The 57,297-nt window shown below is 73.0% G+C and carries 46 protein-coding genes and 3 pseudogenes (2 of these 49 only partly in view); 31 read left to right on the plus strand and 18 right to left on the minus strand.

The window, feature by feature from the left end:
• A protein-coding gene (locus ACWDD7_RS10855) for an APC family permease (protein WP_450457110.1) crosses the window boundary here: on the minus strand, positions 1-1,119 show its 5' portion. The gene continues 324 nt to the left of window position 1, outside the view; only the first 1,119 of its 1,443 coding nucleotides appear in the window; the start codon lies at positions 1,117-1,119; its stop codon lies off the left edge, out of view.
• A gap of 175 nt (positions 1,120-1,294) precedes the next feature.
• On the opposite strand from ACWDD7_RS10855, the gene ACWDD7_RS10860 reads away from it, so the two are divergent.
• Complete coding sequence (locus ACWDD7_RS10860; protein ID WP_450457111.1) at positions 1,295-4,039, plus strand: glycoside hydrolase family 2 protein; 2,745 nt, start codon at positions 1,295-1,297, stop codon at positions 4,037-4,039.
• 47 nt (positions 4,040-4,086) lie between these two features.
• Here ACWDD7_RS10860 and ACWDD7_RS10865 read toward each other — a convergent pair whose 3' ends face one another.
• Positions 4,087-5,547: a hydrolase gene (locus ACWDD7_RS10865; protein WP_351866032.1), complete on the minus strand. Its 1,461-nt coding sequence runs from the start codon at positions 5,545-5,547 to the stop codon at positions 4,087-4,089.
• 216 nt (positions 5,548-5,763) lie between these two features.
• Between ACWDD7_RS10865 and ACWDD7_RS10870 the strand changes: the two genes are divergently transcribed.
• Positions 5,764-6,027, plus strand: coding sequence for a GlsB/YeaQ/YmgE family stress response membrane protein (locus tag ACWDD7_RS10870; protein WP_351866029.1), 264 nt, complete (start codon positions 5,764-5,766; stop codon positions 6,025-6,027).
• Positions 6,028-6,034: 7 nt separating this feature from the next.
• On the opposite strand, the gene ACWDD7_RS10875 is transcribed toward ACWDD7_RS10870, so the two are convergent.
• The 4 genes from ACWDD7_RS10875 to ACWDD7_RS10890 form a co-directional block, all read right to left on the minus strand.
• Positions 6,035-6,820, minus strand: a complete 786-nt coding sequence (locus ACWDD7_RS10875) for a GNAT family N-acetyltransferase (RefSeq protein WP_450457112.1) — start codon at positions 6,818-6,820, stop codon at positions 6,035-6,037.
• A 50-nt stretch (positions 6,821-6,870) separates the two neighbouring features.
• On the minus strand, positions 6,871-7,737 hold the full coding sequence (locus tag ACWDD7_RS10880) for a GNAT family N-acetyltransferase (RefSeq protein ID WP_450457113.1): 867 nt from the start codon (positions 7,735-7,737) through the stop codon (positions 6,871-6,873).
• Positions 7,738-7,831: 94 nt separating this feature from the next.
• The gene (locus ACWDD7_RS10885; RefSeq protein ID WP_450457114.1) at positions 7,832-8,245 is read right to left on the minus strand and encodes a hypothetical protein; all 414 of its coding nucleotides are present in this window, start codon (positions 8,243-8,245) and stop codon (positions 7,832-7,834) included.
• 367 nt (positions 8,246-8,612) lie between these two features.
• A complete protein-coding gene (locus ACWDD7_RS10890; protein WP_450457115.1) occupies positions 8,613-9,257 on the minus strand; it encodes a chaplin in 645 nt (214 codons plus the stop codon).
• A 298-nt stretch (positions 9,258-9,555) separates the two neighbouring features.
• On the opposite strand from ACWDD7_RS10890, the gene ACWDD7_RS10895 reads away from it, so the two are divergent.
• Together ACWDD7_RS10895 and ACWDD7_RS10900 are read left to right on the plus strand one after the other, a co-directional pair.
• Positions 9,556-11,178 (plus strand): alpha/beta hydrolase, encoded by a 1,623-nt coding sequence (locus ACWDD7_RS10895; protein ID WP_450457117.1) that lies wholly within the window; start codon positions 9,556-9,558, stop codon positions 11,176-11,178.
• Between the two features lie 72 nt (positions 11,179-11,250).
• On the plus strand, positions 11,251-11,973 hold the full coding sequence (locus ACWDD7_RS10900) for a DUF4232 domain-containing protein (RefSeq protein ID WP_450457118.1): 723 nt from the start codon (positions 11,251-11,253) through the stop codon (positions 11,971-11,973).
• A gap of 4 nt (positions 11,974-11,977) precedes the next feature.
• On the opposite strand, the gene asnB is transcribed toward ACWDD7_RS10900, so the two are convergent.
• Positions 11,978-13,819: an asparagine synthase (glutamine-hydrolyzing) gene (gene asnB, locus ACWDD7_RS10905; protein WP_450457119.1), complete on the minus strand. Its 1,842-nt coding sequence runs from the start codon at positions 13,817-13,819 to the stop codon at positions 11,978-11,980.
• A gap of 414 nt (positions 13,820-14,233) precedes the next feature.
• On the opposite strand from asnB, the gene ACWDD7_RS10910 reads away from it, so the two are divergent.
• Together ACWDD7_RS10910 and ACWDD7_RS10915 are read left to right on the plus strand one after the other, a co-directional pair.
• Positions 14,234-15,328, plus strand: a complete 1,095-nt coding sequence (locus ACWDD7_RS10910) for a baeRF3 domain-containing protein (RefSeq protein WP_450457120.1) — start codon at positions 14,234-14,236, stop codon at positions 15,326-15,328.
• 79 nt (positions 15,329-15,407) lie between these two features.
• Positions 15,408-16,433 (plus strand): Gfo/Idh/MocA family protein, encoded by a 1,026-nt coding sequence (locus ACWDD7_RS10915; protein ID WP_450457122.1) that lies wholly within the window; start codon positions 15,408-15,410, stop codon positions 16,431-16,433.
• On the opposite strand, the gene ACWDD7_RS10920 is transcribed toward ACWDD7_RS10915, so the two are convergent.
• Entirely contained in the window at positions 16,423-18,447 is a 2,025-nt protein-coding gene (locus ACWDD7_RS10920; RefSeq protein WP_450457123.1) for a phosphocholine-specific phospholipase C, read from the minus strand. The genes ACWDD7_RS10915 and ACWDD7_RS10920 overlap by 11 nt on opposite strands.
• Before the next feature lie 152 nt (positions 18,448-18,599).
• Positions 18,600-19,013 (minus strand): SsgA family sporulation/cell division regulator, encoded by a 414-nt coding sequence (locus ACWDD7_RS10925; protein WP_351865999.1) that lies wholly within the window; start codon positions 19,011-19,013, stop codon positions 18,600-18,602.
• Positions 19,014-19,378: 365 nt separating this feature from the next.
• Here ACWDD7_RS10925 and ACWDD7_RS10930 point away from each other — a divergent pair, with 365 nt between their 5' ends.
• Positions 19,379-20,827 carry a PP2C family protein-serine/threonine phosphatase gene (locus tag ACWDD7_RS10930; protein WP_450457124.1) on the plus strand — a complete coding sequence of 483 codons (1,449 nt, stop codon included), beginning with the start codon at positions 19,379-19,381 and terminating at the stop codon, positions 20,825-20,827.
• 112 nt (positions 20,828-20,939) lie between these two features.
• Here ACWDD7_RS10930 and ACWDD7_RS10935 read toward each other — a convergent pair whose 3' ends face one another.
• Positions 20,940-22,433, minus strand: a complete 1,494-nt coding sequence (locus tag ACWDD7_RS10935; RefSeq protein ID WP_450457125.1) for a DNA-binding protein NsdB — start codon at positions 22,431-22,433, stop codon at positions 20,940-20,942.
• A gap of 246 nt (positions 22,434-22,679) precedes the next feature.
• Here ACWDD7_RS10935 and ACWDD7_RS10940 point away from each other — a divergent pair, with 246 nt between their 5' ends.
• Entirely contained in the window at positions 22,680-23,825 is a 1,146-nt protein-coding gene (locus ACWDD7_RS10940; RefSeq protein ID WP_450457126.1) for an aminoglycoside phosphotransferase family protein, read from the plus strand.
• 329 nt (positions 23,826-24,154) lie between these two features.
• Complete coding sequence (locus ACWDD7_RS10945) at positions 24,155-26,125, plus strand: N-acetylmuramoyl-L-alanine amidase (RefSeq protein WP_450457127.1); 1,971 nt, start codon at positions 24,155-24,157, stop codon at positions 26,123-26,125.
• A 15-nt stretch (positions 26,126-26,140) separates the two neighbouring features.
• Here ACWDD7_RS10945 and ACWDD7_RS10950 read toward each other — a convergent pair whose 3' ends face one another.
• Together ACWDD7_RS10950 and ACWDD7_RS10955 are read right to left on the minus strand one after the other, a co-directional pair.
• Complete coding sequence (locus ACWDD7_RS10950; protein ID WP_111583711.1) at positions 26,141-26,638, minus strand: glycosyltransferase family protein; 498 nt, start codon at positions 26,636-26,638, stop codon at positions 26,141-26,143.
• 542 nt (positions 26,639-27,180) lie between these two features.
• Positions 27,181-28,080, minus strand: coding sequence for a universal stress protein (locus tag ACWDD7_RS10955; protein ID WP_450457128.1), 900 nt, complete (start codon positions 28,078-28,080; stop codon positions 27,181-27,183).
• 312 nt (positions 28,081-28,392) lie between these two features.
• Between ACWDD7_RS10955 and ACWDD7_RS10960 the strand changes: the two genes are divergently transcribed.
• Both ACWDD7_RS10960 and ACWDD7_RS10965 read left to right on the plus strand, forming a co-directional pair.
• Entirely contained in the window at positions 28,393-28,677 is a 285-nt protein-coding gene (locus ACWDD7_RS10960) for a GNAT family N-acetyltransferase (RefSeq protein ID WP_450457129.1), read from the plus strand.
• 478 nt (positions 28,678-29,155) lie between these two features.
• Positions 29,156-29,308: pseudogene (locus ACWDD7_RS10965) on the plus strand (MFS transporter); the annotation flags it as partial.
• Between the two features lie 250 nt (positions 29,309-29,558).
• Here the strand turns inward: ACWDD7_RS10965 and ACWDD7_RS10970 are convergent.
• The gene (locus tag ACWDD7_RS10970) at positions 29,559-29,801 is read right to left on the minus strand and encodes a DUF397 domain-containing protein (RefSeq protein ID WP_351865982.1); all 243 of its coding nucleotides are present in this window, start codon (positions 29,799-29,801) and stop codon (positions 29,559-29,561) included.
• 83 nt (positions 29,802-29,884) lie between these two features.
• A pseudogene (locus ACWDD7_RS10975) lies at positions 29,885-30,175 on the minus strand (thiolase C-terminal domain-containing protein); the annotation flags it as partial.
• Between the two features lie 169 nt (positions 30,176-30,344).
• Between ACWDD7_RS10975 and paaK the strand changes: the two are divergent.
• From paaK to ACWDD7_RS10990, 3 genes are all read left to right on the plus strand, one after another.
• Complete coding sequence (gene paaK, locus ACWDD7_RS10980; protein ID WP_351865979.1) at positions 30,345-31,655, plus strand: phenylacetate--CoA ligase PaaK; 1,311 nt, start codon at positions 30,345-30,347, stop codon at positions 31,653-31,655.
• Between the two features lie 91 nt (positions 31,656-31,746).
• Positions 31,747-32,220, plus strand: a complete 474-nt coding sequence (locus ACWDD7_RS10985; protein ID WP_351865976.1) for a carboxymuconolactone decarboxylase family protein — start codon at positions 31,747-31,749, stop codon at positions 32,218-32,220.
• A 31-nt stretch (positions 32,221-32,251) separates the two neighbouring features.
• Positions 32,252-33,214 (plus strand): RNA polymerase sigma-70 factor, encoded by a 963-nt coding sequence (locus ACWDD7_RS10990; RefSeq protein WP_351865973.1) that lies wholly within the window; start codon positions 32,252-32,254, stop codon positions 33,212-33,214.
• On the opposite strand, the gene ACWDD7_RS10995 is transcribed toward ACWDD7_RS10990, so the two are convergent.
• From ACWDD7_RS10995 to ACWDD7_RS11010, 4 genes and pseudogenes are all read right to left on the minus strand, one after another.
• Positions 33,177-34,676 carry an acyl-CoA synthetase gene (locus tag ACWDD7_RS10995; protein WP_351865971.1) on the minus strand — a complete coding sequence of 500 codons (1,500 nt, stop codon included), beginning with the start codon at positions 34,674-34,676 and terminating at the stop codon, positions 33,177-33,179. The two genes, ACWDD7_RS10990 and ACWDD7_RS10995, sit on opposite strands and share 38 nt — an antisense overlap.
• 77 nt (positions 34,677-34,753) lie before the next feature.
• Positions 34,754-35,424 (minus strand): annotated as a pseudogene (locus ACWDD7_RS11000) (nitronate monooxygenase); the annotation flags it as partial.
• A 54-nt stretch (positions 35,425-35,478) separates the two neighbouring features.
• Entirely contained in the window at positions 35,479-37,056 is a 1,578-nt protein-coding gene (locus tag ACWDD7_RS11005) for a phytoene desaturase family protein (protein ID WP_450457130.1), read from the minus strand.
• A 220-nt stretch (positions 37,057-37,276) separates the two neighbouring features.
• Positions 37,277-38,116: an oxygenase MpaB family protein gene (locus tag ACWDD7_RS11010; protein ID WP_351865966.1), complete on the minus strand. Its 840-nt coding sequence runs from the start codon at positions 38,114-38,116 to the stop codon at positions 37,277-37,279.
• A 149-nt stretch (positions 38,117-38,265) separates the two neighbouring features.
• Between ACWDD7_RS11010 and ACWDD7_RS11015 the strand changes: the two genes are divergently transcribed.
• The 17 genes from ACWDD7_RS11015 to ACWDD7_RS11095 form a co-directional block, all read left to right on the plus strand.
• Positions 38,266-39,498 carry a sedoheptulose 7-phosphate cyclase gene (locus ACWDD7_RS11015; protein ID WP_450457131.1) on the plus strand — a complete coding sequence of 411 codons (1,233 nt, stop codon included), beginning with the start codon at positions 38,266-38,268 and terminating at the stop codon, positions 39,496-39,498.
• Between the two features lie 50 nt (positions 39,499-39,548).
• Positions 39,549-39,965: a cupin domain-containing protein gene (locus ACWDD7_RS11020; RefSeq protein WP_351865961.1), complete on the plus strand. Its 417-nt coding sequence runs from the start codon at positions 39,549-39,551 to the stop codon at positions 39,963-39,965.
• Positions 39,962-41,263 carry an aspartate aminotransferase family protein gene (locus tag ACWDD7_RS11025; RefSeq protein WP_351865959.1) on the plus strand — a complete coding sequence of 434 codons (1,302 nt, stop codon included), beginning with the start codon at positions 39,962-39,964 and terminating at the stop codon, positions 41,261-41,263. Before ACWDD7_RS11020 ends, ACWDD7_RS11025 begins: the two co-directional genes overlap by 4 nt.
• Entirely contained in the window at positions 41,260-42,255 is a 996-nt protein-coding gene (locus ACWDD7_RS11030) for an ABC transporter ATP-binding protein (protein WP_351865956.1), read from the plus strand. The genes ACWDD7_RS11025 and ACWDD7_RS11030 overlap by 4 nt, the downstream gene beginning before the upstream one ends.
• Entirely contained in the window at positions 42,252-43,064 is an 813-nt protein-coding gene (locus tag ACWDD7_RS11035; RefSeq protein WP_351865953.1) for an ABC transporter permease, read from the plus strand. Before ACWDD7_RS11030 ends, ACWDD7_RS11035 begins: the two co-directional genes overlap by 4 nt.
• Complete coding sequence (locus ACWDD7_RS11040; protein ID WP_351865950.1) at positions 43,061-43,876, plus strand: ABC transporter permease; 816 nt, start codon at positions 43,061-43,063, stop codon at positions 43,874-43,876. Before ACWDD7_RS11035 ends, ACWDD7_RS11040 begins: the two co-directional genes overlap by 4 nt.
• Before the next feature lie 3 nt (positions 43,877-43,879).
• Positions 43,880-45,325, plus strand: coding sequence for a hypothetical protein (locus tag ACWDD7_RS11045; RefSeq protein ID WP_450457132.1), 1,446 nt, complete (start codon positions 43,880-43,882; stop codon positions 45,323-45,325).
• 8 nt (positions 45,326-45,333) lie between these two features.
• Positions 45,334-47,436 carry a glycosyltransferase gene (locus ACWDD7_RS11050; protein ID WP_450457133.1) on the plus strand — a complete coding sequence of 701 codons (2,103 nt, stop codon included), beginning with the start codon at positions 45,334-45,336 and terminating at the stop codon, positions 47,434-47,436.
• On the plus strand, positions 47,429-48,535 hold the full coding sequence (locus ACWDD7_RS11055) for a sugar phosphate nucleotidyltransferase (protein ID WP_450457134.1): 1,107 nt from the start codon (positions 47,429-47,431) through the stop codon (positions 48,533-48,535). The genes ACWDD7_RS11050 and ACWDD7_RS11055 overlap by 8 nt, the downstream gene beginning before the upstream one ends.
• The gene (locus ACWDD7_RS11060; RefSeq protein WP_351865938.1) at positions 48,528-49,556 is read left to right on the plus strand and encodes an ROK family protein; all 1,029 of its coding nucleotides are present in this window, start codon (positions 48,528-48,530) and stop codon (positions 49,554-49,556) included. The genes ACWDD7_RS11055 and ACWDD7_RS11060 overlap by 8 nt, the downstream gene beginning before the upstream one ends.
• The gene (locus ACWDD7_RS11065; RefSeq protein ID WP_351865935.1) at positions 49,553-50,443 is read left to right on the plus strand and encodes an SDR family oxidoreductase; all 891 of its coding nucleotides are present in this window, start codon (positions 49,553-49,555) and stop codon (positions 50,441-50,443) included. The genes ACWDD7_RS11060 and ACWDD7_RS11065 overlap by 4 nt, the downstream gene beginning before the upstream one ends.
• Complete coding sequence (locus ACWDD7_RS11070; protein ID WP_392212940.1) at positions 50,440-50,985, plus strand: NUDIX domain-containing protein; 546 nt, start codon at positions 50,440-50,442, stop codon at positions 50,983-50,985. The genes ACWDD7_RS11065 and ACWDD7_RS11070 overlap by 4 nt, the downstream gene beginning before the upstream one ends.
• The gene (locus tag ACWDD7_RS11075) at positions 50,982-51,809 is read left to right on the plus strand and encodes an HAD family hydrolase (protein ID WP_450457135.1); all 828 of its coding nucleotides are present in this window, start codon (positions 50,982-50,984) and stop codon (positions 51,807-51,809) included. Before ACWDD7_RS11070 ends, ACWDD7_RS11075 begins: the two co-directional genes overlap by 4 nt.
• A 94-nt stretch (positions 51,810-51,903) precedes the next feature.
• Positions 51,904-52,839, plus strand: coding sequence for an adenosine kinase (locus ACWDD7_RS11080; RefSeq protein WP_450457136.1), 936 nt, complete (start codon positions 51,904-51,906; stop codon positions 52,837-52,839).
• A complete protein-coding gene (locus tag ACWDD7_RS11085; RefSeq protein ID WP_450457137.1) occupies positions 52,836-54,323 on the plus strand; it encodes a GMC family oxidoreductase in 1,488 nt (495 codons plus the stop codon). Before ACWDD7_RS11080 ends, ACWDD7_RS11085 begins: the two co-directional genes overlap by 4 nt.
• Positions 54,320-55,279: an aldo/keto reductase gene (locus ACWDD7_RS11090; RefSeq protein ID WP_351865922.1), complete on the plus strand. Its 960-nt coding sequence runs from the start codon at positions 54,320-54,322 to the stop codon at positions 55,277-55,279. The genes ACWDD7_RS11085 and ACWDD7_RS11090 overlap by 4 nt, the downstream gene beginning before the upstream one ends.
• An 81-nt stretch (positions 55,280-55,360) precedes the next feature.
• A protein-coding gene (locus ACWDD7_RS11095) for a radical SAM protein (protein ID WP_450457138.1) crosses the window boundary here: on the plus strand, positions 55,361-57,297 show its 5' portion. Its footprint extends 88 nt past the window's final position; only the first 1,937 of its 2,025 coding nucleotides appear in the window; it begins with the start codon at positions 55,361-55,363; the stop codon falls past the right edge of the window.

Consider the following 57,297-nt stretch of genomic DNA (forward strand, 5'->3'; position numbering starts at 1 on the left):
GAGCAGCTGGATGAGGGTCGCGAGATCGGTGTGCCGGCCGACGAGGAAGCCGGCCGCGGTGATCACGCCCATGGTCGCCAGGCCCAGCGTCGGGAAGCGGTGCCGGCGGTGCAGCCTGGCGTACGGCCGGAAGAAGACCCGGTCGCGCGCGGCGTCGTACGGCACCCGGGAGCCGCCCAGCAGGCCCGTGAACACGGAGGCGAACGCGGTGATCAGGATGAGCACGGTGACGGTGTCGGCGGCGCCCCTGCCCCAGGTCCGCTCCAGGACCGCGGAGGCCACGGAGGTGGACGCGATGTCGCCGGGGTCGCTCATGCGGTGCCAGTCGACGACGCCGAGCGTGCCGATCTGGAGCAGCAGGTAGATCGCCATGATGCCGAGGATCGAGAAGAGGATCGAGCGCGGCAGGACGCGACCCGGGTCCTTGATCTCGGCACCCATGTAGGCGGTGGTGTTGTAGCCGAGGTAGTCGTAGATCCCGATGGTCAGGCCCGCGGCGAAGCCGGTCCAGAAGTGGCCGTCCGTCAGGTCGAAGGCGCCCGCCGGGTAGGTGAAGGCCAGCCGCGGGCTGAAGTCCGTGGCCGCCGCGGTGATCACCAGGACCACCGAGGCGATCATCACGGTCCACATCACGGCGGTGATCCGCGCGATGTGCTCGATGCCGCGCCACAGCAGGAACACGACCAGGGCGATGACGCCGAGGCCGGTCAGGTCGCCGGCCGTGCCGTCGAGGCCGGGGGCGAGATAACCGAGGTACTGGACGAAGCCGACCACGCCCGTGGACATGATCAGCGGCACGAAGAGCATCGCCGTCCACACGAACAGGAACGGCATCAGCCTGCCGGTGCGGTGCTGGAACGCCTGGCGCAGATAGACGTAACTACCGCCGGAGCCGGGCAGCGCGGCGCCGAGTTCGGCCCAGACCAGCCCGTCGCACAGCGCCAGTACGGCACCCGCGACGAACCCGACGACCGCCTGCGGGCCGCCGAACGCGGCGACCATCAGCGGGATGGTGACGAACGGGCCGATACCGCACATCTGGCTCATGTTGATGGCCGTGGCCTGGAACAGCCCGACCCGGCGGACGAAGCCACCCGGAGGCGGCGGGCTACCGGACATGGGGACTCCTGGAGGCGTCGGGAAAGGGACCCTACGAGAATCCGAGCGCCGGCAGAAGGCGGTTGACGGATATTCAGCGGACCCTGCGGCGACGGTCGTTGACAGTCCCGGGACGGCGACCTAGCTTAAGCCCGGTTAGTAAAGTTTCCTAACTTTACGAGCCTGGAGACCGTCTGTGTTCCCTCGTCCCGCCCCCGGCCTGAGGCTCGCCACGGCCACCGGCCTCCTCGCCCTGGTGGGCTCCCTCACCACCGGTGCCTGGGCCGGCCCCCACGCCCCCGCGCCGCCGCTCCGGCCGGTCGCGGCGCTGAAGCCGGCCGCCGCCCGGATCACTCACGTGTCCCCGGCAGCGGGGGCCACCACCTCGCTCGCCGGATACGCCGTCCAGTCGACGGCCAGGGTGGGCGACTCCCCCGCGGCCGTGTCCTCGCCCGGTTATCCGGCGCGTGGCTGGTACCCGGCGGGCCCGCGCTCCACGGTCCTGGCCGCACTGCTCGCCGCCGGGGTGTACGACGACCCCTTCCGCTCCACCAACCTGGCGAAGATCCCGAAGGCCGACTTCGAGGTGCCGTGGTGGTACCGCTCCGACTTCACCGTCGCCGACACCGCGCGGCGCACCCTCCTCGACTTCAGCGGGGTCGTCTCGGCGGCCGACGTCTACGTCAACGGCCACCAGGTGGCCACCGCGCAGGACGTGACCGGCGCCTACACCCACCATGAACTGGACGTCACCGCCCTGGTGCGGCCCGGCGTCAACACGGTCGCCTTCCGTGTCCGGCCCAACGAGCCGAGCAAGGACCTGACCATCGGCTGGCTGGACTGGCTCCAGCCGCCGCCCGACCGGAACATGGGCATCGTCCGTGACGTCCTGGTGCGCCGGGGCGGCCCGGTGGCGCTGCGCGACGCGCACGTGGTGACGAAGCTGGCCGTGCCCTCCCTCTCGACCGCCGACCTGACGGTACGGGCCCGGGTCCGCAACGACTCGGGTACGGCGGTCACCGCGGAGGTCACCGGTTCCGTCGGCGGCACGCGCCTGCGCAGGACGGTCCGGCTCGCCGCGCACGAGACGAGGACCGTCACCTTCTCCCCCGCCGACGTGCCGGGTCTGCACCTCACCGCGCCGAGGGTGTGGTGGCCCGCCGGAATGGGCGGACAGCCGCTGTACGCCCTCGACCTCACCGCGCGCGTGTCCGGTACCACCTCGGACACCGCGCACCAGGACTTCGGCATCCGTGACGTCCGGGCACCGCTGAACTCCGCCGGGGCCCGCCAGTACCGGATCAACGGCCGCCCGCTGCTGATCAAGGGCGGCGGCTGGTCGCCGGACGAGTTCCTGCGCTGGGACCGCGCCTACGCGGAGGACCGGCTGCGGTACGCCGTGGACCTCGGCCTGAACACCCTGCGTCTGGAAGGCCACCTGGAGCCGGACGAGTTCTTCGGGCTGGCCGACCGGCTCGGTGTGCTCACCCTGCCGGGCTGGGAGTGCTGCGACAAGTGGGAGGGCCAGGTCAACGGAACGGAGAACGGGGAGAAGTGGGCCCCGGCCGACTATCCGGTGGCCAAGGCGTCCATGGCCGCCGAGGCCGCCCGGCTGCGGGACCATCCGAGCGTGATCTCCTTCCTGATCGGCAGCGACTTCGCGCCCGACGCGACGATCGAGAAGAACTACCTGGACGCGCTGCGGGCCGCCGACTGGAACCTCCCGGTGGTCGCCGCCGCCTCCGACAAGTCATCGCCGCGGCTGGGCCGTTCGGGGATGAAGATGACGGGACCCTACGACTGGGTGCCGCCGGACTACTGGTACGCCAAGCGCGAGGGCGGCGCCACCGGCTTCAACTCCGAGACCAGCGCGGGCCCGAGCATCCCCACCCTGGACACCCTGCGCCGGATGCTCACCCCGGCCGAACTCGACACCCTCTGGCAGGACCCGAAGGCCAGGCAGTACCACCGCTCCCCCTCCGACACCTTCGGCACGCTCTCGCTCTACGACGACGCGCTCGCCGCCCGCTACGGCGCCCCCACCGGCCTCACCGACTACGTGCGCAAGGCGCAGCTGGCCCAGTACGAGAACGTGCGGGCCCAGTTCGAGGCGTACGGACGCAACGCGACCGACCGCACCGAGCCCGCCACCGGGGTCATCCACTGGATGTTCAACAGCGGCTGGACGTCACTGCACTGGCAGCTGACGGACCGCTATCTCGACCAGGGCGGCGCCTACTTCGGCGCGAAGAAGGCCAACGAGCCGCTGCACATCCAGTATTCGTACGACGACCACTCGGTGGCGGTGGTGAACAACCGGCACGCGGCCGAGCAGGGCCTCACCGCGCGGGCCACCCTCTACGACACCGACGGCTCCCCGCGCTACGACCGCACGGTCACCGGGGTGTCGGTCCCCGGGGACGGGGCGCACTCGACGCCGCTGGCCCTGCCGTCGTCGGTGCCGGGCCTGCCGGGGACCCGTCTGCTGCGGCTGGTGCTCAGCGACGCGACGGGCCGGGAGGTGAGCCGGAACGTGTACTGGCTGTCCGGCAAGCCCGACGTCCTCGACTGGAAGCGCACCACCTGGTGGTACACGCCGACCACCGGATACGCCGACCTCACCGGGCTGGCCTCGATGGCGACGGTACCGGTGGCGGCGACGGCCACCACACGGTCGGACGCCGGCACCTCGACCACGACCGTGACCCTGCGGAACACCACGGACGGGCTGACGCCCTCGCTGCTGACGGACGTGCACCTGGTGGACGGGCGCGGCGCTCCGGTGCTGCCGGTGCGCTGGTCGGACAACGAGGTGGGCCTGTGGCCGGGCGAGTCGGTGACGCTGACCGCCGTCTACCGGACGGCGGACCTGCACGGCGCGGCCCCGCGCGTGCGGGTCTCCGGGTGGAACACCCCGGAGCGGACCGTGCCGGCGGCATGACGAGGGGGGTGGGCCCCGCCGGACCCACCCCCCTCGCGTTCGGTGGCTCAGCTGACGTTGAGCGCGGCGTCGTCGAGGACGAACGAGGTCTGGTACTTGGAGCCCTCGGTGCCGGTGAACTTCAGGGTGATGGTCTGCCCGGCGTAGCTGCTGAGGTCGAAGCTGCGCTGGGTGTACCCGGAGGCGGCGTTGAGGTTCGAGTACGTCGCCAGGGTGCCGAGGACCGTGCCGGAGCTGTTCAGCACCTGCACCTTGAGGGTGTCGTAGGCGGTGCTGGTCGAGGTCTCGGCCGTGTCGACGTGCAGGTAGAAGCTCAGTTTGGCCGAGGTGCAGCCCGCCGGGACGGCCACCGACTGGGAGAGCGTGTCGGTGGTGGCGGTGCCGTAGCCGTCGAGCCAGGCGTAGTAGGAGCCCGAATGGGCCGCCTCGCTGGTGGAGTTGGTGATGACGCCGCTGGTGCCGCCCCAGACGGTGCTGCCCGACTCGAAGCCGTTGTTGCCGAGGAGCTGGCCCGCGGTGCAGGTGCCGGTGCCGCCACCGCCGGTGCCGCCGCCACCGCTGGTGGTGCCGTCACCCGCGAGCCACGCGGTGGCGTTCAGGGCGAGCGGCGCGTTGGTGGCGCCGGTGTCGTTCCAGCCGTCGTACAGGGTGTTGCCGGAGCTGCCGGTGCCGTCGTCGATCGGGGAGCTGTCGCCCCAGAACGCGACGCGGCCGCTGCCGAAGGTGCTGGTCAGGAAGAAGGCACCGGTGTTCCCGGAGTAACCGGTGCGGTAGACCAGGCCCTTGACGGAGGAGTTGTCGGAGGGCTTGAGGGTGGCGGTCGTACCGTTGGCGATCAGGCTCTTGGTGACCTTGCCGAAGGATCCGTTCAGCACCGGGTCGGTGCTGTCGCTGATCGCGGCCGGGTAGTCGGAGGTGATGTTGAGCGAGTCGATCGAGAAGCCGAACGGGTCGGTGTTGTCGACACCGTTGTTCGTCATCAGGTCGTTCAGGATCTCCACCGCGTCGTAGCCGTCGTTGTTGCGGTCGGCACCGGTGTGGTCGGAGATCATGAACAGACCGCCGCCGTTCTTCACGAAGTTCATGATCGCCGTCTTCTCGGCGGTCGTGAACATCGTGTTGGGCTCCGGCAGGACCAGCGTGTCGAAGTTCGACAGGTCCTGCGCGGACGAGCCGCCGTAGCTGAGGCTCTGGCCCGAAGGCAGCGTCTTCAGGCTGTAGTTGCCGGTCTTCTGCAGCGCCACGCCCCAGGAGGACAGCGCGCCGGTCCAGTCCGTCTCGGCCGACGGGGAGGAGTTCTGGCCGAGCGGATCGGGCTGGCTGGTGGAGATGACCCAGTCGGCGTTGCCGGCCGTCTCGGCATGGGCGTTGTCGAACAGGACGCGGTGAGTGGTCGCCGCCTGTGCGGGGGCGCTCGCACCGACCTGGACGGCGGCTCCCGTGAGGAGCATGCCGAAACCGGCGAGTGCGGTGGTGAGTCTGCGTCGGGATCTCATCGATCCGAGCATCCGACGAACCTCCGTTGTGGGGTGTGGGGAAGAGGAGTTGCAGCGCCAAATCTGCGCGCGTAGAACGTGCTTGAGCGTTCTACACGCGTCGATGGCTTGAAAGGTACATGGCATGAAGGGCCGATGAACAGAAAGTCCCGGCAATAAACGGAGCGGAGTGACTCCGCTCACAGCGGGCAGATGCCAGGGACAGGACAGGTATCCGGAGGGGTGAAGATGGAGATCTCAGGCCTCGTCAGCGCCGTTGTCATCGGCCTCGTCGTCGGTGTGCTGGGCCGGCTGGTCGTGCCGGGGCGCCAGCACATCGGGATCCTGTGGACCATCGTCGTCGGCATCGTGGCCGCGCTGATCGGTTCCGCGATCGCCGCGGGGATCGGGGTCGCGGACACCAGGGGGCCCGACTGGATCGAGTGGCTCATCCAGATCGCCCTGGCGGCGGTGGGGATCAGCGCGCTCGACCGGGCGAGGTCACGCCGTTGACCGTTCGTCAGCTCTCCTTGACCTCGTACAGGTACGGGGTCGTGGTGGCCAGCGGGAGGAAGCCGAGGCGTTCCAGGATGGGGCGGCTCGTGGGCAAGGCGTCGACCTGGAGATAGCGGAAGCCGCGGGCGGCGGCGACACGGGCGCGGTGGGCGACGAGGGCACGGTACAGGCCCCGGCCCCGCCATCCCTCGACGGTGCCGCCGCCCCACAGCCCGGCGAACGGGGTGCCCGACACGAGTTCCATCCGGGCCGCGCTGACGGGTTCGGACCCGGCCAGCGCGACGACGGCGACCACCGTGCCGGGATCGGCGGCCAGTTGGGCGCGCAGTCGGTGGCGCAGGTGGGAGCCGTCGGTGCCGAAGGCCCTCTCGTGCGTGTCGACGACAAGGTCGATCCCGGCCGCGTCGGTGGCCTCCAGCAGCCGGACCCCTTCGGGGAGTCGGGCGTCCAGGTCGAGCCGGTCGGCCTCGCCGATCATCAGCGTCTCGGCCGGCTCGGCCCGGAACCCGGCCGCGAGGAGCCGGGCGCCGAGGGCGGCGGGCCGGTCGTGGCTGTGGTGCTTCCACTCGAAGTCGCTGCCGAGGGCGGTGAAGTGGGCGATCTGCTCCTGGATCGCCGCGTCCGCGTTCGCCGTGTCCAGATCGGACCAGAGCACGCCGTTCCAGCCGTGCGGGGGCGCGGTCTGCCGGACCACCGCCCCGACGCGCTCGACACGGGCGCCGGGGCCGTCGGGTGCGGCGTGCTCCCGCAGGTCACGGTCGTACAGGGCCAGGATCTCGTTCTTCTCCATGGCGGCCCACTCGATCACGGAAGACCGGGGGCGGCAACGGAATTGCGTGGTCAGCCCAGTTCGAGGGTGGTGACGCCGAAGACACGGTCCTGGGCGTACGCGCGGACCGGGCCGGTGTACATGCGGGCCGTCTCGAAGGAGGGGGTGAGCCCGGCGGCCTCGGCGAGGGCGGTGCCGGCGGCGTTGGGCTCGGGCACGTCGACGGCGAGTTCACGGCCGGCGGCCTCGTCGGCCAGCGCGGCGAACAGGGCGCGGGCGTCCTCCGCGGTGTCCGCGAAGAGCGGGCCGATCCGCAGGCTGTCGCGGCCGGGGCGGATGACACCGTACCCGGTGAGGCGGCCGTCCTCGTGGCGTACGACGGTGTGGTGGCCCGGGGCGGTGAGCCACTCGGCGAGGAAGCGGGGGCGGTCGGCCGGGTGGCAGGCGCTGTCGTAGGCGGTGATCGCGGCGAGGTCGGCGGGGCCGGCCGGGCGGGTCCCCCCGGGGGTCTCCGTCGCGGGGACGGTGCCGGTGAACCGGATGGTGCGGTAGGCAGAACGGAAGCCGGACTGGCGGTAGTTGTCCTGCTGGGCGACGACTCCGTCGAGGCCGACGGTGCGGGTGCCGGCGTGGGCCAGGGCGGTCTTCCAGGTGGTGAGTCCGTGGCCGTGGCCGCGCAGGTCGGGGCGGACGAGGTAGCAGCCGAGGAACGCGTAGTCCGCGCCGTAGTTGACGACGGAGATGGCCGAGACCGGTTCCCCGTCGATCCGGCCGAGGAAGAAGCCCTCGGGGTCCTGGGCGAAGAACGCGGGCCCGTCGGACAGCCCGGGGTTCCAGCCCTCCGCCGCCGCCCACCCGCTGATCACCGGCCAGTCGGCGAGACCGGCCCGGGTGACGACGAGGTCGCGGGGGGCGTCATGGGGGGCGGGAGAGGTCATCGGTGCGCTCCGTTGCGTCGGGGGCCGGCTGCCGTGCATACGGCCCGTGTCGGCAGCATCCTCGCGGATCAACGGCCGTCGTGCCACGGGAAGATCAGCCGACCGGCGCCGGCCGCGGGGTGTTCAGCGCACGGGCGAGCGGGATGGCCGAGGCGAGGACGAAGAGGGCGAAGAGGGTGATGGGGAGCATCCCCACCGGGCGCAGCAGGCGGGACCAGTCGGCGTGCAGCCAGGCCCAGTTGGCGTACCAGTTGCCGAGCGCGTCCGCCGTCATCACGAGGACCGCGAGCGGGACGCCCGCAGGGCGTACGTGGAGCAGCGGGATCGCGACCAGGGGATCGAGGGCGGTCAGCGCGATGAAGAACACCTGGAGCGGGGGCGCGAAGGCGGAGTAGGCGTGCAGTCCGTGCCGCGCGAGGTCGACGGCGTGCGAGGCGGTGCCCTCAAGAAAGCCTCCGATGGAGACGGTGAGGAGTCCGCGGGCCCAGGGGGGCAGTGCGCGCTCCATCGCCGCCGGATGCAGTCCGTCACCGGGCCACTGTACTTCCCGGGGCTGCGCGGGGGTTGGGGGCGGCACTGTAAGGGTGTTCGGATCACCGCTGGGCGGGGTCGGGGCCCGGTGGGCGGGGCGGTCGGACCGCCGCTGAGCGGGGGCCTGGCCCGCGGGGCGCCCGGGGCGACGGCGGGTAGGGGCCTGGCCCGCGGGGCGGACGGGGCGACGGCGGGTGGGTGCGGGGCCGCGGCCGGGCTGGGAGTCGGTCCCGGCGGCGGGGGGCCTGTCCGCTGGGTGGGGGGCTCCACCGGGCCGGCGTCCGGTCGACTGCTGGACGGTGGGAGCCCGGTGGCCGGTGGAGGCCTGGACAGGGTTGGGGGGGTCAGTACGTGCGGGTCGGACGGAAGCGGCGGTAGAGGATGCCGCCCGCGAGCAGCAGCGCCGCGCTACCCGCCGCCGCGGGGGCGGTCAGGTCGGTGCCGGTGTGGGCCAGGGAGGCACCGACCGGTTCAGGGGCGGGGCGCGGGGTGTGCGGGGCGGCCGGGTGGGCCTTGACCGGGGCCGGCGGCTGCGGGGCGGGCGCAACGGGGTGACTCGGGGTCTCGCCGCCGTTGACGGAGGTGTTGCCCGTGACCGGGTTGCCCACGCCCACCACGTCGACGCTGTTGCCGCTGATGTTCAGCGGCAGGTCGACGGGGAGCTGGACGGCGTTGCCCGAGACCACTCCCGGGGAGTGCTGGGCGCCGCCGTGGGCCGTGGCCCCGCCGGAGGAGGCCGATCCGCCCGTTCCGGCGCCCGCCTCGTTCGCGCAGGCGTTGCCCGCGACCGGGTTGAGCAGGCCGACGACGTCGACCGTGTTGCCGCACACGTTCACCGGGACGTCCACCGGCAGTTGGATGCCGTTGCCGGAGATCAGTCCGGGCGAGCCGGCCGCGACGCCGTCGGCGCTCGCGCCGTCGGCCGCGAACGCGACGGACGCCGGCCACGCCAGGGCCATCGCACCGGAGGCGGCGACGGCCGCGATCACACCGTTTCGGGTAGCCCGTCTCATTGGTTCCCTGCCTTCCAGAGAAGTTCGCGGGTACTCACCCGCATCCCGTAAAACGCGGGCGAACCATCTGAGTTATGGCCTATCCGGCTTTCACCCCACCGAGTGATGGAGTCGATAAACTGCTTGTAAGGCTGATGAATGATCGCCAAGCGGGCGCGGAATATACGGCACCCCAGGGGGTTCCGCTCGCCCGGAGGCGGGTCGCGCGGGGCCCACTTATGGTGAGCGAAAGGGCGCCGTCCCGGTCCGCTGCGGGCGCCCCGGGAGGCGATCGATGCTGGCCAAGCTGTGCACGCGGTCCGCGGTGCGGCGCTGTGCGGGTGTTGGAGTCCTCGCCCTGGCGCTGCTCGGCTCCGCGCTGCCCGTGCCCGCGGCCGCGGCGGTCACCTCCGCACCGGCCGGCCCCGACCTGTCCCGGTTCTACCGGCAGAAGGTGGCCTGGGGCGCCTGCGCGGGACCGGGCACGCCGAGGGAACTCCAGTGCGGCAAGGTGACGGTCCCGCTCGACTACGCCCGCCCCGCCGCCGGCACCCTCGACCTCGCGCTGGCCCGCTTCCGCGGCACCGGCGGGTCGCAGCAGTCGGTGCTGCTGAACTTCGGCGGCCCCGGCGGCGCGGGCGTCAGCGAACTGGCGTACGGCGCGGCACAGTTCATGGGGCTGGCCAACGGCTACGACGTGGTCACCTTCGACCCGCGCGGCGTCGGCCGCTCCTCCCCCGTCAGCTGCGGCGACGGCGGCGACCAGGCCGCGGCCGTCACCGGCGCGGACGCCGACCTCGGCCATCCCCAGGCGCTGTTGCGGCAGTTGAAGCGGAGCGCCGACGCGTGCGCGCGCAACTCCGGTGACGTGCTGCCGTACGTGGGAACCGTGAACGCGGCCCGGGACCTGGACGTGATCCGCCAGGCCCTCGGCGACGAGAAGCTCAACTACCTCGGCTTCTCCTACGGGACGCGGCTCGGGGCGGTGTACGCGGCGCAGTTCCCGCACCGCGTCGGCCGGATGGCGCTGGACGGCGTGGACACCCTGACCGAGTCGCTCGCGGAGCAGGGGATCGCGGGCGCGCGGGGTCAGCAGACCGCGCTGGACGACTTCCTGGACTGGTGTGTGACGGGGGCCGGCTGCCCGTTCGGGCGGGACCGGAGCACGGCCGGTGAGGCGGTGGTGGGGCTGGTGCGCGCACTGGACCGGCGGCCGGTCACGACGGAGGGCGGCGATCCGTTCTCCGGGCAGGACCTGGTGGCCGCCCTCGTGCAGGCCCTCTACAGCAGGGACTTGTGGCCGTCGCTGGAACGGGCGCTGGGCCGGCTCGCACAGGACGGAGATCCGCGGGGCGTCATGGGCTTCGCCGCCGGGGGCGCCGGGCCGACCCGCGCCCGGCGGGCTGCCGGGCACAACGGCCTGGTGGATCCCCAGGACATCCCGGCCGACAACCTCCAGGCCGCCCTGCTGGCCATCAACTGCGCGGACGACCCGGACCGGCCCTCCGCCGCCCGGATCGCCGAGGACCTGGGGCGGCTGCGAGCCGCGTACGACCAGGCCTCCCCGGTCTTCGGCCGCTACCGGCTCACCCAGGTGCTGATGTGCTACGGCCGCCCCAGGGGCACCGATTTCATCCGCACCCGGGTGAAGGACGTCGACACCGCGCGGATGCTGCTCGTGGGCACCCGCGGCGACCCGGCGACGCCGTACCCCTGGGCGGTGCAGACCGCGGAGCGGCTCGGCCCGTCGGCGGTCGTGCTCGACAACAGGGGCGACGGGCACACCGGGTACGGCTCCTCCGCGTGTGTGCACCGCCTGGTGGACGAGTTCCTGCTCAACGGTTCCCTGCCCGCGAACGGCAGCTCCTGCCCGGCGGACGGGAAGGAGTGGAGCGCCATCCCGAACCGCGTCGACTGAACCCGGCCCCATCGACTGACGTAGCCACCGGCCGCCACCAGGCGTCCGTGACCGCGACGGAGGGACACCATCATGCGCATCCGCGCCGCCATCGCCGTACCCGCAGCCTCGGCCGCCGTAGCGGCCCTGCTGCTGACCGCGCCGCCCGGACAGGCGGTGCCCGGGGCCCCACCGGCGGCCCCGTGCGTCCAGGGCGAGCTGAGGGTGCGGGCGACCACCGTGCCGAACCGGCCCACGGTGGTGCGGGTCAGCGTCACCAATGTCAGCGGGCGGGCCTGTGCCATCGCCCGGGTGCCGTTGGTGACCTTCGGCGGCCTGGACGGGGCGGCGCTGCCGGTGCCGGAGAACGCCACGGGCCGGCTGCGGCTCACGCCGGGTGCGAGCGCGCATGCCGATGTGCGCACCATCGTCCGTCCGTCGGACCCGCAGGCCCGCCGGGCGGCGTCGGTCACCGTCGGCGACTGGGCGGGCCGCTGGGGCCGGGTCTTCTCCCCCACCCGGCTCGGCGCCGGGACCCAGGTGTCGGTGTGGGAGCCGGTGACGACGTGGTGGCAGCCCTCCGCGGCGGCCGCGGACCGGGCGCTGGGACTGCGCGCGGGCGCCCGGCCGACCCCGACCCCGAACCCGACATCGACACCGACACCGACCAGGCAGAGCCCGAGCCCGACCACACCGACCCCGGCCGCGCCGACAAGCCCCACCCCGGCCGCTTCGGCCACTCCGGCCGCTCCGAGCCCTGTCGGCCCGGCCCCGACGAGCCCGAGCCCGGCCGGAGCGACCCGGTCGCCGGGCTGAGCGCTCAGCCGAGGACGAGTTCGGGCGAGTACAGGTCCAGCCACTGCGCGAGGTCCAGGGTGCGTTCCAGGCCGCGCCGGGCCGCCTGCCCGCTGACCGGGGCCTCGCGTTCGGCGGCCTGCCGCACCCGGTCCCGGTCCACCAGGTCGAAGACGCGGTGCGAGGGCCGGGCGAGCAGGTCCTTGGCCTGTTCCTGGAGGGCGGTGGCGTACCGCGGATCCTGCGTGGACGGGTAGGGGCTCTTGACCCGGTCGTACACGGACCGCGGCAGGACGTCCCTGGCGGCCTCGCGCAGCAGGCTCTTCTCCCGGCCGTCGAAGGACTTCAGGGCCCAGGGGGTGTTGTAGACGTACTCGACCAGGCGGTGGTCGCAGAACGGCACCCGCACCTCCAGGCCGGTGGCCATGCTCATCCGGTCCTTGCGGTCGAGCAGGATGCGCACGAACCGCGTCAGGTGCAGATGGCAGATCTGCCGCATCCGGTACTCGAAGTCGCTTTCGCCCGCGAGGCGTTCGATGCCCGCGACGGCCGTGCGGTAGCTGTCGGCGATGTACCTGTCCAGGTCGAGGTGCTTCACCAGGTCGGGGCGCAGGACGTCGCTGTCGTCGCCGAAGTGGCGGCCGAAGCTCACCAGCCAGGGGAAGGTGTCGGCGCCGCGTGCCTCCTCGTCGAAGAACTGGAGGTAGCCGCCGAAGACCTCGTCGGCCGACTCGCCGGACAGGGCCACCGTCGACTTCTCCCGGACGGCGCGGAAGAGCAGCAGCAGCGAGGCGTCCATGTCGCCGAAGCCGGTCGGCAGGTCGCGGGCGCGGATGACGTTCTCGCGCACGGTGGGGTCGGCGAGGGACCGGGCGTCGAGCACGATGTCCTGGTGGTCGGTGCCGGCGAGCCGGGCGACGTCGTACACGAAGGGCGTGTCGGGGGTGCCGCGCAGCTCGTCGGCGACGAAGTTCTCGGCCTGGCCGACGAAGTCGACGGCGAAGGAGCGCACCGTCTCGTCCTGCTCGGCGAGTTGGCGGGCGGCGATCGCGGTCATGGCGGAGGAGTCGAGGCCGCCGGAGAGCAGGGTGCAGCGGGGCACGTCCGCGACGAGCTGGCGGCGCACGATGTCGTCGAGGAGGGCGCGCACGGTGGCGATGGTGGTGTCGCGATCGTCCTCGTGCGGGCGGGTCCGAAGGCACCAGTAGGCGCGGGTGGACAGGCCGGTGCGGTCGACGGTGACGACGGTGCCGGGCTCGACCTCGCGCATGCCGTCCCAGACGGCATGTCCGGGGGTCTTGATCATCACGAGCAGTTCGCGCAGGCCGTCGAGGGTCACGCGGGAGCGGGCCAGCGGGTTGGCGAGGATCGCCTTGGGCTCGGAGCCGAACAGGACGCCGTCGGGCGTGCGGTAGTAGTAGAACGGCTTGACGCCCATGCGGTCGCGGATCATCACGAGCTTGTCGTGGCGGCCGTCCCAGACGGCGAACGCGTACATGCCGTTGAGGCGTTCGGCGACCGCGTCGCCCCACTCGACGTAGGCGTGCAGGACCACCTCGGTGTCGGAGTCGGTGGTGAACCGGTGGCCGCGGCCGGCCAGTTCGCGGCGCAGCTCGGTGAAGTTGTACGCCTCTCCGGAGTAGACCAGCGCGACGGTGCCCTCGGGGGTGTCGAGGGACATCGGCTGACGGCCGCCGGGCAGGTCGATGATGGCCAGCCTGCGGTGTCCCAGGGCGGCCGGCCCCTCGGCCCAGGTGCCGCGGTCGTCCGGGCCGCGGCAGGCCATCGTCTCGGTCATCGCATGCAATGTGGTGGCCTCGGCGGTCAGGTCACGGTCGTAGGAGACCCATCCGGTGATGCCGCACATGCGCTACCTCCTGCCTTCGGCCGACCGCCGCTCCCCGCTCCCACCTGCGCCTTCGCGAGGGGCGCGGACCGGCCGGCGAATCAGTTGTATCGAGCACCTATATGACGAGCGTCCGTCAGCGCCCGGTGCCGGTCAACGCGGCCGTAACACGGCCGCGACCGGCCGCCCGATGGTTTCGGCCGCGTTTTGCCTTCGCGACATGCGGGAACCACGACGCCGGCGCGCCCGAGGCGCCGGGAACCGGCCACGGGCAAAAACTTCCCCAAGCGGTGTTCGCCGTACGGCTTCGCGGTCGATATCTCCCCGCGCCGCCCCGGTGGGGCCATCGGGACGGCGCCGAGGGATGCCGCCGCGCGGCCATACGTCCTGGATACCCCGAATGCCGTACTTGTGAATCAGCCCTATGGTGCTGTCATGGAGCACGCACTGAGTCCCGCAACCCTTGCCGAACTGCGGCGTCCGCGGCCCTATCCGGCGGTGTCCGTGCTGACCCCGACGCACCGCCGCGGATCGGGCAGCGACCAGGATCCCGTCCGGCTGCGCAATGTGCTGGCCGAGGCCAGGAAGCGTCTGGAGGCCGACCCGGCCGTGACCCGTGAGCGCCGGGCGGACGTCGACGCCCAACTCGACCGGGCGCTGGCCGAGGTGGATCTCGCCCATGCCGAGGACGGCCTGGTGATCTTCGCGGCGCCCGGCGAGCACCAGGTCTGGTCGCTGACCCGCAGCGTCCCCGAGCGCGTGGTGCTCGCGGACACCTTCCTCACCCGCAACCTGGTCGCCGCACAGGCGGCCGAGCGGCCCTTCTGGGTGCTGTCGGTCTCGGCCGACCGGATCACCCTGTGGAGCGGCGGCGCCGACCGGGTGGTGGAGGACCACGCCGGGGGCTTCCCGCTGATCCGCAGCCGGGAGAACTTCGACGCCGAGCGGCAGATGCAGGTCGGTGATTCCCCGAGCACCTTCCGCGACGAGGGCACCCGCCACTTCCTGCGCGAGGCGGACACCGCGATGGCCGCGGTCCTGCGCGACCAGCCCCGCCCGCTGTACGTCACCGGCGAACAGGCCGCGCTCTCCCTCATGGACGAGGCCGGCAGTGTGACCAGGGGCGCGGTGCACGTGGGGCGCGGCGGGCTCGCGAACGCCGGTCCCGAGGCGGTGTGGCAGGCGATCAAGCCGATGCTGGAGGCGGAGGCGTCGAAGGACACCAGCTCCGTGGTCGAGGAACTGACCTCCGCGCGCGGCCGCAAGACCTTCGCGGCGGGCCTGGACGAGCTGTGGCAGAGCGCTCGCGACGGCCGGGTGCGGCTGCTCGCCGTGGAGGAGGGCTTCCAGGCGGTCGTCCGCGCGGACGGCGACCACCTGGTGCCGGCCGAGCCCGGCGATCTGGACGCCCGCAACGACATCGTGGACGAGATCGTGGAGCAGTGCCTGGAGACCGGCGCCGACGTCCGCTTCGTGCCCGACGGCACGCTGGGCGAGAAGGACGGGATCGCGGGGGTGCTGCGGTTCTGACCCGCCCCCCCGAGGCCCGGGTGCGCGCTCCCCCGCCGACGTACGCTACGCGTGATCGTCGACGTGAGGGAGCGCGCGCATGGGTGAGCTGCTGGGTGTGGCGGTGCTGGGGGCCGGGAGCATGGGGGCGGACCACATACGGCGCCTCGCCCGGGTGGTCGGCGGCGCCCGGGTCGCGGCCGTCGCCGACCCCGACGTCGAACGGGCCAAGGCCGCCGCCGCAGGCCTCGTCGGTGTCACCGTGCACACCGACCCCGAAGCCGCCCTCGACGCGCCCGGCGTGGACGCCGTACTGATCGCCTCCCCCGGGCCCGCGCACGAGGCCGCGCTGCTCGCCGCGTTCGCGCGCCGCCTCCCGGTGCTGTGCGAGAAGCCGATGGTGCCGGACCCCGCCGGGGCGCTGCGCGTCATGGAGGCCGAGGCACGGCTCGGCCGGCGGCTGGCGCAGATCGGGTTCATGCGCCGGTACGACGCCGAGTACCTGCGGCTGAAGGCGCTGCTGGACGGCGGCAGCCTGGGCAGGCCGCTGATGCTGCACTGCGTCCACCGCAACGTCTCCTCGCCGCCCGGCTTTTCCAGCGCCCAGCTGATCAACAGTTCGGTCTCGCACGAGATCGACGCGGCCCGCTGGCTGCTGGGCGAGGAGCTGACGGCGGTGACGGTGCGGCGCCCGGTGTCCTCCGCGGGTGCGCCCGAGGGGCTGATCGATCCGCAGTTCGTGCTGTTCGAGACCGAGCGGGGCGCGCTGGTGGACGCCGAGGTGTTCGTCAACTGCGGCTTCGGCTACCAGGTGCGCTGCGAGGCGGTGTGCGAGGCGGGCAGCGCGCGCCTCGGTGAGGAGGACTCCGTGGTGGTCACCCGCGCGGGCGGCGCCGGCCGGGAGGTGCCGCAGGACTACCTCGTCCGCTTCGCCGACGCCTATGACCGCGAGGTACGGGACTGGGTGGACGCCACCCGGGCGGGCCGGGTGACCGGGCCCGGTGTCTGGGACGGCTACGCCGCCTCGGTCGTCGCCGAGGCGGGGGTCCGGGCGCTGGAGAGCGGCGGCCGGGTGGCCGTCGAACTCGCCCCTCGCCCGGACCTGTACGCCGGGATCAGCCGCTGACGCTGGCGGCGCCCGTCTCCAGGTGCCCGGTGAACCGGCGCGACCAGGTCGCGTCGGAGTCCACGGTCACCGTGAAGTCGTACCAGCCGTTCTGGTAGGCGACGGCGTTGAAGTAGTCCTCCGTGGCGGCGCCGGCGGCGACGGTGTAGGTCCAGGGGCCGTCGCCGCGGTAGTTGTTGGAGGTGATGGTGAACTTCACTGCGGAGGAACCGGAGTTGGCCATCCTGAAGTAGATGGCGAGTTTGCCGGTGCCCGGCTCGACCGCGTAACGGGTGCTCACCTCTGCGGACTTGCCCGCCTTGGTGGCGTCCCCCTGGAAGCGGCGCAGGAAGCGGTTGGGGCCGACCATCGTCAGGTCGTACTTGCCGTCGCCGAAGCCGGAGCCGATGTTGAAGTAGTCGGAGGCGGTGCCGCCCGCGTCCACCGTGTACTGCCAGGGCGTGGTGTCCCGGTAGGCGTTGGGGTGGATGGAGAAGTGGGCCGCGCGGGAGGCGGGGGCGCCCTGGTTGGTCATGACGAACCAGGCGAGGATCTTGCCGCCCGAGCCGAACTCCAGGTGGTCCAGGTAGCCTCCGGGCTGGTACGGCAGCGCGCGGGCCGGGCGGGTGCCGGGCTCCTGCGCGGGCAACGCGTTGTCCGTCGGCACCGGATTGGGCAGCGGGGCGCAGGTGTTGATGCCGATCACGGTGGTCGCGGGCAGGGAGACCGGGCCGCCGACCGGGTTGGCGAAGTCGAACACGCCGGTGAGATCACCGCTCACCTTGCGCCGCCAGTCGCTGATGTTGGGGCACTTCGCGGGCGTGCCGAGGGCGGCCGTCCAGGTCTCCAGGAAGCGCAGCACCGAGGTGTGCTCGAAGACCTCCGAAGAGACCCAGCCACCGCGGGTCCAGGGCGAGATGACGATCATCGGGACGCGGAAGCCGAAACCGTAGGGCACCCCGTTGAGGAACTCGCCGGCCGTGCCGGAGGGCGGGCTCGGCGGGGGCACGTGGTCGAAGTAGCCGTCGTTCTCGTCGTAGTTGAGGAACATGACGGTGGAGTTGAAGACGTCCTCGTCGGCGGCGAGGGCCTGGTAGACCAGGTTGACGAAGTGGGCGCCGTCCCCGGGCGGGGCGTAGGGGTGCTCGGAGAAGGCCTGGTTGGCCACGACCCAGGAGACCTGCGGGAGGGTGCCCGCCTGCACGTCGGCCCTGATGGCGGCGGCGATGTCGTCCGGGGTGGAGCCGGTCACCTTCGGCACCGAGGACATGCCCCGGTCGTACAGCGGGTCGCCCGCCTTGGCGTTGGCGAACGTGGTGAAGTAGGCGCAGGCGTTGTCGCCGTAGTTGTCGGAGGCGTTCTGGTAGACCTTCCAGCTCACGCCGGCGGCCTGGAGCGACTCGGCGTAGGTCTGCCAGGTGAGGCCGGACTCGTCGCCGCCGTCGTTGCTGGAGGAGTCGACCTTGCCGCTCCACAGGTAGGTGCGGTTGGGGCCGGTGGCGCTGAGCGTGGAGCAGAAGTAGGCGTCGCAGATGGTGTAGTTGTCGGCGAGCGCGTAGTGGAAGGGGATGTCGGAGCGGTCCAGGTAGCCGAGGGAGCGGACGTTGCCGACGCCCAGGACCCAGTTGTCCATGCGGCCCTTGTTCCAGGCGGAGTGCTGCGAGGACCAGGAGTGCGGCAGGTCGCCGTTGCACTGCGCGAGGGTCTCGCCGTCCTTGCCCGACGCCGGCGGGGTGGAGCTGAGCTTCCAGGGGTACTGGCGCGTCAGCAGGTTCGGCTGATTGAAGACGGAGTAGTTGCCGCTGAGGGTGATGCCGCTGCGGTCGTCGAAGCCGCGCACGCCCTTCAGACGGCCGAAGTAGTGGTCGAAGCTGCGGTTCTCCTGCATCAGGATCACCACGTGCTTGACGTCCTTGATCGTGCCCGTCGCCGTGGTGGCGGCCTCGGCGGCGGTGCGGGTGCCGGCGCCAAGGGCCACTCCCGCCGCCACGGAAGCGCCCAGCCCCACGAATCCCCTTCGGCTGATCGGTGTCATTCGTCCGTCCTCGGTCACGGGAGTGCCCCTGCGGCACACCGCGGGCCAGGGTGCCCGCATTGATCGTCGGGGTCCATACCCGTGCGGTGAGGCGGAGATGAACAATGTTCAAAAATGGCCAAGGCGTTCCCGGACAACTCCGGGCGGACGCCTCACACCCCTCCGAACAGCGCGTTCAGCCCGCGCTCCACCACCGTCGCCATGTCCTCTTGGCCGGCCGCCACCACCTCGTAGCTGCGCACCAGGAAGCGGCGCAGGGTGGAGGTGGGGAACTGGAGCAGGGCGAGGCCGAAGGGCGAATGGAACTCCACCACGGTCCGGGTGCGGCCGTACGGCCAGATCTGGACGTCGCCGTGTCCGGCGGGGGTGCGCAGGCCCTGGTCCAGCAGGGACCGCGCGAAGGTCCAGCTGACGTCCTCGCCCTCCAGTGCCGCCTCGGCCGGGAAGTCCACGAAGACGGCGAGCGGGTCGCCCGTCGTGTAGCGCAGGGTGGCCGTGAGCGGGATCTCCCGGTCCTCGGCGGTCACGAGCCGGGCGAGGGCGGGCAGTTCGATGGTGGTCTCCATGCCTTTATGGAGTCCCGAGAGGCCCTTCGCATGCCGTCAAATCCGGTCAGAGTTCGATGGGGTACAGGCCGGTCCCGAACGGCGGGGAACGCAGGAGTGTCGAACGGGCGCTTGAACCACCCCGCCCAGGGGTCTCGACGCAGGACCCGGGTGTCTGCCACCTCCCGTAGATTTTCTACGACTTGATCGCCGAATCGGGCATGTCGTGGGCGTCCGGGATCACCCCGGGGAGACTCTGGCATATGCCGGAAGCACCACCGTATCGTGTGTTGCCAAATGCCTTACAGGGCGTCCCGTGCTGTGCCACAGTCGTTATGGTCCCCCGTCCCGCCTGGCCCTGCCGTCCCCCTCGTTCGGAGTGCGAAATGCCGTCCCCAGTCTCCGCGGACCACTCAGCCGCCCAGCCGCCCGGCCGTGACCCGGTCGAGGCGCTGATCACGCAGGCACGGCGGCTCAAGGGCGACGTGGACGCGGTACGACGGGACGTCCGCCATGACGACACGGACCCCGGGGAACGCTGGCAGCGCGCTCTGTACGACCTGGCGCTGCATCAACTGGACGATCTGGACGCCCACTTGGCTCAATTGAGGGACGGGCCCGAGCCCCTGCCCGCCGCTCCCGCCGAAGCGGCGGAGCCCGCGGGAGCGCTCACCGTGTGCCCGCCACCGGCCGGCGCCCCGCGCGGCTCGCTGCTCAGCCGGGTGGGCACCGCGGAGTGGGATCTGCTGACGGACGGGGCGGCCTGGTCCGAGGAGCTGTACCGGATCCTCGGCCGCGACCCGGCCCTGCCCGCCCTCACCCTGGACGAACTGCCCGCCCTGGTCGTGGAGGAGGACCGCCCGAAGCTGACCGCGATGGTCACGGACTGCCTGATCGACGGCAGGCCGATCGACGGCGAGTTCCGGGTGCGCCGCCCCGACGGCCCGGTGCGGACCGTGCACATGATGGGCGAGCCCGTGCTCGGCATCGACGGCGGCACCGTCTCGATGTGGGCCGTGCTGCGCGACGTCAGCGCGCTGCGCCACAGCCAGCGGACGCTGCACGAGACCCGCGACTCGCTCCAGCGGCACCAGCAGCGGGAGCAGACCGAGCACCGGGTCGCCACCGAGCTCCAGGAGGCCGTGCTGCCGCCCTGGCGCGGCTCCCTGCGTCCCCCGCACCAGGGCCCGCGGACCCTGGACCTCGCCGCGCACCGGCTGCCCGCGGACGGCGGGACGCCGATCGGCGGGGACTGGTACGACGCCCTGGAGCTGGCCGACGGCGAGACGCTGCTCAGCGTCGGCGACCTCACCGGGCACGGGGTGGCCGTCGCCTCGGGCATGGCGACCCTGCTCGGCGCCGTGCGCGGCATGGCGATGGCCGGCACCCAGCCCGGCCAACTCCTGTCCCTGCTCAACCAGTTACTCGACGCCACCGTGCAGCCCGCCCTCGGCAGCGCCGTCTGCTGCCGCTACCGGGCCGCCACCCGGACCCTGGTGTGGGGCCAGGCGGGACACCCCGCCCCGCTGCTGTACCGCGACGGGACGGGGTGCGTGCTCGACGCCCCCGAGGGGGTGCTGCTCGGCGCCACCTCGGGCGCCGTCTACGGACAGGCCGAGGTGAGCCTCGCACCCGGCGACCTGCTCCTGCTGCACACCGAGGGCCTGGTGCCCGCACACAGCGGAGCGGCGGCCGTGGACCGGCTGCTCGGCCTCGCCCCACGGTTCGGCGACGCCCGGGACGCGCGGGACTGCGTGCGGGTGCTCGTGGAGGAGTTCGGCGGGGCCGGACGGGTGGACGACGCGTGTGTGCTCGTCGCCAGGGTCACCGCGTGAGCCGACGCCCCCGTGCGAGCGTGGGCACCCTGTGAGCCGGCTGGTACGAGTCGACGTGTACGAGCCGTACTGTATGACCGGGCCCGTATGAGAGAACGCGGCGCGCGGCCCCCTACGCCCGCGCGCTGTTCCCGCCCTTGCTCCTCGGCTTGGGCAGAGCGAGCCTGATCTCCTCCCGCAGTTCATGGATCTTCGGGTAACCGGCGTACTCCGCGGTGAGCCGGTACATCTCGCGCAGCCGGTCCCAGGTGCGCCGGGAGGAGTTCGCGCCCATCGACATCAGGGCGAGCCGCGCGTAGCGGTCGGCCTGTTCGGGGTCGTCGGCGATGAAGCAGGCCGAGGCCATGGAGAGATGGTCGAAGATCTTCGAGCGCTCCCGGCCGTCGACGCGCAGCGCCAGGGCCTTCTGCGCGAAGTGCTGGGCGTGCACGGCCGCGTCCGGGTCGAACTCCGCCAGCGTGCGGTAGGCCAGGGCCTGCATGCCGTACAGGTCCTCGGCCTTGAAGGTCTGCATCCAGTCCAGGGGCGCGCCGTCGCCCCGGTCGGCGACGAACAGGTCCTCCGCCTGCCCCAGCGTGCGGCGCATCGCCTGGCCCTTGCCCATCGACGCCTGCGCCCAGGCCTCGATGGTGTGGAACATCGCCTTCGTGCGCGGCTGGAGGCGGTCGCCGCCGCCGGACTGGGCGAGCTTCATCAGGTCCAGCGCGTCGTCGGGCCGGCCCAGGTGGACCATCTGGCGGGCCGCCCGGGACAGCGCCTCGCCCGCGCGCGGCCGGTCACCGCCCTCCCGGGCGGCGTGCGCCGCGATGACGAAGTACTTCTGCGCCGTGGGCTCCAGACCGATGTCGTGCGACATCCAGCCCGCGAGGACGGCCAGGTTGGCGGCGACGCCCCACAGGCGCCGCTGGAGGTGGGGAGGATGACGGTAGGCGAGCATGCCGCCCACCTCGTTGAGCTGGCCCACCACCGCCTTGCGCTGGAGGCCGCCGCCACGCGCCGCGTCCCAGGCACGGAACACCTCGACGGAGCGCTCCAGCTCCGCGACCTCCTCCGAGCCGATGGGGGCGGCCTCGTAGCGGTCGAAACCTGCGGGGTCGGGGTGCAGGGGGTCGGCGAGCTCGGGGCCGTCGGCCCTGAGCACCGGGTCGGTCTGCAGCCAGTCGTGCATGGCGCTGCTGAGTGTGGATCCCGCGGCGAGCGCGGCACCCGCGCCCACCAAGCCGCGTCGGTTGAGCATGAGGTCCATTCCCGTGAATTCGGTGAGGACCGCGGCGGTCCGCTCGGGCGCCCACGGCACTCCGTCGGGATGTTCCTCGTTCCCGTCGCCCTGCCGTTTCCCTGCCCGCCCGTGGCGCACCAGACCGAGGTCCTCGATGGTCACGACACGGCCGAGACGCTCGGTGAACAGTGCCGCCAGCACCCGTGGCACGGGATCGCGCGGGATCTCTCCCATGTCGATCCACCGCCGGACCCGGGAGGTGTCGGTCGCCAGCTGGGGGTGGCCCATGGCCGCCGCCTGCCTGTTGACCAGTCTCGCGAGTTCACCCTTCGACCAGCCGGCCAGGCCGAACAGGTCGCTCAGGCGGGTGTTGGGTTGTCCGCTCACGTCAAGCCCCCAGGTTCTCGGCTGAGTTGACAGTAGCCGGGTGCAGGTTGCCGGGCGACTATTCGCCAGGGTTCGCCAGGGTGCGCCAGATGGTGTGCCACGGGGCATCGGGTGTCAGGTAGGAATGCGCCACCCCGACCCGGTCCCCCCGGGGGCATTCCCCAGGGTGCGACCGGGGGCCGGGCCGGGTTGACGCCAGGACTTCACAGGCAGGCACCGCAGGCAACGAAGGGATCTGTATCTCCCATGTACGCGGCATCGTCCTCCGTGTCCGCCCCGCTTCGGCCGTTGCGCCCCCGCCCGGCGGGCGGCGGACCGTATCTCGACCCGGCGGTGCGTCCGGGCGGCCCCGTGCTGGGCGCGCCCCGGCCCCGGCGGATCCCGGGGCAGCCCGGCGTCCCACCGCTCAGCGGGAGACTCGACTTGTCCGGCCCCCAGGGCGCCCCGCTGCGTAGCGCGATCGCCGCGGTGCAGCGGATCTGCCCGGAGTTCGCGCCGGTCCAGGTGCTACGGCGCAGCGCGCGGTCCGTGCTCTTCGTGGGCACCACCGGGCGCAGCACGGCCGTCGCCAAGTGCCTGCTGGACCACGCGCCGGCGCGGGCCGAACGAAGCCGCCACGAAATAGCCGTATACCGCTCGTTCGTCCGGCACCGGCCCCCGGTCCGTGTGCCCCGGCTGATCGCGGCGGATCCGGACAACTGCATCCTGGTGATCGAGCGGATGCCCGGCCGGGTGGCGGCACTTCAGCGGCATCCGATGGAGGCGCCGCCGCGCGCGGACATCCGCGCGGCGCTCGGCGCGGTCTGCCGGGTGAACGCCTGGCGGCCCCCCGCCGGTCTGTTCGACATGCCACTGGACTATGTCGGACAACTGTCCCGCTACCACGAGTCGGGATTGCTCACCGACCGGGACCTCGGCGACCTCCAGAAGCTGCTGCACGGCATCGCGCAGGAGGTGGGCCGGGGCGCCATGCTCCAGTTCTGCCACGGCGACGCCCTGCTGTCGAACATCCTGCTGTCTCCGGCGGGTCCGGTCCTGGTGGACTGGGAACACGCGGGCTGGTACCTGCCGGGCCATGACCTGGCCACGCTGTGGCTGGTGCTCGGCCAGGCCCCGGCGGCCCGGCGGCAGATCAGCCAGATCGCCCAGTCGGCGGGCCCGGCCTCCCGGGACGCCTTCCTGGTGAACCTGATGCTGCTGCTGACCCGCGAGATCCGGCGGTACGAGACGGCCGTACAGCGTTCGATGCAGGACCCGGTCCCGGCGGTACCCGGCCCGGCCCACCCGGGCGCCGTGCCATCCGGCGAGGAGCAGCGGCTGCTGCTGCGGCGGCTGCACGACGACTGTCAGATGGCCCGCAAGGCGGTGCGTGCGGCGGTCGGCACGCGCTGACGAGGACGACGGCCCGCGGTGCGCCAGGAGTGGGGGCGCGCCGCGGGCTTTCGCGTGTCCGGGGGCGACCGCCCGGCGGAATCGTTTCGGCCGGGCGTCCGCGACCATGTGGCGCCCGTACGGCCGTGACCACCCGCCGGAACCCATTGGTCTACTCCACTGACGCCCCGCAGGCCCGGCCACCGTCGTCGCGAAACTCGCCGAAACCCTTCGTGACGTGGGAAATCCCCATGGGGACTGCATCATTGACGGATCGTCGGCCAGCCGATACCACTGACCCAGCTCGGCGCCGCACGCCCCGCCACGCCCGCCCGTCACAGGAGGCCGCATTGCGAGGTTCCGCCCCCGATTCCCCGTCCACACCCGGCCACAGACATCTGAAGCGGGCCGCCGTGCCGCTCGCCGCGGCCGCCCTGCTGCTGCCGCTGTTCGGCGCCGCGCCCGCCCAGAGCGCGCCGGACTCCTCCCCGGACCGGCTGCAGTCGGCGTTCGCCTCCGCGTCCGCCGAGTACCACGTGCCGCAGAGCGTGCTGCTGGCCGTCTCCTACCTCCAGTCCCGCTGGGACTACCACGGCGGCGCGCCCAGTGTCTCCGGCGGCTACGGCCCGATGCACCTCACGGACGCCCGGACGGCGATCGCCGCCACGGAGCACTTCGCCGACGGCGCCGAGGACGCCCGCGGCGACAGCTCCCGCCCGGCCCCGCGCCCCGAGGCCCGGGTGCCGGCCGACTCGGCGGTCCCGGCCCGGCTGGAGACCCTCCCCCGGGCCGCGGAACTGACCGGCATCCCGGCGGCGAGGCTGCGCACCGACCCGGCGGCGAACATCTCCGGCGGAGCCGCCCTGCTGGCCGCCGCGCAGAAGCAGTCGGGCGAGCCGCTCAGCGCCGACCCGGCCGCCTGGTACGGCGCGGTGGCCCGCTTCTCCGGCGCCGACGACACGGCGACCGCGGCGTCGTACGCGAACGACGTGTACGACGTGCTGCGCTCGGGTGAGCGGCGTACCACGGACGCCGGGCAGCAGGTCGCCCTCGCCGCCGAGCCCGGACTCGCCCCGGACACCGGGCAGCTGGCGGACACCGGTCTGCGCACCGTCACGGACGACGGCGCGGAGTGCCCGAAGTCGGTGTCCTGCGAGTGGCTCCCGGCCGCGTACGCGGAGTTCGGCGAGGGCGACTACGGCAACCACGACCTCGCCGACCGGCCGGCGTCGGGGCAGATCAAGTACATCGTCATCCATGACACCGAGGGCGCCTGGGACGGGGTCCTGAACCTGATCCAGGACCCGACCTACGTGTCCTGGAACTACACCATCCGCTCCACCGACGGACTGATCGCCCAGCACGTCAAGGCGAAGGACGTGGCCTGGCACGCGGGCAACTGGGACGTCAACGCCCGCTCGATCGGCATCGAGCACGAGGGTTTCCTCGCCGACCCGGACGCCTGGTTCACGGAGGCGATGTACCGGTCCTCGGCACGGCTGGTGAAGTACCTGTCCACGAAGTACGGCATCCCACTGGACCGGCAGCACATCCTCGGTCATGACAACGTGCCGGGCCCGACCGCGTCCACCGTCCCGGGCATGCACACCGACCCGGGCCCGTACTGGGACTGGGCGCACTACTTCCAGCTGCTCGGCCACCCGTTCAGGAGGACCGCGGGCAAGCAGGGCGGCCTGGTGACGATCCGGCCGGAGTACGCCGCCAACCAGCCGGCCTACACGGGCTGCACCACGGCGGGCGAGCCCTGCGCGGCGCACGCCTCCAGCGAGGTGCGGCTGTACGCGGACCACGATGTCACCGCGCCGCTGATCAAGGACGTCGGGCTGGGCAAGGCGCCGACCATCGACGTCAACGACGTGTCCTCGCGGGTCTCCACCGGCCAGCAGTACGCGGTCGCCGATCACTGGGGCGACTGGACGGCCATCTGGTACCTGGGGCAGAAGGCCTGGTTCCAGAACCCGCCCGAGCAGCCGACGGCGGTCTCCGCCAAGGGGCTGGTGATCACCCCGAAGGAAGGTCTGACCAGCATCCCGGTGTACGGCCGCGCGTACCCGGAGAAGTCGGCCTACCCGGCGGGGGTGCCCGCGCAGTCGGTGGTGCCGCTGCCGTACACCATCCCGGCCGGGCAGAAGTACGTGGTCGGTGACGAGATGCCGGGCGAGTACTACTACGCGGTGACCTTCACACCCGACTCGCACCAGGTCGTGCGGGGCGACGACCTGTACTACGAGATCCAGTACGGCCACCGGGTCGCGTTCGTCCGTGCGGCGGACGTGACCGTGGAGAGCTCGGCCGGCTAGCCGCGGCCGAAGCCCTCAGCCCTGCTGGAAAAGCTCCGCCGGGAGCGGCTTCAGCAGGGCGTACAGGTCGTCGGTGATGGGCCGGTCCCAGGCGGCGATGGTCACGAGGACGCCGTCGCTGCGGTCGAACTGCACGCAGGAGATCCGGCTCTCGGAGAGCTTCAGACGGCGCACGATCAGGAGGTTGTCGCCCTGGAGGACGGGGGTGTCCTCGGTGCCGACGACGGTGACCTCCTCGTCGTTCTCCAGCGCCAGCAGCAGCTGGCCCACCTCGAAGGGGATCTCCTCCTCCGCCACCTCGCGGGCCGGGGAGCCCTGCGGCAGATTGCCGATGATCATCGCGGGGCCGCGGCCGCCGAAGAGGTCGTAGCGCAGGAAGACACCCTGGCAGGTGCCGTCGGGCGCGGGCAGCAGACCCGCGCCGAGATTGCCCGGCCAGTCGCCCGGGTCCATGGCCAGCACGTCGAAGTCGGGCCCGGCGGGAGTGGCACTGCGGCGGCGGAGGAACGACATGCCGCCATGGTACGTGCCCGGCCAGGGGTGGGTGACCTGCGGGCACCCGGTGGGGGAACGGCGCGGGAGCCTGGCGCACGCCCGGCGCGCGGGGCCCGGGAGCGCCCCGCTCCCCCGGCGGCCGCCCGGTGGTCCGTGGACGGGGAGAAGCTCTTGAGCGCCCGGTACAAGAGGCGGGGCGAGCCCCGCGGACGCGGGCGGTGACGCGGCGTGGGACAGTCCCTTCCCGGCGGGAGGGGTCAGGCCCGCCCGGCGCGAAGGTCCGGGAGTGGCCCGCGGCGGCAGGCCCGGCGGGGAAGGCCCGACAGGGTGTGCGGGGCCGGGCTCTGCGGGGACGGGGCGCGCGGTGAGGCCGCGCCTGTCCGACGGGCGCGTGGCCGGGTGCCCGTCGCGGGAGGCCGGCGACGCGCCCCGCACGGTGTACGGGGCGAACGCGCGCACCGGGACACCGGCGCGGTCCCGGACCGGCGGACCGCACGGCCCGCTCGGCGGGTGCGAGCGGGCGGGCCGGTCGCCTCCCCGCAGAAGCCCGCACCGGCAGCTCACTCCTCCGCCGGGCTCGGCGGCAGCACCGCGACCGGGCTCGCCGCATGCAGCAGGACGGCCTGGGTCACGGAGCCCATCATGCGGGCCGGGGCCAGGAGGTGGCGGCGGTGGCGCCCCACGACGACCAGTTCGGCGTCGCGGGAGGCGGCCACGAGGTTGCCGGCCGCGTCGCCCGGCAGGGCCTCGGCGTCGGCCCGGACGCTCGGGTGGCGCTCGCGGTGCGGGGCGAGGAAACCCTCGGCGAGGGTCCGGGTCTCGTTCGCGATGGCCTCCTCGTCGGGCATGGGCGGCACCAGCTGGCCCGGCGCCGACCAGGTCTGCAGGGGCCACGGGTAGGCGGCGATCGCCTGGACGCGGGCACCGCGCAGGCCCGCCTCCGTGAAGGCGAAGGCGAGGGTGGCCTCGTCGGGGCTGTCGACGTTCAGTCCGACGACCACCCGGGGCCCGGGTTCGGCCGGTCCGTCCCCGTGCACCTCACGACCGGGCGGGGGTACGACGACCACCGGGCACTCCGCGTCCCGCGCGGCGGCGAGACTGTTGGAGCCGAGCAGCAGGCTGGCGAAGCCGCCGCGGCCCCGGGAGCCGAGCACCATCAGCTGGGCGTCGACGCCGAGTTCGGGCAGCACCGCGCCGGGCGCACCCTCCAGCGCCAGGTACTCCAGGGTCTCGGGCGCGTGGTCCGCGAGCCGGGTGCGCACCTCGTCGAGGACGGGGTCGACCTCGGCCTCGGGCGGCCCGGCCACCAGGACGTCGGCCTGCCCCCAGGCGGCGTACTGGCGCACATGGACCACCCGCAGCGGTGCCGCCCGGCGGCGGGCGGCGTCCGCGGCCCACTCCATCGCGCGCAGGCTGTCCTCGGAACCGTCCACCGCGGCGATGACCGGCGCAGCGCTCATGCTTCCTCACCTCCGGAACACGACCTTCTCCCTTGCTGGGGCCAGCCTCGCTCAGGCGACGGCCCCCGCGGGACGCTGTAGGTCGCGTGTCCGGAAATCGGCGCGCAACACCCCCGGTTCAGGTCAGGCGGGGTCCACGATTTCTTCTGGAGGGAGACCGCGTCCCCGCCCGATGCCGCCACCGCGGGTGTGCGGCGGCTGGATGTCCGGGAGGAGAAGGAGGCGACCTTTCTGTTCGATCGCCTCTTCCCGGACTCCTACGCGCAGCCGGGGGGTTCGGGTGTGCGACGGTGGGCCGGCGTCATCGGTGACGTGGACGGTGCGACAGGGCCGGTGGCGGTGGCGGCCGACGCATGGTCCACGGCCGGGTGCGGCTTCATGGCAGGGGTCGTCACCCACCCTGCCGCCCGCGGACGCGGTCTGGCGCGGTCGGTGTGCGGCTTCGTCGTGGACGCCCTCGTCCGCCGCCACGGACGTGCCGCGCTCATGGTGCACGACGGCGACATCCCGGCCGTCACCACGTACGAACGCCTCGGCATGACCAAACGTCTGCTCGGGACAGCTCACCTTCCGGCACCCGTGTGGAATCTCAACTAACCGCTGCCACGCGGTAGTTCTTCCGCCTGGGCACGTTCTTTCGGTCGTTCCCGGTGGTGTGGCGGCGGATAGCCGTTGGCCTGTCCTGAGCGATCTCCTCCTCGCGGTGGGCCTACTGCGTCGAGGGTTCTTTCGTCAGGTCCTCGCCCGGCGGATGGCTCGCTGGGCACCCCCCGGTTGATCGGGTTCATGAGCGATCCTCCGCCTGTTCGCGATGATGGGTGCGGGAGAGACGAGCGAGGCCGCCTTCCGCGTCGGGGCGCCCACGGCTAGGGTCTGGGCGCGGCGAGTGACCTACGAGGAGCGAAGACATGGTCGGTTTTCCGAGCGCGCGTTGACGTTGTAGGCCGTGACCAGGCCTGTCATCGCGTGCTGCCCTTGATGTTGCGGCACAGCGAGCCTTCCCCTGCCCGAACTGCCGGTGCACCTGTCGTGCACCGGGTGCCGGGCCTCGTTGTCGGCAACCCAGAGGATCCCCGTGGCGTCCGCTTCTTCCGCTGTGTCCGATTCCGATCGGCCTCGTCCGTCGAGCCTGTGGCGAGACGCCGACTTCCGCAGTCTCTGGATGGGGCAGGCAGCCTCCCAACTCGGTGAACACGCGAGTCTCGTGGTCCTGCCGCTCTTCGCCGTCCCGAGGGTCCGGAGCACCGCATCCCCGGTCATCCGCCCCCGGCCCTTCGTGACCGGCGCCAACCTCACGCCGACAGAACCGAGGACGGCCGCGTACAGCACGCAGCCCGACCGCCACCCCTGCGGGTGAAGGTCGGGCCGAGGTTGATGACGCATGCCTCCCGGGGTGGTTCGCTCGGGGCCGACTGGCCTCCGAATGGCTCTTGTCGCCGGGAAGTGGCCTCGTTCACGGGGAACCTACGGCTCGTCCCTCAGGTGAGGTCGAACTCCCCTTCCCGCGCGCCGGAGACGAAGGCGCCCCACTCCGCGGGGGTGAAGATCAGGGAGGGGCTCTCCGGGCGGTCGCTGTTGCGCATCGCGATGAAGCCTTCGACGAAGGCGATCTGGACATCGCCCATGCCTCGGCTGCTGGACCGCCACTCGGCCCTGCTGAGGTCCAGGTCCGGCTTGTCCCAGCCCGCGAGCGGCTTTCGCTGGGTGGTGCTCTCGGCCACGTCCGTGCTCCTCCCGGTTTCGTCGTCCGCGGGTCAGCCTAGCGACCGCTCCCGGTGCCCAACAGCCCACGTGGGAGAGACGTTCAGTGCTCCGATGGTTCGGCGCCGACCAGCCACATCGCGAAGACCTGCGACCCGCCGCCGTACGCGTGCCCGAGCACCTTCCCGGCCCTCTCCACCTGGCGTTCTCCCGCCTGTCCGCGCACCTGGAGGGCGGCCTCGGCGAAGCGGAGCATGCCGGAGGCGCCGATGGGGTTGGTGGACAGCACCCCGCCCGACATGTTGACCGGCAGGTCACCGTCGAGCGCGGTGACGCCGGACTCGGTGAGCTTCCAGCCCTCGCCCTCCGCGGCGAAGCCGAGGTTCTCCACCCACCGGCCACCGCCTCCCCTCGGCCGCCCCCTCCGGACACGCTCCTCCGCCCTCTCCCGCGGAAAATCGCCGCAGCCCTCTTGTCGGAAAGCCCCCTGGCCTGAATTACTGGCCCCGAACAGTTCGACCGAATGATCGGTCGTCCGGAATGTGCGGTAAGGAGACGTGTCGATGGCGGATGCGCGGGAGCTGCTGGACGCGGGGGAGCGGCTCGGGGCCGAGGAGCTGCGGGTGCTTCAGCTGGAGCGGCTGCGTGCCTCGCTGCGGCACGCCTATGAGCACGTGCCGTTCTACCGGGAGTCGTTCGACAAGGCGGGGTTGCGCCCGGAGGACTGCCGTTCGCTGGAGGATCTCGCCCGTTTCCCGTTCACCACCAAGGCGGACCTGCGGGAGAACTACCCGTTCGGGATGTTCGCGGTGCCGAGGGAGCGGATCCGCCGGCTGCACGCCTCCAGCGGCACCACCGGCCGCCCGACGGTGGTCGGCTACACGGAGAACGATCTGTCGATGTGGGCCGACATGGTCGCGCGGTCCATCCGGGCCGCGGGCGGGCGCCCCGGTGACGTGGTGCACGTGGCGTACGGGTACGGCCTGTTCACCGGCGGCCTCGGCGCCCACTACGGCGCCGAGCGCCTCGGCTGCACGGTCGTCCCGGCGTCCGGCGGCATGACCGCGCGTCAGGTGCAGCTGATCCAGGATCTGGAACCGGCCGTGATCATGGTGACGCCCTCCTACATGCTGACGCTGCTGGACGAGTTCGAGCGGCAGGGCGTGGACCCGCGGACGACCTCGTTGCGGGTGGGGATCTTCGGGGCGGAGCCGTGGACGGAGCAGATGCGGCGGGAGATCGAGGAGCGGTTCGCGCTCGACGCCGTCGACATCTACGGCCTGTCCGAGGTGGTCGGCCCCGGTGTGGCGCAGGAGTGCGTGGAGACCAAGGACGGGCTGACCGTGTGGGAGGACCACTTCTACCCGGAGGTGATCGACCCCATCACCGGTGAGGTGCTGCCGGAGGGCGAGCGGGGCGAGTTGGTGTTCACCTCGCTGACCAAGGAGGCCATGCCGATCGTCCGGTACCGGACCCGGGACCTGACGCGGTTGCTGCCCGGCACGGCCCGGGTGTTCCGGCGGATGGAGAAGATCTCCGGGCGCAGCGACGACCTGGTGATCCTGCGCGGGGTGAACCTGTTCCCCACGCAGATCGAGGAGATCGTGCTGCGCACGCCGGGCGTGGCCCCGCACTTCCAGCTGCGCCTGACCCGTGAGGGCCGTATGGACTCGCTGACGGTCCGCGCCGAGGCCCGCCCGGACGCCACGCCCGAGGCGCGGGACGCGGCGGCCCGTTCCATCGTGACGGCGGTGAAGAACGGCATCGGGGTGTCGGTGGACGTGGAGATCGTGGAGCCGGAGTCGCTGGAGCGCTCGGTCGGCAAGATCCGGCGGATCGTGGACCTGCGGCCGCGCGACCCCGCGCAGGGGTGAGACACGGGTCACACGCGTGACCGTGTCACAGGGGACCGGGCTGCCTCGTCTCGGGGACGGAGAGCAGCAGAACGATCCCCTGGAGGACACGATGGACGCACGCCTCGACTACGCCACCAGCCCGGTCGCCGGCAAGGCCCTGAAGTACGTGGCCTCGGCGGGCAGGGAGCTCAAGGGGTCTCCCCTGCCCGCCGCCACGCAGGAGCTGGTGGCACTGCGTATCAGCCAGATCAACGGCTGCGCCTCCTGCATCGACATGCACACCAAGGACGCCGCCCTGGCCGGTGAGTCCGCGGTGCGGCTGAACCTGGTCGCGGCCTGGCGGGAGGCGACGGTCTTCACCGAGGCCGAGCGGGCCGCGCTGGCGCTGGCCGAGGAGGGCACCCGGATCGCGGATGCGGCGGCGGGGGTCGGCGACGACACGTGGGCGAACGCCGCCGAGCACTATGACGAGGACCAGCTCGCCGCCCTGCTGCTCCTCGTCTCCTTCATGAACATGGTGAACCGGCTGAACGTCATCGCCCGGCGCCCGGCGGGCGACTACGTCCCCGGCTCGTTCCACTAGGGTCCGGGACCGGAGAGGCGAGGGGGCCGGCGTGGGCAAGGACGAGGAGTTCGAGGAGCTGCGGCCGCTGCTGTTCTCGATCGCCTACCGGATCCTGGGCGGCGTGGGCGAGGCCGAGGACGCGGTGCAGGAGACCTGGCTGCGCTTCGCGGCCTCGGCTACCCGGCCCACGTCCACCAAGGCGTTCCTGGCGGCCGCAGTGACCCGGATCTCGATCGACGTGCTGCGCTCGGCGCGGGTACGGCGCGAGGAGTACGCCGGCCCGTGGCTCCCGGAACCGCTGCTCGGCGACCCGTACCAGGACCCGGCCCGGTCGGCGGAGCTGGCCGACTCGGTGTCGACGGCGGCGCTCCTGCTGCTGGAACGGCTCAGCCCGCTGGAGCGGGCGGTGTTCGTGCTGCGCGACGTGTTCGCCTTCGGCTTCGACGACATCGCCTCGGCCGTGGAGCGCTCGGAGCCGGCCTGTCGGCAGCTGCTGGTGCGGGCGCGGCGGCACATGGCGGCGGGACGGCCCCGGTTCACGGCGGACCGGCGCGAGCGGCAGGAGCTGGCGTCGCGCTTCTTCGGCGCGATGAGGGACGGCGATGTCGGCGGGCTGCGCCGACTCCTCGCCGCCGACGTCCGGTTGACCGGGGACGGGGGCGGCAAGGCCCCGCAGCTCTCCCGCCCCGTGGTGGGCGCGGACAACGTGGCGCGGCTGCTGGGCTCGGTCGTCCCGTGGCTGCTGGCGGCCGAGGTGTCGTACCAGCCCTGCGAGATCAACGGCCAGCCCGGCGCGGTCTTCCACGACCGGACGGGCAGGGTGCTCCAGACCCTGGGCGTCGACATCCTGGACGGGCGGGTCCGGGCCGTGCGCGCCGTGACCAACCCCGACAAGCTCGCTCACCTCGGCCCGGTCGCGGACGCCCGGGCGATCAACGAGGAGGTCAAGCGGGCCCGTCGGCGGGCGGGTCGACTCAGCTGTCCCGGAAGCCGTCCCGCAGTTCGCGCTTGAGGATCTTCCCGCTGGCGTTGCGCGGCAGCGCCTCCACGAACAGCACGCGCTTGGGCGCCTTGAAGGAGGGCAGCTTCTCCCGTACGTGCGCGACGAGTTGCTCCTCCGTGACCTCGCCGCGCGGCACGACGACCGCCGTGACGGCCTCGATCCAGCGCTCGTCGGGCAGCCCGATCACGGCGGCCTCGGCCACCGCCTCATGGGTGTAGAGGGCGTCCTCGACCTGCCGTGACGCGACCAGCACACCACCGGAGTTGATGACGTCCTTCACCCGGTCCACGATGGTGAAGCAGCCGTCCGCGTCCCGCACCGCGAGGTCCCCGGAGTGGAACCAGCCGTCACGGAAGGCCTCCGCGGTCTCCTCGGGCTTGTCCCAGTAGCCCTCGCACAGCTGCGGCGAGCGGTAGACGATCTCGCCGGTCGTGCCGTCGGGCACCTCCCGGCCCTCCGTGTCCACGACCCGGGCCTCCACGAACAGCACGGGCCGGCCGCAGGAGTCGAGGCGGCCCTCGTGCTCGGCCGGGCCGAGGACCGTGGCGAGGGGGCCGATCTCGCTCTGCCCGAAGCAGTTGTACAGGGCGAGGTCCGGCAGGCGCTCGCGCAGCCGCTCCAGGACGGGCACCGGCATGATGGAGGCGCCGTAGTAGGCCTTGCGGAGCCCGGCGAGGTCCCTGGTGGCGAAGTCGGGCCGGTTGGCCAGGGCGATCCACACGGTGGGCGGCGCGAACACGCTGTCCACACGGCCCGCCTCGATCAGGTCGAACAGGCGGTCCCCGTCCGGCGCGTCCAGGATGACGCTGCTCGCGCCGACCGCGAGATAGGGCAGCAGGAAGACGTGCATCTGCGCCGAGTGGTAGAGCGGCAGCGCGTGCGCGGGGCGGTCGCCGGGGCGCAGGTCCAGGGCCGTGATCGCGCTCAAGTACTCGTGCACCAGGGCCCGGTGGGTCATCATCGCGCCCTTGGGCAGGGCGGTCGTACCGGAGGTGTAGAGCAGCTGCGCCAGGTCCTCGCAGTGCGGTCCGGGGCCGTCGTACGGCGGGGTGTCGGCGAGCCGCGCGAGGAACGAGTCCTCGGTGTCCCGCAGCGGCAGCGACCGTACGCCGTCCGGGAGCCGGCCCACGAGGTCCGGGTCGGCGAGCACCAGCGAGCTGCCGGACTGCCCGACGATGTAGGCCAGGTCGTCGCCGGTCAGGTGGTTGTTGACCGGGACGTGGACCAGGCCGGCGCGGGCGCAGCCGAGGAAGGCGATCAGGTAGGCGTCCGAGTTGTGGCCGTAGACGCCGACCCGGTCGCCGGGACTGAGGCCCTCGGCGAGCAGCAGCGCGGCCGCGCGGGAGACCGCGTCGTCCAGTTCCTCGTACGTCCAGCCGCGCTCGCCGTACTCCACCGCGACCCGCGCGGGGGTGCGGCGGGCGCTGCGCCGCAGCATCGCGTCGACCGTGCTGCCCTGTCCCTTGCTCATGACCGCAGATCTTGAGGCCCGCGCACGCGCAGGTCAAGGGCCGGGCGGTACCGGATCAGACCGACCGGGCGCGGCGCCCCGCTGCCGATGCCGCCGGCGGCCGGCACGGGCAGCGGGGCGACGGCCTCCACGACCTCCGGGGTGAGCCCATGGTGGCGATCTCCGCGGTGTGCCCGCCGGCCTCGTAGCCCTGGGCGACGACGATGTCGATGCCCGCGTCCCGGTGCTTGCGGGCGTGCCGGGCGCTGCCCGCGAGCGCGGCGACGGGCACACCCCGCTCGTGGGCGCGGGCGACGACGTCGGCGGGCGGGGAGCCGAGGGCGTTGGCGAGCAGCCGGATCGGGTGGTCGAAGGCGACGTCCAGCCGGCCCCGGGCGACCTGTTCCATCCAGCCGGTGATCCGCCACCCGGCCGCCGCGCCCTGTGGCAGTTCGGAGACCCCGCGCGCGGCGAGGGTGTCGCGCACGAACCGCCGGTGTTCCTCGGGGATCAACGCCTCGACGTCGGCCTCGGTGACGCCCTCGGCCTTCCGGGCGGGCATCACGACGTCCAGCCCGTAGGGGCGGCCGCCGGTGTGCGCATCCAGCCAGTCGAGGTCGCGTCCGAGGTCGTCGGGGGCGGTGTATCGGACCGCGCCGAGCGCACCGAACCCGCCGGCGCGGCTGATGGCCGCGGCGACGGCGGGGAACGGTGTGAAGCCGAAGACGGCGGGCTCGATGCCCAGTTGCTCGCTGAGCTCCGTCTGCATGGGCGCAGGATGCCGCACCCGCCCGCACGACGGAAGGCCTTTTCTGACACCCCGTCAGTTCTGCTGGTGCCGGTCGTGCTCCAGCACCGCCATCGCCGCGTTGTGCCCGGGTACGCCGCTCACCCCTCCCCCGCGCACCGCTCCCGCGCCGCACAGCAGGACGCGCGGGTGCGGAGTCTCCACGCCCCAACGGCCCGTGTCCGGCTGGGAGTAGGGCCAGGACAGGGCGCGGTGGAAGATGTTGCCGCCGGGCAGCCGCAGGTCCCGTTCGAGGTCGAGCGGGGTCTTCGCCTCGATGCAGGGGCGGCCGTCGGCGTCGGTGGCCAGGCAGTCGGCGAGGGGTTCGGCGAGGTGGGCGTCGAGCTGGGCGAGGGTGGACGCCAGCAGTTCCTCACGGACGGCGTCGTTGTCGTGGTCGAAGAGCCGGGCCGGGGTGTGCAGGCCGAAGAGGGTGAGCGTCTGGTAGCCGCGCCCGGCGAGTTCGGGGCCGAGGATGGTGGGGTCGGTCAGGGAGTGGCAGTAGATCTCGGAGGGCGGCGCGGCGGGCGGACGCCCGGCGGCGGCCTGGGCGTGGGCGGCGGCCAACTGGCCGTAGCCCTCGGCGATGTGGAAGGTGCCCGCGAAGGCCTCGCGGGGATCGACGTCGGGGTCGCGGAGCCTGGGCAGCCGGGTCAGCAGCATGTTGACCTTGAGTTGGGCCCCCTCGGCGGGTTCCGGGGCCGCGGCTCCGGTGAGCACGGCCAGCTCCTGCGGGGAGGCGTTGACCAGGACGTGCCGGGCGGCGGCGACGCCCTCGCCGTCGGCGGTGCGGTAGGTGACCTCGGCGCCGTCGGCGTCGCCGGCGATCCGGACCGCCTCGTGTCCGGTGACGATCTCCGCGCCCGCCGCGCGGGCCGCCGCCGCGAGGGCGTCGGTGAGGGCGCCCATGCCGCCCACGGGCACGTCCCAGGCGCCGGTGCCGCCGCCGATGACGTGATACAGGAAGCAGCGGTTCTGGGCGAGCGAGGGGTCGTGGGCGTCGGCGAAGGTGCCGATGAGGGCGTCGGTGAGGACGACGCCCCGGACCAGGTCGTCCTCGAAGTGCTCCTCGACGGCGGCCCCGATCGGTTCCTCGAACAGGGCCCGCCAGGCGGTCTCGTCGTCGATGCGGCGGCGCAGTTCGTCGCGGGTGGGCAGGGGCTCGGTGAGGGTCGGGAAGACGCGCTCGGCGACGCGGCCGGTCATGCCGTAGAAGCGCTGCCAGGCGGCGTACTCGCGCTCGCCGCCGGTCAGCCGGGCGAAGGCCGCCCGGGTGCGCGCCTCGCCGCCGCCGACCAGGAGTCCGGTGGGGCGGCCCGCGCGTTCCACGGGGGTGTACGAGGAGATGGTGCGCGAGCGCAGCCGGAAGTCCAGGCCGAGGTCGGCCACGATCTTCGGCGGCAGCAGGCTGACCAGGTAGGAGTACCGCGACAGACGGGCCTCCACCCCGGCGAACGGACGGCTGGACACGGCTGCCCCACCGGTGTGGCCGAGCCGCTCCAGCACCAGTACGGAGCGCCCGGCCCGTGCCAGATAGGCGGCGGCGACCAGGCCGTTGTGGCCTGCTCCGACGATGACGGCGTCGTACGCGCGGGTTCCCTGGTTCGCGGACATGGTCCTTCGTAGCACGGGGTGATCCGGTGGGGCCAGAGGGCGCCCGCCGCGCCGGGAAGCCTTCAGCGGGGCGCCGCCACGCCCGGGAAGACCGCCGCGGTGGACGGCGGCGGGCCGGAAGCGAGTGCACGTCCATTCGCGTTCTCGGATCATGGCGGTCCCGGCGGCCGTGCCCGATGTCCTCCGCTGTTTCCCGGGCGGCCGCTCGCGGACGGGCCCGCTAAGGAACCTTGTGCGGGGCCGGGCGGGCCGCCGGGCCGAGGCGGTCCATCGCGCGCAGGATGTGCTTCGGCGGCAGCTGCCAGCGGACACGGGCCGGGATGCGGCGCAGCAGGGTGCCGGTCGTGCGCAGGCGGCGGGTGACGACGTCGGGGGCGGGGACCGGGCGCCCGTACAGCTCGTGGGCGTACGGCGGGAGCGCGGCGTAGGCGAGGCCCGCCACGCGTCGCCACAGCAGCTCGCGTGCGGGGAGCAACAGGGGGTGCACCGGGGGGTGGCGGAGGAAGTCGTCCACGTCGCGGGCCTCGGGTCCGGCCGCGAGGTGGGGTCGCATGTCCTCGAAGTACGCGGCGAGTCGCGACCGGCTCGCCGGGACGGCAGCCGGGTCGAGTCCCACCAGCCGGGCGCTGACCCGGTGCTCGGCGATGTAGCGGTCGGCCTGGGCGTCGGTGAGCGGATAGCCCGAGCGGCGCAGCACGTGCAGGTAGGAGTCGATCTCGGCGCAGTGCACCCAGAGCAGCAGCCCGGGTTCGTCGACGCCGTAGCGCTCGCCGCTGTCGGGGTCGGTCGCGCCCAGCCCGCGGTGGATGCCGCGGACCCGGGCGCCGGCGCGCTCGGCGGCCTCCGTCGTGCCGTACGTCGTCGTGCCCACGAAGTCCGCGGTGCGCCGCAGCCGGCCCCAGGCGTCCCGCCGGACGTCGGAGTTCTGGAGCACGCCGCGCACCGCGCGCGGAAGCAGGGCCTGGAGGTAGAGCGCGCGGATGCCGGCGACCCACATCATGGGGTCGCCGTGCAGCTGCCAGGTCACGGAACGCGGGGTGAAGAGACCGGGGTCGCCCATGCCGCCAGTATGACCGCTCCCGCTTGCAAGAAACCGCAGCAAGTTTCATCAACTTCTTGCAGAGGCCCTCGGTCACCTGTTTAACTCAGGCCCTGTTGATCGCAGTTGACGGCCAGCCGGTGGAACTGCCGGCCGATTCGAGGAGTGTCGTGACGGCGCAGACATCCGCCGCCGAATCCGGGGTCCGAGGCGATGACAGCGGGTTCACCCTCCGCGCCCCGGACGGAACCTCGTACCGCGTCGATCTCACCCGTGAGGTGTTCTCACCCGCCAACCCGCTACTGGCCGAGTGCTGCGAGGGGCGCCGCGTGGTGGCCTTCACCGGACCGACCGTCGACCGGCTGTACGGCCGGCAACTGCGCGCCTATCTGGACGCGCGGCTCGCGCCCGGCACCTGGAGCGTGCACGTGCTGGGCGGCGGCGAGGACCGCAAGCGCATGGAGACGGTCGAGGAGATCTGCGCGCTGGCCAAGGCGGCCGGCCTGGACCGGGGCGGTGTGATGCTCGCCGTCGGCGGCGGCGTCACCTGCGACCTGGTCGGCTTCGCGGCGGCGATCTACTGCCGGGGCGTGCGCTACATCAAGGTCAACACCACCCTGGTCGGCCAGGTCGACGTGGGCGTGGGCGTCAAGACCGGCATCAACGCCCTGGGCACCAAGAACATGCTCGGCGCCTACCACCCACCGCACGCCTCCCTCAACGACCCCGCGTTCCTCCGATCGTTGGCGCCCCGGGACATCCGCTGCGGGCTGGGCGAGATAGCCAAGATGGCGATCATCAAGGACGCCCGGCTGTTCCGGACCCTGGAGGAGTGCCCCCAGGTCTTCCAGCGGCCCTGCGCCACTCCGGCGGCGCTCGCGGAGGACGGGCTCGGGCGGCACGGTGTCGAGGACTACGTGCTGCGCACCTCGATGCGGCTGATGATGGAGGAGCTGTGCCCCAACCTCCGTGAGCACGACCTGGCCCGGCTGGTCGACTTCGGGCACACCTTCGGGCCCGTGATGGAGACGGCCAGCGAGTACCGGATCGCGCACGGCGAGTCGGTCGCCGTCGACATGGCCCTCTCCAGTGAACTCGCCCGCGTGCTGGGGCTGCTGGACGCCCAGGACTGCGCGCGCATCACCGGGCTGATCGACGCGCTCGGACTGCCCGTGTTCGATCCGGGGACCTGTACCCCCGAGCTGATGGAGCGGGCGCTGCAGGCGTCCTGGGAGCGCCGGGGCCGCCGGCTGCATCTCGTGGTGCCCGACGGGATCGGGTCGGCGGTCTTCGTGGACGATCTGGACGACATCCCCGCCGACGCCCTCCAGGAGGCGCTGGCCGCCCTGGCCGCCCGAGCCGAGGGCGCCGCCCCCGCCGCGCCGCTGACGGCCGCGTACTGACGCCCCACCCGAACTCCCCTCCCCCGCAAGCGTCTTGGAGCCGTACCGCGATGAGTCCTGCCCTGCCGGAGCCGGATGCCCCGGCGCCCGAGCCCGTCCGTACCCGCGTCACCAACCTGTACGAGGGGCTGCTGCGTGACGTGACCGGCGACCACGGCGGCACCGGCACGATCCGCGCCCACCGCGCCTACCTCGCCGCCGGGGCGAGGGCGCCGATCGCCTTCATCGACCTGGTGGTGCTGCCCCCGGGCACCTCCATCGGGACGCACCGGCACGCCGACGACGAGGAGACGTACGTGATCCTGTCGGGGCGGGGCCGCATGACGCTGGACGGCGAGGAGTTCACGGTGCGCGCGGGGGACGTGGTCCCCAACCGCCCCTACGGGGAACACGGTCTGGCCAACGACGCCGACGACGACCTCCACCTGCTGGTCTTCGAGGCCGGCCCGCTGGGCGGTGCCGGATGACCGGCCCGCGCCAACGGGAGCTGCTGGAGCGGGAGTCGGCACACCTCGCGCCCGGCGCCTCCGAGGAGTCCGCGCTGGGCCGCCGCGTGTTCACGCAGGGCCGCGGCGCCGTCCTCACCGACCTCGACGGCAACCAGTACATCGACCTCGCGGCCGGCACCCTCACCCAGTCGCTGGGCCACTGCCACCCCGAGGTCGTCGCCGCGCTCACCGAGCAGGCCGGGCGGCTGTGGAACGTGCACGACTTCGCCACCGCCGACCGCGCCGCCCTGTGCGACCTGCTCGCCGAGCTGCTGCCGGAGGAGCTGGACACGTACGCCTTCTTCTCCACCGGCGCCGAGGTCGTGGAGGCCGCGCTGCGTGCCGTGCAGGCCGTCGCCGAGCCGGGCCGCAACCGGATCGGGGCGCTGCGCCACGGCTTCCACGGCAAGACGCAGGGGGCCAGGATGCTGGTCCACTGGGACATCGGCCACCAGGCGTTCGCGGGCAACAGCGTGCTGGGCTACTCCCCTTACTGCTACCGCTGCCCGCTGGAGCTGGAGTACCCCTCGTGCGGGGTGCGCTGCGCCTCACTGGTGCGCCGGCACATCGCGGAGAAACCGAACGTCTCGGCGCTGGTCTTCGAGCCGGTGCTCGGCGCGGCCGGGGTGATCGTGCCGCCGCCCGGCTACTGGGACCAGATCGCCGACAGCTGCCGGGAGAACGGCGTGCTGCTCGTCGCCGACGAGGTGCTCACCGGCGGCGGCCGCACCGGCACCTTCCTGGCGAGCGAGCGGTTCGGCGTCGAGCCGGATCTCGTGACCCTCGCCAAGGGCCTGGCCTCGGGTTTCCCGTTCGCCGCGCTGGCCGGGCGGTCCTCGGTGCTGCGGCACCCCGAGGCCGGGCGCGCCGGGTCCACCGCGTCGACGTACGCGAACAATCCGCTGGGCATCGCCGCCGCCAAGGCCACCCTGGAGGTCGTGCGGCGGGACGCGCTGCTCGCCCGGGTGGCCGAGCTGGGCGCCCTGCTGGACGAGCGACTGGCCGAACTGCACGCCAAGTACGAGGTGTTGGGAGACGTACGCGGGCTCGGGCTGCTGCACGGACTGGAGTTCGTACGCGACCGAGCGAGCCGGACACCCGCGCCGGAGATCGCGCAGGCGGTGTACCGGCACGCCCTGGACCTCGGGCTGCGCACCGCGATCGGCGGTCATGTGCTGCGCCTGGCACCGCCGTTCACCATCGACCGCGCGCTCCTGGAAGAGGGCGTGACGCTGCTCGACCGCGCCCTGGCACGGGCCACGGGGGACGCGCGGTGATCGTCGCGGAGGACCTGGTCAAGGAGTTCAAGGTGGCCGAGCGCAAGCCCGGTCTGATGGGCAGCCTGAGCACCCTGTTGAGCCGCGAGCACCGGCTGGTGCGGGCCGTGTCCGGGGTGTCCTTCGAGATCCCGGCCGGCACGAAGGCGGCGTACATCGGGGCGAACGGGGCGGGCAAGTCGACCACCGTGAAGATGCTCACCGGCATCATGACGCCCACCTCGGGCCGGGCCCTGGTCGCGGGCCTGGAGCCGTACCGGGAGCGGCGGCGCAACGCCGCGAACATCGGGGTGGTGTTCGGGCAGCGCAGCCAGCTGTGGTGGGACCTGCCGGTGCCGGACTCCTTCCGCATCCTGCGCCGGGTGCACGAGATCCCGGACGCCGTCTACCGGCGCAACATGGCCCTGTTCCAGGAGCTGCTGGACCTCGACGCGCTGGGCAACACGCCGGTGCGGCAACTCAGTCTGGGCCAGCGGATGCGCGCCGAGGTCGCGGCGAGCCTGCTGCACGACCCCAAGGTGGTCTTCCTGGACGAGCCGACGGTCGGCCTCGACCTGGTGCTCAAGGAGGCCGTGCGCAGGCTGGTCAACCACGTCAACGCCGAACTCGGCACCACCGTGCTGCTCACCAGCCACGACATGGGCGACATCACCGCCATCTGCGACCGGGTCCTGGTGGTCAACCACGGCGAGGTCGTGCACCGCGGGACCATGCACGAACTGCTGCGCACCGCCGACACCCGGGCAGTGGTCTTCGAGCACCACGGCGGGCCCGACGAGGCGTTGAGCCTGATCGAGAAGGGACTTGACGGGGCGTCGGCGCAGCTGGTCGACGGCGGGCGGATCAAGGTCGAGTACCCGGTGGCCCGTTGGACCTCCCGTCAGGTGATGGGCTTCGTGCTCGACCACTTCGACGTCACCGACTGCGTCGCCCCCGAACCCGACCTGGAGATGGTGCTGCGGCGCATCTACGCGGGGCGGGCGGCCGCGTGAACGCCTCCGCCCTGCGCCGCTACACCCCGTTCGCGGCCTCCAGCCTCCAGTCGCTGCTCCAGTACCGCTCCACCTTCCTGATCAACGCCCTGACCGCCACCACGGCCGTCGGCGTCCAGGTCTTCCTGTGGCGCGCGGTGTACGGGGGCCGGCCGGGCGGGCTGCCCGGCGGCTACGACCTGCCGCGCCTGACGACGTACGTCCTGCTCGCCCAGGTGCTCGGCCTGATGCAGGCCAGCCGGGTGGACGAGGAGGTCTCCGGGGAGGTGCAGCGCGGGGACATCGCCGTGTCGCTGCTGCGCCCGGTCAGCTATCCGCTGGCCCGGTTCGCCGCCGGGCTGCCGGTGTCGCTCACCAACGCCACGCTGGTCGCCGTACCCGTCGTCGCGCTGTACGCGCTGCTGCTGCCGCTGACCGCGCCGACCTGGGGCGGCATGCTGCTCTTCGCGGTCTCCGCCGCCCTGTCCCTGGTGATCGGCTTCGGGGTGAACCTGCTGGTCGGGCTCGCCGGGTTCGTCACCACCAACATCTGGGGCGTGCGCGTCGTCAAGGACAGCGTGGTCGCGTTCTTCGCCGGGCAGGTGGTGCCGCTCGCGCTGATGCCGGGGCCGCTCGCGGCCGTCGCCCGCGTGCTGCCGTTCCAGGGCATGGTCGACGGCCCGCTGCGGCTGCTGCTCGGGCGCTACGACGGCGCCGCGGGCGCGGCCGGAATCCTCACCGTACAGCTCGGCTGGGCGGTGGCGCTGTGCGCGCTGGCCGCGCTGGCCTGGCGCGGGGCCGTACGCCGGGTGGAGGTGCTGGGCGGATGACCGCACCGGGGCCGCTCGCGACGGCCGCCCGCTACGCCCGTCTGACCTGGCATCTCAGCGCCGTCAGCGTGCACCGGCTGACCGAGTACCGCATGGACTTCCTGCTCGGCGCGGGCGGTCTGGTGCTGCGGGTGGTGTGCCAGGTCGCGGTGGTCGGCATGGTGTTCCGGCAGACCCCGCGGATCGCCGGCTGGGACTACCACGAGGTGCTGTTCCTGCTCGGCTTCTCGCTGCTGCCGCGCGGGCTCGACCGGATGTTCACCGACCAACTGTGGGTCATGGCACGCAAGTTGGTGCAGAACGGCGAGTTCTTCCGCTATCTGATCCGGCCGGTGCACCCGCTGTTCTCGCTGCTGTCCGAGCGGTTCCTGTACCCGGACGGCTTCGGGGAACTGATCACCGGAGCCGCCCTGACCTGGTACGCGGCCGACGAACTCGGCCTGCGCCTCAGCGTCGTGCAGTGGCTGCTGCTGCCGCTGCTCGTGGTGTGCGGCACGCTGATCCTCGCCTCGGTCAAGACGCTGTTCGCGTCGCTGGCCTTCTGGACGACGAACAGCTTCCCGGCCCTGTACGCGGCCAACCAGCTGGGGGACTTCTCCGGTTACCCGCTCGACCTGTACCACCCCTCCCTGCGGTGGCTGCTGACCTGGCTGCTGCCCTACGCCTTCACCGCCTACGTCCCCGCCGGCTACCTGCTCTTCGGGCGCACCGGCATGCTGCCCTGGCTGTTCGTGGTGACCGCGGGTGTGGTGACGCTCGCCCTGGTCGTCTGGCACCGGGGCGTCGACCGTTACGAGATGACCGGGAGCTGACCCATGGACACCCTGTTGCCCGGCGCCCCCGCGCCCGCGACCGTCGGACTGCTGCGCGCCTCCTCCTGGATGGACGAGGCCGGGCGCCGCGGCCCCTTCGAGCTGTACGACCAGGCGGTGCTCGGCGAGGTCCGGCTGCTGCTGGTCGGGGCGGGCGAGGCCCGCTGGTTCGTGCCGGTGCTCGACGCCGACCCGGGGCGATCCGCCGCCGGTACGGAAGCGTTCGACCGGGCGGTGGTCGGCGCGCTGCGCGACGGGCTCCGACTGCCCACCGGGCGCGGCAACACGATCGAGTTCCGGGGGGCGCCCGCCGCCTACCGGGGCCCGCTGCCCTTCGACCCGGGCTGGTGCTCCAACGCGCTGTCCCTGATCGACCTGGACGGCACCGCGCACACCCACAAGAGCTACCGGCGGATCGGCACCGGCAACCGGGAGGCCGAGCTGTTGCGCCTGATGGCGGACGGCGGGCGCACCCAGCAGCCGGTGGGCGACTACACGTACGTGGACACGGCGACGGGGGCCCGCGAGCCGCTCGGGGTGCTGTACCGGTTCGCGGAGGGCGAGGGCCTCAACGTGCCGCTGCGGGCGGGGATCAGGGCGCTGTGGCCCCTGCTGGCCGACGGTGTCGAGCCGGCCACGGCGGTGGACACCTCCCAGCGGGACCTGATCGCGCCGCTGCGGGCCACCGGACTGTTCCTGCGCGACTTCCACCAGGAGCTGGCCGAACGCCTCGGCCCGCACCCGGAGTTCCCCGCCGGGGCCGTCCTCGCGGACTCCGCCGAACGGCTCGCCCGGCTCACCCCGCTGATCCTCGCCGACACCCGCTACCCCGCACCCGTGCGCGAGGCGGCCGCGACCGGTCTGTCCCGTGAGCTGGCCCGCGTCGCCGCGCTGCCGGCCCGGCCCTGGCCCGCCGGACCCTGCCACGGCGACCTCCACCTGTCCCACGTCCTGCGGGGCGAACGCGCCGACGGCAGCTGGGAGTTGTGCGTCATCGACCTGTCCACGCCGCGCGCCGACCCGGCCGACCCGGCCACCGCGCAGTCGCCGTGGCAGGACCTGGCCGCCCTGACCCGGGGCCTGGAGATCTTCACGGCGGACGAGTTCTCCGACCACGCGGCGGGCGTCCTCGGCATGGACCCGGAGGACACCTGCCGCACCGCACTGCTCCAGGCGGCGGGCGCGCGCCCCGACACGCCCGGCTGGACCGAGGAGAGGCTGGCGGGTCTCGCCCGGCTCCGGCAGGCGGCGGGGCTGTGGGCCGCGCGGGCCGGGAACCTGCTGGCCGACGCGGGTCCGGAGCGGGACGCGCATCCGGCGTGGCGGCTGCTGAGGCTGCGCCGGCTGATCCACGAGCTCGACTACGCCTACGCCCACGACCGCGCCTACCACGCGGCGATCAACCTGCGGCACGCCGTGGAGGCCAGCGGCCTGCCGGCCAGCGGATGAGGACACCCGTGCACATCATCGAGACCTACTTCGAGTGCGGGGGCTTCGACCACCGCTTCCTCCAGGGCGGCATCTCCGTCTACCTGTGGAACCTCTCCACGGCCTTCGCCGACGCGGGCCACCGCGTCTCGGTCGTCACTCCGGCCCACGGCCGCCTGGCCGAACTCCGGGCCTCCTACGACCTGGAGACCCTGGACTACGAGGACACCTACGAACTGCCGCTCGTCCTCGACCCGGACACCTGGGGCGAGCGCTTCCCGGCCGAGGTGAGCATCCCGCTGACCACGACCGCGCACCGGCTGCGCCTGGCCGGCGTCGACCTGTACTTCCTGTCCGACGAGTTGCTGGACGCGCTCCCCGACCGCTTCTACCCGCCGTACGACAGCAAGGGCCACGACCTGGTCTTCTTCAAGCCGCTGGCCTACCAGGTGGGCACCGTGCGGTTCGTGCGCGCCCGGTTCGGGGGCGAGAAGGCACTCGTGCACGCCCATGAGCCGTACTACCACTACCTGATGCCGGCGGCCTTCCGCGCCGACCCCTCGAAGCTGGTCGTCGGAACCGTGCAGAGCAACATGCCGATCACCAAGAAGGTGTACCGGCCCAAGGTCGAACGGCTCCTCGGCTTCCTGGACGCGCCGGTCACCCTGCCCGCCGAGGAGGCCGGGCCGACGAAGCCGTCCCTGCGGAGCGCCTACCAGCAACGCACCCATCTGCACTACGAGTACGAACCCGGGCACATCGGCGTGTACGACCTGGTCGCCGACCACGCCGACCTGGTCGACTTCCTCTCGCCGGGGCACCTGGAGTTCTACACCGATTTCGCCGGTACCCCCTTCGAGGAGCCGTTCCGGCGGCTGCCCGTGCACGAGACGGTGCGCCGCAACGCGCACAAGAGCTTCGTCGGGGGCTGTGCGATCGGGGAGCGCTGGACCGCTCCCGAGCGGCCCGCCGTGGACCGCGCGGCCGTGCTGGGGGGCCTCGGCCTGGACCCGGCGCTGCCCACGTTCTTCCACAACGCCCGGTACGCCGTGAACCACAAGGGGCAGCTGGAGCTGTTCCGCGCGGTCGACCGCGTGCTCGCCGAGGGCCTGGCGGCCAACTTCGTGCTGCGCTGCCTCAGCGACGACGGGATCGAGGACCCGTACATCCGCGAGGTGGTCGAACGCCACAAGGACCGGATCCACCTGGAGTGCGAACGGGTCGCCGAGGAACGGATCATGGCCTACGCGGCCTCCTCGGACTTCTGTCTCTTCCCGTCCAAGTTCGAGATGGACACGTTCCTGATCGCGCAGGGCGAGGCGATGGCCATGGGCTCCGTGCCGATCGCGACGGCCCAGCGGGGCATGGCGCACTTCGGCCATGTCGCCGACCCGCTGAACACCCCCGAGGCCACCGGCTTCGCGGTCAACCGCTCCTTCGCCGAGGACGACTCGCTGCTCGCCGACGCACTGGCCCGCCGCATCCAGGAGGCCGCCGCCCTGCTGCGCGAGCGGCCCGAGGAGTACGCCCGTCTGCGGGCCAACTCCATCGCCACCGCACGGCAGTTCACCTGGGAGCACACGGCGCGGCGGCACCTGGACGCCTTCCTTCCCCTGTGGGAGGGGAAGCGCCCCGTACGGGACGTCCCGCTCCTGCTGAGGCACGGGTGGTTCGACCTGCTGCCCGCGGAGGCGTACGAGGAGTACGGCGACGCGATCGCCGAGGCCGCCGCCCGGCTCGGGGACGCCGACGCCTACGCCCGCTGCCGCCCCCTGGACCCCGAGGCGCGCCGCGTCCTGTTCGAAGCGGCCTGGGCGCGCGCCGACTTCGGGCGATGTGCCCGCGCGGCCGCGGGCGACCCGGAGCTGCGGGCCCGCCTCGACGCCCGCCACGCGATCACGGACGGGCGGCTCACCTACCGGCTGCCGGGCGCCGCCCGCGTCGAGGCGGTCACCTGGGCCGAGCCCACCGCGGCGGGGCGCCGCGGGACCGTGGTCCACCGGGCCGCCGAGACCGGGCCGGGCGAGTTCACCCTGGACCTGGCGGAACTGCCGTACACCGGAGGGGAATTGAACCTGCTGCTGACCCTGGCCGACGGGCGCTCCGCCTGGGACGTGGTGCGCCATGGCTGACGGAGTGCGCGCCGCGCTGCTCGCGGGCGGCGAGGGCCGCCGGATGGGACCGCTGGGGCACGGCCGGCTCAAGCCGCTGGTGCCGTTCGGCGGCTCCTGCCGACTGATCGACTTCTCGCTCGCCAACGCCGAGGCATCCGGGTTCGACGAGGTGCTGCTGCTGTCCCAGTACGAGGAGCGGCAGTTGATGGACGACCTGTACCGCACGTGGTGGCGGCCCGGTTTCCGCGTGCACTTCGGGCCGTACGACCGCGCGTTCCGCGAGGGCACCGGCTACCGGCCCCCGCCACCCGGGGGCACGCCCGAGCGGGGCACCGCCGACGCGCTGATCCGCAAGGCGCCGTACCTGTTCGGTCCGGGCACCTCCGAGGTGCTGGTGCTGCACGCGGACCATGTCTACCGCTTCGACTACGGGCCGCTGATCGCCGCCCACCGGAGTTCCGGCGCCGCGCTCACCCTGGCCTACCAGCGCATCGAGCGACGCTACGTCCACCTCTTCGGCATGGTCGACTTCGACCCGGCGGGGCGGCTGACCGCGTTCGTGGAGAAGCCCGCCGAGCCGACCAGCGACCTGGTGTTCGCCGCGTTCTGCGTCTTCGACGCGGACCGGCTCCACCACTATCTGGAGCGGTTGGACGGCACCGGCTGGCAGCACGACATCAGCCGGGACGTCATCCCGGCGATGCTGGCGGGCGGCGAGCTGATCCTCGGCCACGAGGTGCCGGGGCACTGGGAGGACATCGGCACGGTCGACCGCTACCACCGGGCCCACCTGGCGCTGACCGGGGAGCGGCCGACGCTGACGGTCGACCGGCTTCCCCGCACGGTACGGCCCGGGGTGCGGCGCGAGCTCGTCGTCTCCGCTCCCGGTGTGACCCGCAGTCTGGTGCCGGCCGATCTGGTCAACGAGGGCCTGCTGGAGCACAGCGTCGCCTTCCCGGGGGCGCGGATCGGTGCCGGGGCGCGGGTGCGCCGCAGTGTGCTGCTACCGGGTGCCGCGGTGCCGGAGGGCGCCGAGATCGACTCCGCGATCGTGCTGGAGGACGGCACGGTGCAGTCCGTCGCGCCCGCTTCCGCCCAAGGAGGAGCCCGTGTCTGAACCCGCCTGCACGGTGGTCGATCTGGGCGGCACCACCCTGCGCACCGCCCGCTACGACCTCACCACCGGCGCCCTGTCCGATGTGCGCCGCACCCCCACCGAGGGATTGGACCGCCACCCCGGCGCGCCCGTCCCCGTGCTCCAGGACCGGGTGGGCGAGCAGCTCGCCGGGCTGTGCGCCGAGGCGGTGGAGCGGCACGGCAGCAGGGCGCTGGCCGTGGCCTTCGCCGGTCCCGTCACCGCCGACGGGCGGGCGCTGGCGGCGCCCACCATCTGGGGCGGCCCCGGCGATCCGCTGCCGGTGCGGCAGTCGCTGGAGGACCGCCTCGGCCTGCCGGTGGTCGTCGTCAACGATCTGACGGCCGCCGCGTGGCGCTATGTGCACGGCCCCGACGAGCCGCCGTTCTGCCTGATCACGGTGAGCTCCGGGATCGGCAGCAAGGTGTACCGGGCGGGCGAGGTGCTGCTCGACGCGGAGGGCCACGGCGGCGAACTCGGCCACTGGCCCTGCGATCCCTCCCCCGACGCTCCCCGGTGCGACTGCGGCGGCCGGGGCCATCTCGGCGGCATCGCCTCCGGACGCGGCACCCTCGCCGCCGCGCGCCGCGCCGCCCACGCCGACCCCGGCGGCTACGCCCGCTCGGCACTGGGCGCCGCCGCGCCCGACCCGGACCGGCTGGACAACCCCGCACTGGTCGCCGCGATCCTGGGCGACGACCCGTTCGCCACCGGCGTCCTGCGCTCCGTGCTCCCCTACCTCGCCTCGGCGATCATCTCGGTGTTCACCTCCATCGGCATCCGCCGCTACATCCTGATGGGCGGCTTCGCCCTCGCCGTCGGACCACGCTATGTCCAGCTGCTCACCGAGGAGTTGGAGCGGCTCGGCTGCTTCGGTCTGGACGCCGACGGCATCCGGCGCATGGTGACGCTCGGCGCCCCGGACGACGACCACGGGCTGATCGGCGCGGGCCGGCTGCTGGCCGCGCGGGGCGTGGGGCGCAGGGCGGTGACGGCCGTATGAGCACGACCACGCTGATCGTCGGCAGCGGCTTCGTCGGACGGGCCGTGGCCGAACGGCTGACCGCCCTGGGCGGCAGCCCCGTGCTCGCCTCCCGCACCCCGCCGCCGGGTTCGACCGCGCCCTGGGTGCGGCTCGACGCCACCGACGCGGACGCCTGCGCCCGGGTGGTCGACTCGGTGCGGCCGGACCGGCTCGTGCTGGTCCACGGCCCCTCGGACGTGACCTGGTGCGAGGCCGACCCCGAGCGGGCCGTCGCGCTGCACAGTGCGGCGGCGGCCCATCTGACGGCGGCCGCGCGGGGGCGTCGTACCGTCCTCATCTCCACGGACAACGTGTTCGACGGGAGCGGTCCCGACAACGACGAGGCCACCCCCACGGCGCCCGCGAACGCCTACGGCAGGGCCAAGCTGGCCGCCGAGCGGATCGTCGGCGCGGCGCCCGACGCGACCGTGCTGCGGGTGAGCCTGGTCTACGGCTGGGAGCCCGCGGACTCCGCCAAGTGGCTGAACTTCTTCGCCTCCTGCGCCCACCGGCTGCGCGCCGGGGAGCAGGTGGAGGCGCCGTACGACCAGTGGACCACGCCGGTGCCGGTCGAGGACGTCGCCGCCGTGACCGCCGCCGTCCTGGAACCCGGGGCCCCCGGACTGCTGCATCTCGGCGGCCCGGACCGGGTCTCGCGGGCCGCGTGGGCGGAGACCATCGCCGACGGTCTGGGCGTGCCCCGGACGCGGGTGACCCGGGTGCCCCGGGCGCTGGGGCGATACGCGAGCCGGCCCGCCCACACCTGTCTGACCAGCACCCTCCTGGACGAGGTGCTGCGCCGGCACGGGCTGCGGGTGCGCGGTGTCGCCGAGGGGGTCCGCGACCTGCTGGAGGCCGCCCCGTGATCCGCACCGTGCGCTCGCGCGAGGTCTACCGCAACCCGTGGATGACCGTCCGGGAGGACGACATCCGGCGCCCCGACGGGAGCACGGGCCTGTACGGCGTGGTGGACAAGCCGGACTACGCCCTGGTGATCCCCCGGGACACCGACGGCGGTCTGCATCTGGTCGAGCAGTACCGCTACCCGGTCGCGGGCCGCTACTGGGAGTTCCCGCAGGGCTCCTGGCCCGCCGGGCACGAGGGCGCTCCGCCGCTCGAACTGGCCCGCGCCGAACTGCGCGAGGAGACCGGGCTGCGGGCCGCCCGGATGACGTATCTGGGCCGGGTGCACGTCGCCTACGGCTACGCCAGCCAGGGCTGCCATGTCTTCCTGGCCGAGGAGTTGACCGAGGGGCCGCCCGAACGCGAGGCGAGCGAGGCCGACATGCGCCAGCGCCGGGCCGGCCCGGCCGAGTGGCGCGACCTCGTGCGCGCCGGCCGGATCACCGACGCGGCGACGCTGGCCGCGTACACCCTGCTGGAACTGCGCCGGGGCGAGGGCGGGTGACCGCGCCCTACAAGGTCGTCGCCACCGACCTCGACGGCACCCTGCTGCGCGGCGACCTCACCGTCTCCCCGCGCACCCGGGCCGCGCTCGATCGGGCCGCCGCCGCCGGCGCCCGGCACCTGGTGGTGACGGGCCGGCCGGCCGCGGGCTGCCGGGACCTGCTGGCCCCGCTGGGGTACGGGGGGATCGCCGTCTGCGGGCAGGGGGCGCAGTTGTACGACGTCGGCGCCGACCGGCTGCTGTCCTCGGCGACCCTCGACCGGGACGTCGTACGGACGCTGGTGGCGCGGATCGCCGAGGCGGCGGGTCCGCTGGCGCTCGGCGTGGTGACCGCCGGGCTGTCCGGGGAGTTCCTGGTCACGCCGGGCTTCGGGGAGCGGGTGCGGCACGGCTGGCGGCTGGTCGAGGACGCGGAGGGGCTGTGGACGCGACCCGTGGAGAAGGTCCTCATCCGCAGCCGGGCGCTGGACGACGACGGGCTGGCCGCGCTCGCGCACTCCGTGTGTGCCGGGCGGATCGGGGTCACCCACTCCGGCGAGGGCATGGTCGAGCTGTTGCCCGACGGGGTGGACAAGGCGAGCGGGCTCGCCGAGGCCGCTCGCAGGCTGGGGTTCGGCGCCGCCGACACGGTCGCGTTCGGGGACATGCCCAACGACATCCCGATGCTCGCCTGGGCCGGGCACGGGGTCGCCATGGGCAACGCCCATCCCGAACTGAAGCGCCGCGCCGACGAGATCGCGCCAGGCAACGAGGAGGACGGCGTCGCGGCGGTCCTTGAACGCCTGTTCCCGTCGAACGGCTCGCCCGCTGGGGCAACTTGCTGAAAATTTCTGCAAGTTCTTGCCAGCGGTGCGGCCGACTGCTTGACTCACCACCCCGATGGACTCCACCCCACGTGAGAGAAACGAGCCGACTGCCATGACCACCGAGACCGACGTCCTCGTCCTGGGCGGCGCGGGCGTGGACACCGTCGTCCATGTCCCGGAGCTGCCGATCCCCTACGCCGACAGCTACATGATCCGGCCGGGCATCGTGACCCGTGCCGGACAGAGCGGCGACTTCGTCGCGCTCGGGGTCAGCGCCCTGGGCCTGCGCGCCCACCACATCGACCTGGTCGGCGACGACCCGGAGGGCGACCTGGTGCGCGCGCTGCACCGGGACCGGGGCATCCCGCTCACCGACGTGCCCTCCGTCGCGGGCACCAAGCGCGCGGTCAACCTGGTCGGCCCGGACGGACGGCGGCTGTCCCTGTACGACGACACCCGCAGCCAGGAGTCCGACCGGCTGCCCGAGGACACCCTGCGCGCCCTGGCGGCGGCGAGCCGCCACGCGCACGTGGTGATCACCCACCCGTGCGCGCACGCCCTGCCGGTGCTGCGCGAGGCCGGGCTGACCATCTCGACGGACCTGCACAACTGGGACGGCGTCAACCCCTACCACGAGCCCTTCGCGCTCGCCGCGGACCTGGTCTTCCTGTCCACCACCGCGCTGGCCGACCCGGAGCGCACCATGCGGGACATCGCGGCGCGCGGCCGGGCCCGGATCGTCGTGGCCACCGCGGGCGCCGAGGGCGCGTACCTGCTGGTCGACGGCGAACTGACGCATGTGCCGGCGGTCGCCCCGCCCGAGCCCGTCGTGGACTCCAACGGCGCGGGCGACGCCTTCGCCTCCGCCTTCCTGCTCGGCTGGCTGGACGGCGCCGACCCGCTGCGCTGCGCCCGTTACGGCGCGGTCGCCGGCGCCCACGCCTGCACCGTGCCCTCGACGCGCGCCGACGCCATCGGGCGGGACGAACTCCTCGCCCGCGTCGCCGAGTCGGACGCCGACGAGCAGGCCGCCAAGGTGGGCGGATGAGCCCTGTCACAGGACACCACGACGTGCTGGTGCTCGGCGGCGGCGTGGCGGGCTGCGTGCTCGCCGCCCGGCTCAGCGAGGACCCGGCGCGCAGGGTCTGCCTGGTGGAGGCCGGGCCGGACCACGGTGTGGACCGTTCGCGCTGGCCGCGCACGCTGCTCGACGCGCACGCCCTGCCGCGCGACCACATGTGGGAGCGCGGGGTCGCCGTGCACCGGCTGCGTGCCCGGGTGCTGGGCGGCTCCTCCTGCGTCAACGGGTGCTGGCACACCTGGGGTTCGGAAGCCGACCACGAGGAGTGGACCCGGGCGGGCGGCCCCCGCTGGTCGGCCGCCGGCATGGCGCCGTACCGGGAGCGGGCCGCGGCGGCCATGCGGCTACGACCCGTGCCCGAGCGGGAGTTCAGCGTCTGGGCCCGTGCGGCGCTCGCGGGCGCCCGCGAACTCGGCTACGAGGACGTGGACATGGGCGCCCCGGGCGCGCCCGGCTGCGGCACGCCGCTGCTCAACGCGCTCGACGGGCTGCGCTGGAACGCGGCCTTCGGCTACCTCGGCCCGGCCCGCTCCCGCACCAACCTCACGGTCCTCGGCGAGGCGACGGCGAACCGGCTGCTGCTCGACGGCGGTGAGGTCATGGGCGCCGAGGTCGTCGTGGACGGGCAAACCGTGACGCTGACCGCGGACACCTACGTCCTCGCCTGCGGCACCTTCGGCTCGGCCGGCCTGCTGCTGCGCAGCGGCATCGGACCGGCGGACGAGCTGCGCGAGCGCGGCGTACGGCCCGAGGTGGATCTGCCGGGCGTCGGCGCCAACCTGTCCGACCAGCCCGGGGTGTTCGTGCCCCTGACCCCGGCGCCGGACCTCAACGCGGCGCTGGCCGCGCAGGAGAAGGAAGGCGACCTGTACGTCAGCCGGATGCTGATCCGGGCCGCCAGCACGCACTGCCCGGCGGGCGGCTGGGACCTGCACATCCTGCCCTCCGCCGGGGACCCGCTGTTCGGCAGCCTGCCGCCGGGCGAGTACGAGGCCGGCATCGCGGCCTTCCTGATGAAGCCCGCCTCCCGCGGCCGGGTCCGGCTGCGCTCCGCCGACCCCGCCGAACCCCTCGACATCGACCCCGGGTTCCTCACCGACCCGGACGGCCACGACATGGCGGTGCTGCGCGAGGGCCTGGAGATCGTCGAGCGGCTCGCCGCCACCTCGGCGCTCGCCCCGCTGGCCGGCGCCGTGCCCTCCGGGGAGCTGACCGACGCCGAGCTGCGCTCCCGGCTCGGCACGTACTGGCACCCGGTCGGCACCTGTGCCATGGGCCCCGCGGCCGACCCGCTGGCGGTCACCGACGGCGCGGGCCGCGTGCACGGGGTGCCCAACCTCCGCGTCGCCGATGCCTCCGTGCTGCCCTCCGTGCCCGCGGCCAACACCCAGCTCCCGGTACTCGCCGCGGCCGAGCTCTTCGCCGACGCCCTGAAGGAGGCGGTCCGTTGACGGACATATCCACCGATCCCGCCGACCGGGCGCCCGAGGCCCGGCTGATCTACGGCTGCATGGGTCTCGGCGGCGGCTGGGACCGGGCGCCGTACACCGCCGAGGACGTGGACCGCGCCCAGGCCGCCGTGGCGGCGGCGCTGGAGTGCGGGATCACCGTGTTCGACCTCGCGGACATCTACCGGTTCGGCAAGTCGGAGTCGGTGTTCGGCGAGGTGCTCGCCCGGACGCCGGGGCTGCGGGAGCGGATCACCATACAGACCAAGTGCGGGATCCGGCTCGCCGAGGGGGACCGGCCGGGGCTGTACGACCTGCGGGCGGACTCGATCGTCGGGCGGGTCGAGGAGAGCCTCGCGCGGCTGCGCACCGACGTGATCGACACCCTGCTGCTGCACCGCCCCGACCCGCTGACCGGCCCCGACGAGATCGCCGCCGCCCTGCACAAGCTGCACCGGCAGGGGCTGGTACGCCGGTTCGGTGTCTCCAACATGAGCGGCGCGCAGATCGCCCATCTCCAGGCCCGCCTCGAACTCCCGCTGGTGGCAAACCAGTTGGAGATGAGCCTGGACCGGCGCGACTGGGTCGAGGCGGGGGTGCTGCTCAACACCTCCGCGGCCGCCTCAGGCGGCTTTCCCGAGGGCACCCTGGAGGCGTGCGTCGACCGGGGCATCCAGCTCCAGGCGTGGGGCGCGCTGGCCCGGGGCCGGTACACGGGGGACGCCGACAACCCGGTCGCCGGGCTGCTGCGCCGGCTGGCCCGGAGCAAGGACACCACCCCCGAGACGGTCCTGCTGTGGTGGCTGGCCCGCCATCCCGCCGGCCTCGTCCCGGTGATCGGCACCAGCCGCCCCGAACGGATCCGCGCCTGCCAGGACGCGGCACTGCGCGCGCCCGACCTCACGCACGAGGAGTGGTACGAGCTGTGGATCGCGGCGCGGGGCGCGCCGTTGCCCTGACCGAGGCCCTCCCGCCCGACCGCCCGCTCCCGCCCGACCGCCCGCTCCCGCCCGCCGTACCGACCGACGGAGAACTGACCCGTGACAGCGAGCACCACCACCGACCAGGGCCGGCTGACCTCGGCCCGCTTCTACATCACCTTCCGCTGCAACTCGCTCTGCGGCTACTGCAACGTCTGGCAGGACGACAAGTTCAAGGGCTACGAGGAACTCACCCTGGAGCGGGCCCGCCAGATCCTGGACGAGCTGTACGAACTCGGCGTGCGCTACGTCGACTTCACCGGCGGCGAGCCGGTGCTGCACCCGCACATCGACGGCATCGTGCAGTACGCCAAGTCGCTCGGCATGGCCGTGGAGATCACCAGCAACGGCATCCGGTTCGCCCAGCACATCGACGCGATCGTGCCGTACGTCGACACCATGAACGTCTCCCTGGACACCCTGCGGCCCGACCGCTACCGGCAGATCCGCGGGGTGCCCACCCTCGACCGGGCCCTGGACGTCATCCGGAAGGTCATCGCCACCGGCAGCGGCAACCTCAAGCTGATCTGCGTGGTGACCCGGGAGAACGTGGACGAGATACCGGACCTGCTGCGCTTCGCCCACGAGAACCGGATCACCGTCTACTTCTCCGGCATGTTCGAGTACTTCGACGAGCAGGACACCGTCCGCGACACCAACCGGACGGCGCGCAAGCTGAAGCTGATCGAGCAGAACGGCAAGCCGCTCGCCGACGCCGTGGCGGGCCGAGCGGGGCGGATGGACGAGTCGGAGCCGACCGGCGGACCCATCGCCGAGGAGCTGATACGCCTGCTGCACCAGCCGTTCGCCCTGGTCAACCTGCACTTCCGCAAGTACATGGAGACCCTGGACCCGACCGCGCCCACCGACTGCTACGCCAACAAGCGGATCCTGACGGTCGGCCCCGACGGGCGGCTCGTCCTGCCCTGCTACCACGCTTTCGACAACTCGGTCGCCTGGGACCGTCCGCTGCGCGAGCTGGTCGAGGACCCGGAGTTCCTGCGGGTGCGGGACGAGGAGGTGGGCCACCGCTCCGAGTGCCGCAGCTGCACCGTCTTCCCGTACATCGGGCTGTCGTTCAGCCATCGCTTCGACAAGGTGTTCCTCTACCAGGCGCTGTCCGAGGAGATCGCCAAGCTCAAGCGGCAGTTCACCGACCCGCTGTTCCCGCGCCTGACCCTCGACCTCGACCGGCTCCACGCCCGTTACGGGGAGTTGGAGCGGCTGATCGACCAGGTGCTGCCCGCGCCCCGGCCGCCGGAGTCCGCCGACCACTTCTACCGCTTCGAGACCACCGGCACCGGCGTGCGCTCCGAGTTCGCCGCCGGGGAGCAAAGCGTCGCCGAACTGATCGGGGACTACGCGCACGGCGAGTGCTGGGGCATCCAGCGCTCCCCGCACACCTGGGTCCGCCTCCTCTACCGCGCGCTGGTGCCGGCCCTGCGGGAGCTGCTGCCGCAGGAGGCGTACGAGTCGGTGGTGGGCGAGCTGTACGAGGTCCAGCTCGCCTGGTGGTACGCCTACTTGGCGCGCTACTACCGGGGCACCGAGCGGGTCGACGGCACGGCCGCCGAGGAGACCGTCGCCGGGTTCCTCGCCCGCACCGGCGCCCTGCTGCCCGACGCGCCCGGGGCGACCCTCGTCCGCGAGGTACTGCTGCACGCGGGCTGCGTCCTCGGCCTCTCCCCCGAGACCCTGGCCCCGCTGGCCGTGCGCACCCCCTTCCCGGAGGCCGCCCTGATCGCCAAGCATCTGCTGCTGATCGCCCCGGACGCCGAACTCCCCCGCTACGCCGAACTGCTGCCGGACGAGGCCGCCGAGCCCCTGCGCCGCGTGCTCCTCGACCCGGACGCCCCGGACGCCACCCCGGTGGACCCGGAGACGGCCCGCCTCCTGGGCCACGGTCCCCTCCCGGCCGCGGTCGACCGGGCCACCGCGGAGAAGCTGATCGCCGCCGTGACCGCCCTCGCCCCCGAGGACCGCGCCGGCCTCGCCGC

The organism is Streptomyces sp. NPDC001056, from assembly GCF_053598955.1.

Excerpts from the sequence above, each read along its gene's own strand:
- ACWDD7_RS10865 (WP_351866032.1), bottom strand. The coding sequence starts at position 5,547 with ATGCTCGGATCGATGAGATCCCGACGCAGACTCACCACCGCACTCGCC.
- ACWDD7_RS10870 (WP_351866029.1), top strand. The coding sequence starts at position 5,764 with ATGGAGATCTCAGGCCTCGTCAGCGCCGTTGTCATCGGCCTCGTCGTC.
- ACWDD7_RS10875 (WP_450457112.1), bottom strand. The coding sequence starts at position 6,820 with ATGGAGAAGAACGAGATCCTGGCCCTGTACGACCGTGACCTGCGGGAG.
- ACWDD7_RS10880 (WP_450457113.1), bottom strand. The coding sequence starts at position 7,737 with ATGACCTCTCCCGCCCCCCATGACGCCCCCCGCGACCTCGTCGTCACC.
- ACWDD7_RS10885 (WP_450457114.1), bottom strand. The coding sequence starts at position 8,245 with ATGGAGCGCGCACTGCCCCCCTGGGCCCGCGGACTCCTCACCGTCTCC.
- ACWDD7_RS10895 (WP_450457117.1), top strand. The coding sequence starts at position 9,556 with ATGCTGGCCAAGCTGTGCACGCGGTCCGCGGTGCGGCGCTGTGCGGGT.
- ACWDD7_RS10900 (WP_450457118.1), top strand. The coding sequence starts at position 11,251 with ATGCGCATCCGCGCCGCCATCGCCGTACCCGCAGCCTCGGCCGCCGTA.
- asnB (WP_450457119.1), bottom strand. The coding sequence starts at position 13,819 with ATGTGCGGCATCACCGGATGGGTCTCCTACGACCGTGACCTGACCGCC.
- ACWDD7_RS10910 (WP_450457120.1), top strand. The coding sequence starts at position 14,234 with ATGGAGCACGCACTGAGTCCCGCAACCCTTGCCGAACTGCGGCGTCCG.
- ACWDD7_RS10915 (WP_450457122.1), top strand. The coding sequence starts at position 15,408 with ATGGGTGAGCTGCTGGGTGTGGCGGTGCTGGGGGCCGGGAGCATGGGG.
- ACWDD7_RS10920 (WP_450457123.1), bottom strand. The coding sequence starts at position 18,447 with ATGACACCGATCAGCCGAAGGGGATTCGTGGGGCTGGGCGCTTCCGTG.
- ACWDD7_RS10925 (WP_351865999.1), bottom strand. The coding sequence starts at position 19,013 with ATGGAGACCACCATCGAACTGCCCGCCCTCGCCCGGCTCGTGACCGCC.
- ACWDD7_RS10930 (WP_450457124.1), top strand. The coding sequence starts at position 19,379 with ATGCCGTCCCCAGTCTCCGCGGACCACTCAGCCGCCCAGCCGCCCGGC.
- ACWDD7_RS10940 (WP_450457126.1), top strand. The coding sequence starts at position 22,680 with ATGTACGCGGCATCGTCCTCCGTGTCCGCCCCGCTTCGGCCGTTGCGC.
- ACWDD7_RS10950 (WP_111583711.1), bottom strand. The coding sequence starts at position 26,638 with ATGTCGTTCCTCCGCCGCCGCAGTGCCACTCCCGCCGGGCCCGACTTC.
- ACWDD7_RS10955 (WP_450457128.1), bottom strand. The coding sequence starts at position 28,080 with ATGAGCGCTGCGCCGGTCATCGCCGCGGTGGACGGTTCCGAGGACAGC.
- paaK (WP_351865979.1), top strand. The coding sequence starts at position 30,345 with ATGGCGGATGCGCGGGAGCTGCTGGACGCGGGGGAGCGGCTCGGGGCC.
- ACWDD7_RS10985 (WP_351865976.1), top strand. The coding sequence starts at position 31,747 with ATGGACGCACGCCTCGACTACGCCACCAGCCCGGTCGCCGGCAAGGCC.
- ACWDD7_RS10995 (WP_351865971.1), bottom strand. The coding sequence starts at position 34,676 with ATGAGCAAGGGACAGGGCAGCACGGTCGACGCGATGCTGCGGCGCAGC.
- ACWDD7_RS11005 (WP_450457130.1), bottom strand. The coding sequence starts at position 37,056 with ATGTCCGCGAACCAGGGAACCCGCGCGTACGACGCCGTCATCGTCGGA.
- ACWDD7_RS11010 (WP_351865966.1), bottom strand. The coding sequence starts at position 38,116 with ATGGGCGACCCCGGTCTCTTCACCCCGCGTTCCGTGACCTGGCAGCTG.
- ACWDD7_RS11020 (WP_351865961.1), top strand. The coding sequence starts at position 39,549 with ATGAGTCCTGCCCTGCCGGAGCCGGATGCCCCGGCGCCCGAGCCCGTC.
- ACWDD7_RS11025 (WP_351865959.1), top strand. The coding sequence starts at position 39,962 with ATGACCGGCCCGCGCCAACGGGAGCTGCTGGAGCGGGAGTCGGCACAC.
- ACWDD7_RS11040 (WP_351865950.1), top strand. The coding sequence starts at position 43,061 with ATGACCGCACCGGGGCCGCTCGCGACGGCCGCCCGCTACGCCCGTCTG.
- ACWDD7_RS11045 (WP_450457132.1), top strand. The coding sequence starts at position 43,880 with ATGGACACCCTGTTGCCCGGCGCCCCCGCGCCCGCGACCGTCGGACTG.
- ACWDD7_RS11055 (WP_450457134.1), top strand. The coding sequence starts at position 47,429 with ATGGCTGACGGAGTGCGCGCCGCGCTGCTCGCGGGCGGCGAGGGCCGC.
- ACWDD7_RS11065 (WP_351865935.1), top strand. The coding sequence starts at position 49,553 with ATGAGCACGACCACGCTGATCGTCGGCAGCGGCTTCGTCGGACGGGCC.
- ACWDD7_RS11080 (WP_450457136.1), top strand. The coding sequence starts at position 51,904 with ATGACCACCGAGACCGACGTCCTCGTCCTGGGCGGCGCGGGCGTGGAC.
- ACWDD7_RS11085 (WP_450457137.1), top strand. The coding sequence starts at position 52,836 with ATGAGCCCTGTCACAGGACACCACGACGTGCTGGTGCTCGGCGGCGGC.